50 protein-coding genes and 1 riboswitch (1 of these 51 only partly in view) are annotated in these 56,280 nt (G+C 70.4%); of the genes, 16 read left to right on the top strand and 34 right to left on the bottom strand.

Annotation, left to right across the window (positions count from 1 at the left end):
* The 6 genes from ABZT93_RS36485 to ABZT93_RS36460 form a co-directional block, all read right to left on the bottom strand.
* A protein-coding gene (locus ABZT93_RS36485) for a sensor histidine kinase KdpD (protein WP_356112770.1) crosses the window boundary here: on the bottom strand, positions 1–2,191 show its 5' portion. Its footprint begins 365 nt before the window's first position; only the first 2,191 of its 2,556 coding nucleotides appear in the window; it begins with the start codon at positions 2,189–2,191; its stop codon lies off the left edge, out of view.
* A gap of 503 nt (positions 2,192–2,694) precedes the next feature.
* Positions 2,695–3,387 carry an ABC transporter ATP-binding protein gene (locus ABZT93_RS36480; RefSeq protein WP_356112768.1) on the bottom strand — a complete coding sequence of 231 codons (693 nt, stop codon included), beginning with the start codon at positions 3,385–3,387 and terminating at the stop codon, positions 2,695–2,697.
* Between the two features lie 85 nt (positions 3,388–3,472).
* Complete coding sequence (locus ABZT93_RS36475; RefSeq protein WP_356112767.1) at positions 3,473–4,639, bottom strand: alginate lyase family protein; 1,167 nt, start codon at positions 4,637–4,639, stop codon at positions 3,473–3,475.
* A 154-nt stretch (positions 4,640–4,793) separates the two neighbouring features.
* Positions 4,794–5,552 (bottom strand): DUF3710 domain-containing protein, encoded by a 759-nt coding sequence (locus ABZT93_RS36470; RefSeq protein WP_356112765.1) that lies wholly within the window; start codon positions 5,550–5,552, stop codon positions 4,794–4,796.
* Position 5,553: 1 nt separating this feature from the next.
* Complete coding sequence (dut, locus tag ABZT93_RS36465) at positions 5,554–6,105, bottom strand: dUTP diphosphatase (protein WP_356112763.1); 552 nt, start codon at positions 6,103–6,105, stop codon at positions 5,554–5,556.
* Positions 6,102–6,686, bottom strand: a complete 585-nt coding sequence (locus ABZT93_RS36460) for a PaaI family thioesterase (protein WP_356112761.1) — start codon at positions 6,684–6,686, stop codon at positions 6,102–6,104. The genes dut and ABZT93_RS36460 overlap by 4 nt, the downstream gene beginning before the upstream one ends.
* A gap of 58 nt (positions 6,687–6,744) precedes the next feature.
* On the opposite strand from ABZT93_RS36460, the gene ABZT93_RS36455 reads away from it, so the two are divergent.
* Positions 6,745–7,209 carry a DUF3093 domain-containing protein gene (locus ABZT93_RS36455; RefSeq protein WP_356112759.1) on the top strand — a complete coding sequence of 155 codons (465 nt, stop codon included), beginning with the start codon at positions 6,745–6,747 and terminating at the stop codon, positions 7,207–7,209.
* Between the two features lie 53 nt (positions 7,210–7,262).
* Here the strand turns inward: ABZT93_RS36455 and ABZT93_RS36450 are convergent, their stop codons facing one another.
* The 4 genes from ABZT93_RS36450 to ABZT93_RS36435 form a co-directional block, all read right to left on the bottom strand.
* Complete coding sequence (locus ABZT93_RS36450) at positions 7,263–8,195, bottom strand: hypothetical protein (protein WP_356112757.1); 933 nt, start codon at positions 8,193–8,195, stop codon at positions 7,263–7,265.
* Positions 8,196–8,208: 13 nt separating this feature from the next.
* A complete protein-coding gene (locus tag ABZT93_RS36445; RefSeq protein WP_005481602.1) occupies positions 8,209–8,505 on the bottom strand; it encodes a DUF4193 domain-containing protein in 297 nt (98 codons plus the stop codon).
* 404 nt (positions 8,506–8,909) lie between these two features.
* The gene (locus ABZT93_RS36440) at positions 8,910–10,145 is read right to left on the bottom strand and encodes a HAMP domain-containing sensor histidine kinase (protein ID WP_356112755.1); all 1,236 of its coding nucleotides are present in this window, start codon (positions 10,143–10,145) and stop codon (positions 8,910–8,912) included.
* Positions 10,146–10,150: 5 nt separating this feature from the next.
* Entirely contained in the window at positions 10,151–10,804 is a 654-nt protein-coding gene (locus tag ABZT93_RS36435; RefSeq protein WP_010983842.1) for a response regulator transcription factor, read from the bottom strand.
* Positions 10,805–11,219: 415 nt separating this feature from the next.
* Between ABZT93_RS36435 and ABZT93_RS36430 the strand changes: the two genes are divergently transcribed.
* On the top strand, positions 11,220–11,384 hold the full coding sequence (locus tag ABZT93_RS36430) for a hypothetical protein (protein WP_356112753.1): 165 nt from the start codon (positions 11,220–11,222) through the stop codon (positions 11,382–11,384).
* A gap of 111 nt (positions 11,385–11,495) precedes the next feature.
* Here ABZT93_RS36430 and ABZT93_RS36425 read toward each other — a convergent pair whose 3' ends face one another.
* Together ABZT93_RS36425 and ABZT93_RS36420 are read right to left on the bottom strand one after the other, a co-directional pair.
* Positions 11,496–12,311 (bottom strand): inositol monophosphatase family protein, encoded by an 816-nt coding sequence (locus ABZT93_RS36425; protein WP_356112751.1) that lies wholly within the window; start codon positions 12,309–12,311, stop codon positions 11,496–11,498.
* An 8-nt stretch (positions 12,312–12,319) separates the two neighbouring features.
* The gene (locus ABZT93_RS36420) at positions 12,320–13,447 is read right to left on the bottom strand and encodes a ferrochelatase (protein WP_356112749.1); all 1,128 of its coding nucleotides are present in this window, start codon (positions 13,445–13,447) and stop codon (positions 12,320–12,322) included.
* A gap of 169 nt (positions 13,448–13,616) precedes the next feature.
* On the opposite strand from ABZT93_RS36420, the gene ABZT93_RS36415 reads away from it, so the two are divergent.
* The 3 genes from ABZT93_RS36415 to sepH all read left to right on the top strand — a co-directional run bounded on the left by ABZT93_RS36415 (position 13,617) and on the right by sepH (position 17,600).
* A complete protein-coding gene (locus ABZT93_RS36415) occupies positions 13,617–14,855 on the top strand; it encodes an MFS transporter (RefSeq protein ID WP_356112747.1) in 1,239 nt (412 codons plus the stop codon).
* On the top strand, positions 14,815–16,134 hold the full coding sequence (locus ABZT93_RS36410; RefSeq protein ID WP_356112745.1) for a D-arabinono-1,4-lactone oxidase: 1,320 nt from the start codon (positions 14,815–14,817) through the stop codon (positions 16,132–16,134). The genes ABZT93_RS36415 and ABZT93_RS36410 overlap by 41 nt, the downstream gene beginning before the upstream one ends.
* 431 nt (positions 16,135–16,565) lie before the next feature.
* Complete coding sequence (gene sepH, locus ABZT93_RS36405) at positions 16,566–17,600, top strand: septation protein SepH (protein WP_356112743.1); 1,035 nt, start codon at positions 16,566–16,568, stop codon at positions 17,598–17,600.
* A 66-nt stretch (positions 17,601–17,666) separates the two neighbouring features.
* Here sepH and ABZT93_RS36400 read toward each other — a convergent pair whose 3' ends face one another.
* Positions 17,667–18,524, bottom strand: coding sequence for a sulfurtransferase (locus ABZT93_RS36400; protein WP_356112741.1), 858 nt, complete (start codon positions 18,522–18,524; stop codon positions 17,667–17,669).
* Positions 18,525–18,821: 297 nt separating this feature from the next.
* On the opposite strand from ABZT93_RS36400, the gene ABZT93_RS36395 reads away from it, so the two are divergent.
* Positions 18,822–19,613 (top strand): VOC family protein, encoded by a 792-nt coding sequence (locus ABZT93_RS36395; RefSeq protein ID WP_356112739.1) that lies wholly within the window; start codon positions 18,822–18,824, stop codon positions 19,611–19,613.
* Positions 19,614–19,631: 18 nt separating this feature from the next.
* Here ABZT93_RS36395 and ABZT93_RS36390 read toward each other — a convergent pair whose 3' ends face one another.
* The 4 genes from ABZT93_RS36390 to ABZT93_RS36375 are packed head-to-tail and all read right to left on the bottom strand — an operon-like array spanning position 19,632 to position 25,070.
* Positions 19,632–20,291: a thymidine kinase gene (locus ABZT93_RS36390; RefSeq protein ID WP_356112737.1), complete on the bottom strand. Its 660-nt coding sequence runs from the start codon at positions 20,289–20,291 to the stop codon at positions 19,632–19,634.
* A 49-nt stretch (positions 20,292–20,340) separates the two neighbouring features.
* Positions 20,341–21,594: a nucleotide pyrophosphatase/phosphodiesterase family protein gene (locus ABZT93_RS36385; RefSeq protein ID WP_356112736.1), complete on the bottom strand. Its 1,254-nt coding sequence runs from the start codon at positions 21,592–21,594 to the stop codon at positions 20,341–20,343.
* The gene (locus ABZT93_RS36380; RefSeq protein WP_356112734.1) at positions 21,594–22,190 is read right to left on the bottom strand and encodes a DUF5998 family protein; all 597 of its coding nucleotides are present in this window, start codon (positions 22,188–22,190) and stop codon (positions 21,594–21,596) included. Before ABZT93_RS36380 ends, ABZT93_RS36385 begins: the two co-directional genes overlap by 1 nt.
* Before the next feature lie 42 nt (positions 22,191–22,232).
* Positions 22,233–25,070 (bottom strand): GNAT family N-acetyltransferase, encoded by a 2,838-nt coding sequence (locus ABZT93_RS36375; protein ID WP_356112732.1) that lies wholly within the window; start codon positions 25,068–25,070, stop codon positions 22,233–22,235.
* Between the two features lie 197 nt (positions 25,071–25,267).
* On the opposite strand from ABZT93_RS36375, the gene ABZT93_RS36370 reads away from it, so the two are divergent.
* Entirely contained in the window at positions 25,268–25,549 is a 282-nt protein-coding gene (locus ABZT93_RS36370; protein ID WP_020139189.1) for an HPr family phosphocarrier protein, read from the top strand.
* 127 nt (positions 25,550–25,676) lie between these two features.
* Here ABZT93_RS36370 and ABZT93_RS36365 read toward each other — a convergent pair whose 3' ends face one another.
* The 4 genes from ABZT93_RS36365 to ABZT93_RS36350 all read right to left on the bottom strand — a co-directional run bounded on the left by ABZT93_RS36365 (position 25,677) and on the right by ABZT93_RS36350 (position 30,498).
* Positions 25,677–26,372, bottom strand: a complete 696-nt coding sequence (locus tag ABZT93_RS36365) for a GntR family transcriptional regulator (protein ID WP_356112729.1) — start codon at positions 26,370–26,372, stop codon at positions 25,677–25,679.
* Between the two features lie 188 nt (positions 26,373–26,560).
* The gene (locus ABZT93_RS36360; RefSeq protein ID WP_356112727.1) at positions 26,561–27,322 is read right to left on the bottom strand and encodes a M23 family metallopeptidase; all 762 of its coding nucleotides are present in this window, start codon (positions 27,320–27,322) and stop codon (positions 26,561–26,563) included.
* A 13-nt stretch (positions 27,323–27,335) separates the two neighbouring features.
* Positions 27,336–27,500: riboswitch (cyclic di-AMP (ydaO/yuaA leader) on the bottom strand.
* Between the two features lie 212 nt (positions 27,501–27,712).
* Entirely contained in the window at positions 27,713–29,101 is a 1,389-nt protein-coding gene (locus ABZT93_RS36355; protein WP_356112725.1) for a pitrilysin family protein, read from the bottom strand.
* Positions 29,098–30,498 (bottom strand): pitrilysin family protein, encoded by a 1,401-nt coding sequence (locus ABZT93_RS36350; RefSeq protein WP_356112724.1) that lies wholly within the window; start codon positions 30,496–30,498, stop codon positions 29,098–29,100. The genes ABZT93_RS36355 and ABZT93_RS36350 overlap by 4 nt, the downstream gene beginning before the upstream one ends.
* Positions 30,499–30,818: 320 nt before the next feature.
* Between ABZT93_RS36350 and ABZT93_RS36345 the strand changes: the two genes are divergently transcribed.
* Positions 30,819–33,272, top strand: coding sequence for a DNA topoisomerase IV subunit A (locus tag ABZT93_RS36345; protein ID WP_356112722.1), 2,454 nt, complete (start codon positions 30,819–30,821; stop codon positions 33,270–33,272).
* On the opposite strand, the gene ABZT93_RS36340 is transcribed toward ABZT93_RS36345, so the two are convergent.
* Positions 33,269–34,351: a CobW family GTP-binding protein gene (locus ABZT93_RS36340; RefSeq protein WP_356112720.1), complete on the bottom strand. Its 1,083-nt coding sequence runs from the start codon at positions 34,349–34,351 to the stop codon at positions 33,269–33,271. The two genes, ABZT93_RS36345 and ABZT93_RS36340, sit on opposite strands and share 4 nt — an antisense overlap.
* A 322-nt stretch (positions 34,352–34,673) precedes the next feature.
* Here ABZT93_RS36340 and ABZT93_RS36335 point away from each other — a divergent pair, with 322 nt between their 5' ends.
* A complete protein-coding gene (locus ABZT93_RS36335; protein ID WP_356112718.1) occupies positions 34,674–35,210 on the top strand; it encodes a DUF6082 family protein in 537 nt (178 codons plus the stop codon).
* 162 nt (positions 35,211–35,372) lie between these two features.
* A complete protein-coding gene (locus tag ABZT93_RS36330) occupies positions 35,373–35,609 on the top strand; it encodes a hypothetical protein (protein WP_356112717.1) in 237 nt (78 codons plus the stop codon).
* Between the two features lie 170 nt (positions 35,610–35,779).
* Here ABZT93_RS36330 and ABZT93_RS36325 read toward each other — a convergent pair whose 3' ends face one another.
* Positions 35,780–36,949, bottom strand: a complete 1,170-nt coding sequence (locus ABZT93_RS36325; protein ID WP_356112715.1) for a citrate synthase/methylcitrate synthase — start codon at positions 36,947–36,949, stop codon at positions 35,780–35,782.
* A 112-nt stretch (positions 36,950–37,061) separates the two neighbouring features.
* Between ABZT93_RS36325 and ABZT93_RS36320 the strand changes: the two genes are divergently transcribed.
* The 4 genes from ABZT93_RS36320 (at position 37,062) to ABZT93_RS36305 (ending at position 41,759) form a co-directional block, all read left to right on the top strand.
* Positions 37,062–38,324: a citrate synthase gene (locus tag ABZT93_RS36320; protein ID WP_356112713.1), complete on the top strand. Its 1,263-nt coding sequence runs from the start codon at positions 37,062–37,064 to the stop codon at positions 38,322–38,324.
* Positions 38,325–38,377: 53 nt separating this feature from the next.
* A complete protein-coding gene (locus ABZT93_RS36315; protein ID WP_356112711.1) occupies positions 38,378–39,322 on the top strand; it encodes a sucrase ferredoxin in 945 nt (314 codons plus the stop codon).
* An 89-nt stretch (positions 39,323–39,411) separates the two neighbouring features.
* A complete protein-coding gene (locus tag ABZT93_RS36310) occupies positions 39,412–41,079 on the top strand; it encodes a sensor histidine kinase (RefSeq protein ID WP_356112709.1) in 1,668 nt (555 codons plus the stop codon).
* Complete coding sequence (locus tag ABZT93_RS36305; protein ID WP_356112707.1) at positions 41,079–41,759, top strand: response regulator; 681 nt, start codon at positions 41,079–41,081, stop codon at positions 41,757–41,759. Before ABZT93_RS36310 ends, ABZT93_RS36305 begins: the two co-directional genes overlap by 1 nt.
* A 6-nt stretch (positions 41,760–41,765) precedes the next feature.
* On the opposite strand, the gene ABZT93_RS36300 is transcribed toward ABZT93_RS36305, so the two are convergent.
* The 3 genes from ABZT93_RS36300 to ABZT93_RS36290 form a co-directional block, all read right to left on the bottom strand.
* Positions 41,766–42,836, bottom strand: coding sequence for an ABC transporter substrate-binding protein (locus ABZT93_RS36300; RefSeq protein WP_356112705.1), 1,071 nt, complete (start codon positions 42,834–42,836; stop codon positions 41,766–41,768).
* A gap of 78 nt (positions 42,837–42,914) precedes the next feature.
* Complete coding sequence (locus ABZT93_RS36295; RefSeq protein WP_356112703.1) at positions 42,915–43,793, bottom strand: ABC transporter permease; 879 nt, start codon at positions 43,791–43,793, stop codon at positions 42,915–42,917.
* On the bottom strand, positions 43,783–44,598 hold the full coding sequence (locus tag ABZT93_RS36290; protein WP_356112702.1) for an ABC transporter ATP-binding protein: 816 nt from the start codon (positions 44,596–44,598) through the stop codon (positions 43,783–43,785). Before ABZT93_RS36290 ends, ABZT93_RS36295 begins: the two co-directional genes overlap by 11 nt.
* 161 nt (positions 44,599–44,759) lie before the next feature.
* On the opposite strand from ABZT93_RS36290, the gene ABZT93_RS36285 reads away from it, so the two are divergent.
* Positions 44,760–45,452 carry a response regulator gene (locus tag ABZT93_RS36285; protein WP_356112700.1) on the top strand — a complete coding sequence of 231 codons (693 nt, stop codon included), beginning with the start codon at positions 44,760–44,762 and terminating at the stop codon, positions 45,450–45,452.
* Between the two features lie 93 nt (positions 45,453–45,545).
* On the opposite strand, the gene ABZT93_RS36280 is transcribed toward ABZT93_RS36285, so the two are convergent.
* The 6 genes from ABZT93_RS36280 to ABZT93_RS36255 form a co-directional block, all read right to left on the bottom strand.
* Positions 45,546–47,138, bottom strand: a complete 1,593-nt coding sequence (locus tag ABZT93_RS36280; RefSeq protein WP_356112699.1) for a cation acetate symporter — start codon at positions 47,136–47,138, stop codon at positions 45,546–45,548.
* Positions 47,135–47,698 (bottom strand): DUF485 domain-containing protein, encoded by a 564-nt coding sequence (locus ABZT93_RS36275; protein WP_356112697.1) that lies wholly within the window; start codon positions 47,696–47,698, stop codon positions 47,135–47,137. The genes ABZT93_RS36280 and ABZT93_RS36275 overlap by 4 nt, the downstream gene beginning before the upstream one ends.
* A gap of 60 nt (positions 47,699–47,758) precedes the next feature.
* Positions 47,759–48,451: a response regulator transcription factor gene (locus ABZT93_RS36270; RefSeq protein ID WP_356112695.1), complete on the bottom strand. Its 693-nt coding sequence runs from the start codon at positions 48,449–48,451 to the stop codon at positions 47,759–47,761.
* Complete coding sequence (locus tag ABZT93_RS36265; RefSeq protein ID WP_356112693.1) at positions 48,448–49,599, bottom strand: histidine kinase; 1,152 nt, start codon at positions 49,597–49,599, stop codon at positions 48,448–48,450. Before ABZT93_RS36265 ends, ABZT93_RS36270 begins: the two co-directional genes overlap by 4 nt.
* Positions 49,596–50,120 (bottom strand): DUF1453 domain-containing protein, encoded by a 525-nt coding sequence (locus ABZT93_RS36260; protein WP_356112691.1) that lies wholly within the window; start codon positions 50,118–50,120, stop codon positions 49,596–49,598. Before ABZT93_RS36260 ends, ABZT93_RS36265 begins: the two co-directional genes overlap by 4 nt.
* A gap of 339 nt (positions 50,121–50,459) precedes the next feature.
* Positions 50,460–52,583, bottom strand: coding sequence for a DNA topoisomerase IV subunit B (locus tag ABZT93_RS36255; protein WP_356112690.1), 2,124 nt, complete (start codon positions 52,581–52,583; stop codon positions 50,460–50,462).
* A 442-nt stretch (positions 52,584–53,025) separates the two neighbouring features.
* Here ABZT93_RS36255 and ABZT93_RS36250 point away from each other — a divergent pair, with 442 nt between their 5' ends.
* Positions 53,026–53,250 carry a hypothetical protein gene (locus ABZT93_RS36250; RefSeq protein WP_355734309.1) on the top strand — a complete coding sequence of 75 codons (225 nt, stop codon included), beginning with the start codon at positions 53,026–53,028 and terminating at the stop codon, positions 53,248–53,250.
* Between the two features lie 120 nt (positions 53,251–53,370).
* Here the strand turns inward: ABZT93_RS36250 and ABZT93_RS36245 are convergent, their stop codons facing one another.
* Both ABZT93_RS36245 and ABZT93_RS36240 read right to left on the bottom strand, forming a co-directional pair.
* A complete protein-coding gene (locus tag ABZT93_RS36245) occupies positions 53,371–54,225 on the bottom strand; it encodes a serine protease (RefSeq protein ID WP_356112688.1) in 855 nt (284 codons plus the stop codon).
* 121 nt (positions 54,226–54,346) lie between these two features.
* Positions 54,347–55,885 carry an RNA polymerase sigma factor gene (locus tag ABZT93_RS36240; protein WP_123992048.1) on the bottom strand — a complete coding sequence of 513 codons (1,539 nt, stop codon included), beginning with the start codon at positions 55,883–55,885 and terminating at the stop codon, positions 54,347–54,349.
* Between the last annotated feature and the right edge of the window lie 395 nt (positions 55,886–56,280).

Genomic DNA, 56,280 nt, shown 5'->3' with positions numbered 1-56,280 from the left:
CCACCGACCGCTCCAGCAGCCCCGGGTCGACGGCGACCATCGGCAGCGATTCCGGGACATCCAGCTCGACGCTCCCGTCCGGCACCCCGCCGAGCGCCATCGGCACCACCTCGTCGAGGTCGATCTCGCGGATGATCGCGGTGACCGTGCCGGTCTGCAGGCGGGACATGTCGAGCAGATTGCCCACGAGGTGGTCCAGCCGGTCGGCGCCCTCCTCGATGCCTTCAAGGAGCTCGGCCTGGTCCTCCTCGGACCAGGCCACGTCGTCGGACCTGAGCGAGGAGACGGCCGCCTTGATCCCCGCGAGCGGCGTCCTCAGGTCGTGCGAGACGGCCGCCAGGAGCGCCGTACGGATGCGGTTGCCCTCGGCCAGCGTGCGGGCCTGGTCGGCCTCCTCCTGGAGCCTGCGCCGGTCCAGGACGACGGCGGCCTGGGCGGCGAAGGCGGCGAGCACCCGGCGGTCCTCGGCGGGCAGCACCCGGCCGGTGAGCGCGAGCGCCATGTGATCGCCCACCGGCATGTCGACGTCGGCGTCCTCCGGCCGCTCCACGGGCGGTCCCAGTCCCGCCCGGCCCGCGCAGGTCCACGGCTCGACGTCACCCGCCCGTTCCAGCAAGGCCGCCGACTCCATGCCGAACGTCTCCCGGACGCGCTCCAGGAGCTCCTCCAGGCGGGTCTCGCCGCGCAGGACGTTCCCGGCGAGGAAGGACAGGATCTCCGACTCGGCGCGCAGCCGGGCGGCCTGGTGGGTCCTCCTGGCCGCCAGGTCGACGACGGAGGCCACCGAGATGCCGACGCCCACGAAGATCACGATGGCGACGATGTTCTTCGGGTCGGCGATGGTCCAGCGGTGCAGGGGCGGTGTGTAGAAGTAGTTCAGCAGCAGCGAGCCGACCGCGGCGGACGCGAGCGCGGGGAAGAGTCCGCCGAGCAGGGCCGCCGCGACCACGACCGCCAGGAACAGCAGCATGTCGTTGGCGAGGCCGAGGTCGACGGTGGTGAGGAGGACCGTCAGGAGCGCCGGGCCGGTCAGGCCGACCAGCCAGCCCCACAGGATCCGGGCCCGTCCGAGCCGCGCGCTGCGGGCGACGGGCAGTCCGCGCCCCTTGGCGACCTCGTCGTGGGTGACGATGTGCACGTCCAGGTCGGGCCCGGACTCGCGGGCCACGGTCGCGCCGACGCCGGGGCCGAAGACGTACTGCCAGGTCTTGCGGCGGGAGGAGCCGAGGACGATCTGGGTGGCGTTGACCCCGCGCGCGAAGTCGAGCAGCGCGGCCGGTATGTCGTCGCCGACCACGTGGTGAAAGGTTCCTCCCAGGTCCTCGACGAGGGTCCTCTGGACGGTGAGCTCCTTCGGCGAGGCGGAGGTCAGACCGTCACTGCGGGCTATGTAGACGGCGAGCACCTCGCCGCCGGCGCCCTTCTCGGCCAGGCGCGCGGCCCGCCTGATCAGCGTCCGTCCCTCCGGCCCCCCGGTCAGCCCGACCACGATCCGCTCCCTGGACCCCCAGATCTTCGAGACCCGGTGCTCGCTGCGGTACTGCTTGAGGTACTCGTCGACCCGGTCGGCCACCCACAGCAGCGCGAGCTCGCGCAGGGCGGTGAGGTTGCCGGGCCGGAAGTAGTTCGACAGGGCCGCGTCGACCTTGTCGGGCTGGTAGATGTTGCCGTGGGCCATCCGCCGCCGCAGCGCCTGGGGCGACATGTCGACAAGCTCGATCTGGTCGGCCCGCCGTACGACCTCGTCGGGGACGGTCTCCCGCTGCCGCACCCCGGTGATCGCCTCGACGACGTCGCCGAGCGACTCCAGATGCTGGATGTTCACGGTCGAGACCACGTCGATCCCGGCCGCGAGCAGTTCCTCCACGTCCTGCCAGCGCTTGGCGTTGCGCGAGCCCGGGATGTTGGCATGCGCGAGTTCGTCCACCAGGGCGACGGCGGGGGCCCGCCGCAGGACGGCGTCGACGTCCATCTCTGTGAAGACGGAGTCCCGGTACTCGACCTCCCTGCGCGGGATCTGCTCGAGCCCGTGCAGCATCACCTCGGTACGCGGCCGCCCGTGGTGCTCCACGAAGCCCACGACACAGTCGGTGCCCCGCTCGATCCTGCGGTGCGCCTCGGAGAGCATCGCGTACGTCTTGCCGACGCCCGGTGCCGCACCGAGGTAGATCCGAAGCTTGCCGCGTCCCATGGATTCAGTGTCTTCCGGTCAATACTGCCTGCGCAGCGTCGACCTTACGGCCGCCGCTCCCGGCAGCGGGCGTCAGGAGCGGCGCCGGGGCGCTCTTTGACGGAACTCTGACGCGGGGTCCGGGACACCGCGGCGGGGCCCTGCGGAGCCTCGGGGCTGGGCGTGGGAGGCCGGGGCTCGGTGGCAGAGAGCCGGGCGCACCTGGTGGCCCTGAACGCCGTACGGGGACCTTGGAAGCCCGGCTTGGCGGCCGAGGAGGCCGAGGAGGGAGCCCGGGAAGGGAGACGGGCGGTGGCCGCCCCCGCCGAGCCGCCGACCCACGTACTGCGCGGCAACAAAGATGATCGTCCGGCGCCCCGGACGGAAGCCGCACCCCCTCGTGGCCGCACCGGACTCACCGAAGCCCCCTCGCGGTCACGGCACCGGCCCCCTCTGTCCGAGGCAGCCCGAAACGCACCCCGCTCCCCGCCCGCCCCGCACGGGAAGCGCGGCCCGACGCCCCCTCAGTGCGCCACGATCTCCCCGTCCCTCAGCTCCAGGACCCGGTCCGCCAGGTCCAGGAGGGTCGTGTCGTGGGTGGCGACCAGGGCGGTGACGTTCTCACTGCGTACGACGGCCCGCAGCAGCTCCATGACGGCGTGCCCGGTCTCCGCGTCCAGTTGCCCGGTCGGCTCGTCGGCGACGAGGAGGGCGGGGTTGTTGGCGAGGGCGCGGGCGATGGCGACACGTTGCTGCTGGCCGCCGGAGAGCTCACCCGGCCGCTGCTTCGCGTGGTCCGCGAGGCCGACCAGGGCCAGCAGCAACTCGACGCGCTCCTCACGCGCGCGTGCGTCCATGCGGCGCAGCCGCATCGGCACGCCGACGTTCTCGGCGGCGGTGAGGATCGGGATGAGCCCGAAGGACTGGAAGACGAAGCCGATGCGGTCCCGGCGCAGGGCCAGCAGCCCGTCCTCGTCCAACCCGGCGAGGTCCACCCCGTCGAGCACGACCCGCCCCCGGTCGGGCCGGTCGAGCCCGCCGACGACGTTGAGGAGCGTGGTCTTCCCGGATCCCGAGCGCCCCTTGAGAGCGACGAGTTCCCCGCGCGGCACCTCGAAGGAGACTCCGCGCAACGCGTGCACCGCGGCGGCCCCCGCGCCGAACGACCTGTGGATGCCCTCGACCCGCACCATGGTCTCGGTGACCACCTGAGTCATGCGTCCTCCCCCGTGACACCGCGAAACCCGAACCCCTGAAGCCGGGCGCCAGTATCACCGCCCGGCGCCCCGGCCTTCAACGGTCTCAGCTCGGGTTGTCCCCGTGGGTGAGGGTCTCCCAGGCCACGAAGAGGTTGTTGCTGCCCGCCGGACGGTTCCGCTCGGTCAGCGCTTGCGTGTTAGTCATGCCCATGCCAAGTCTGTTGTGCAAGGCGTTGTACCCGACCTCGGTGACCGGCCCGAGCCCGAGCTTCAGCGACCCACCGCACAACCAGCTCGGCACCGCCGTCCCCAGCTCGTACTTGGCCTGGAACCCCAGCGCCTGCCGCAGCCGCTCCCCCACGTCGGTGCCGTACAGATCCTGCCCTTGGATCCGGCTCGTCTCGGCGACGTGCGAGATCGCGGAGATGCCGTACCCGGTATGGGTGAGGTCCCGGCAGGTCTCCTGGGTGAGGCCGGTGACGAAGGTGGACTGCCCCTGCCAATAACCGACGATCTTGTCCCGGGTGTCGAGGTTCTGGCTCGGCACGGTCTTCGGCAGCTCGCCGTCGGAGGCGAGGTAGACATAGGCCGCGGTACGGGTGCGGAACCTCGCCATGGCCTTGTCGTACGACGTCTTGTCCTCCAGGAAGACGGAGATGCCGACGGCCGCCTCCGTCATCGACAGCTCCCAGTTGCCGTTGGAGTTCGAGCCGTTGATGACCTCGGGCAGATAGACGTTCCGCAGCATGGTCGCGAAGCGCCCGGAGTTCGGCCAGCTCCCGGTGTACGTGTACTTGATGATCTCGGCGGCCCTGGGCCACGTGGAGCCGGCCCAGCCGGTCTGAAGGGGCGCGTTGCTGTTGGTGTGGTCGGTGATCACCGCCGACCAGGCGTCCATGAGCTGGACGGCCTTCCTGGCGTACCGCTCGTCGCGGGTGATGTACCAGGCGAGGGCGTCGGTGTAGGCGGCGATCGCGTCCTCGCGCTCGTCGGTGCAGCCGTAGTTGGGGTTCGAGTACGACCCGCACTCGACGACCGCGCGCGGTTTGGGCGTGCGGTTCAGATCGGCGTACCTGCTCGCCAGCATCTGGTCGAAGGCGCTCTTCCAGGGCTGGGCACCCGCGTTCACCTTGCCGCGGGCGAAGTCCAACTGCCCCTGGGAGACGGCGACCCCGGGGTGGACGAAGGTGGCGGGGGCGGCCTCAGCGGGCCAGGCGAGGGCGCCGGCGACCAGGGCGGCAGCGGCGGCGAGGAGTGCGGTTCTGCGCATGCGTGGGGGCCTTTCGTTCTCGTACATGAACGGAAAGCGCCTTTATGAACAGAGGCGTTGAGCGGAGAAGGTAGGTACAGACCAATCGGCCGTCAAGAGTCCACGCACGACAAAGGGCCGCACCCCGCAACGGGGTACGGCCCTCGACGTCGTACTAGCGGACCTCGGTGATCTCCGGTCCGCGCTGGAGCTGACCCATACCGCCGGAGAAGCGGGAGCCCTCGTCCTGCTGCTGGATACCCTCGGGGACCATCTGAGCGTCGTTCGGCAGCTTGAGGACGATCGGGTCGCGGGGCGCCATCGGGCCCTCGCCGCGGACCACGACCGTGTCCCGGAAGATCTGCTCCAGGAGCCCGGCCGCCTGCGGCTGCACCGCGCCCTGTCCCGAGATCACACCGCGCAGGAACCAGCGCGGACCGTCCACACCCACGAACCGCACGACCTGGAAGCCGCCCGTGCCGTCCGGCAGCTGCACCGGCACCTGGGCGCGCAGCTCCCAGCCCAGCGGACCCTCGACCTCGTCGACGATGCCGCCCTGCTGGGTGATGCCGGAGCCGATCTCCTCGCGCACCTCGCCCCAGATGCCCTCCCGCTTGGGAGCGGCGAAGGCCTGGAGCTGGATGGCGCTGTCACGCAGGACGACGGTGGCCGCGACGATCGCGTCGCCCGCGACCTCGACCCGCAGCTCCATGCCGTCGACACCCGGCACGAACAGACCGCCCAGGTCCACCCGGCCCTCGGCGGGGTCGCGGACCTCGGTGTCGTCCCAGGGTCCGTCGGGACGCGGCTCCGGCTCCAGCCGTACGCGCTCGCGCTCTACGTCGTCCGCCTCAGTGTCGACGCTGTCGACGACCTGCTCGGCCTCGCCGGCCGCGTCCTCGGCGGCACCCTTCTTCTTGCGACGTCCGAACACGTCACTGTCCTTCCCGGTCGGATACGACCGATGCGTATCGATTCCCACCCGTTGTGCCGCCCACGGCGGCCTCAGCGTCTGTATCGCCCCCGTCGCCCACGGCGGCGTGACCGCCGGTGGACCCGAAGCCCCCCTCGGCCCGCGCCGACTCGGGAAGCTCCGCGACCTCCTGGAAGCGGACCCTCTCGACCTGCTGGACGACGAGTTGGGCAATCCGGTCGAAACGCTCGAACCGCACCGACTCGTGCGGGTCGAGATTCACCACGATCACCTTGATCTCCCCACGGTACCCGGCATCAACCGTCCCCGGGGCATTCACGAGAGCGACACCGCAGCGGGCGGCGAGACCGGATCGTGGGTGCACGAAGGCCGCGTACCCCTCCGGCAGCGCCACAGACACCCCCGTGGGCAGCACGGCCCGCTCCCCGGGCTTCAGTTCGCGGCTCTCGGTGGTCCGCAGATCGGCCCCCGCGTCACCGGGGTGCGCGTACGACGGAAGCGGTACGTCGGGGTCGACGCGCCGGATCAGCACGCTCAGGGGGTCACGGCTCACGGGTTCACCTCGAAGGCACGGGCACGCCGGACCTGGTCCGGGTCGTCCATGGCGGCCCGGATCTCCTCCGGACGGCCGTTGTCGATGAAGTGGTCGACCTTGACCTCGACGAACAGGGCGTCCGCGCGGACCGCGACGGGTCCCTGCGGACCGCCGATCCGGCCGGTGGCGGTCGAGTAGATCTTCCGCTCGGCGACCGCGGTCACCTCGGCCTCCAGGTACAGCACCGTGCCGACGGGCACCGGCCGCACGAAGTCGGTCTCCAGGCGTCCGGTCACCGCGATCGTGCGCAGCAGCCAGTTGAGCGAGCCCAGGGTCTCGTCCAGGGCGGTCGCGAGCACACCGCCGTGCGCGAGTCCGGGAGCGCCCTGATGGGCGGGGCGCACGGTGAACTCGGCGGTGACCGAGACCCCCTCGCCGGCCCGCGCCTCCAGGTGCAGCCCGTGGGGCTGCTCGCCGCCACAGCCGAAACACTGGCCGTAATGCGCACCGAGCAGCTCACCGGGCGCGGGAGCGTCCGGGTGGCGCACGGGTTGCGCGGCGTCGGCGGGAGGCTTGAGAGCCGGGGAAGTACCACTCACAGGCGCAGACCTTACCCGCGCGTCGGCGCTGTCAGGACACCGTGCCAAGCTTGGTTTCATGCAGCCCTCCGCCGCCCCGTACGACGAACGCCTCACTGCCCCCCGCTCCTGGTGGCTGATCTCCTTCCTGGTCGGGGTCGCCTTCGCACTGATCCTGCTCCCCTTCGGGACACTTCCGCTGCTCGGCGGCCTGGTCGGCGGCACCGCCGCGGCAGCGGTCATGGCCAGCTCCTACGGCTCGCTGCGCATCCGGATCGTCGGTGACTCACTGATCGCGGGCGAGGCGAAGATCCCGGTGTCGGCGCTGGGCGAGGCGGAGATCCTGGACCCGGAGGAGGCCCGCGCCTGGCGGACCTACAAGGCCGACACTCGCGCCTTCCTGCTGCTGCGCTCCTACATCCCCGGGGCGCTGAAGGTCGAGGTCGTCGACCCGGACGATCCGACGCCGTATCTGTACCTGTCGACGCGCGAGCCGGAGCGGCTGGCCGAGGCGCTGAAGACGGCCCGCACGGCCGCCGCCTAGAACGTTCGTGCAGGGCTTCACCCGACGGCGAAGCCCGAAGTCACACGGAAGTCTTACCCCTCCAGCTCCAACGGGTCCGCCGGCGTCTCCAGGGTGGGAAGTTGGGACAGCGCGTCCCACGGCACCTGGATCTTCCGCAGGTCCTTGCGGATGTGCTCGGCGAGTCTCCTGGTGTCGCGGCGGTTCATGACCGCCCCCACGGCCGCGCCCACCATGAACGGCATCAGATTCGGCAGGTCACGGACCATCCGCTTCATGATCTGCTGCCGCAACTGCTGTTTCATCGGGCCGTTGAGCGCACCGCTCACCGTCGACGGCTTCTTCACGTCGATCCCGCGCTCCCCCGACCAGGAGTCCAGGTACGCGGTACTGCGCTGCTTGAGATTTCCCGGCGGCCGTACGCCGTAGACCTCGTGGAGTTCGGCGATCAGCTTCAGCTCGATCGCGGCCACGCCGGTGATCTCGGCGGCCAGTTCGGTCGGCATCGCCGGCGGCACCGGAAGCATCGCCGCCGCGCCGACCCCCGCTCCGACCGTCGCCGTGGCGCTCGCGGCGCCGGTGACGAGCTTGTCCGCGAGCTCCTCGGGTCCAAGACCGGGGAACTGGCGGCGGAGGGTCGCGAGGTCCCGTACGGGGATACGCGGGGCGTTCTCGATGATCCGGTCAGTGAGGTACGACAGGCCCGCCCTGGCCCGGCTGCCGCCCTTGCGGACCCCTTCCCGGGCCCTGTCCCGGATCGCCGACACCCTCCCCCACTCTCGACTTCGCTCGAGCGGGGGGACCCCCAGTCCGGCGCCGGGTGCGGGCGTCCTGGTCGAATCGGCCTGCACCGGGAGGTCAACCCGGTCGGCCACCGGTTCGAGCGAGGCTCCCGGACCGGAAGAGCCCCGCTCGTCGTCACGCGCGCGGTGGGGGCCGTCGGACGGCCCCTGCCCCGCTCCCTGCTGGGGGGAGCGGCGCTTCCAAGGAGGGGTCGAGCCAGTCATGCCCGACCCGCCCTCAGTCGCAGTCGCGGCAGATCGGCTGGCCGTTCTTCTCTCGGGCCAGCTGGCTGCGGTGGTGCACCAGGAAGCAGCTCATGCAGGTGAACTCGTCCTGCTGCTTGGGCAGCACCCGGACGGCCAGCTCCTCGTTCGAGAGGTCCGCTCCGGGCAGTTCCAGGCCTTCGGCGGCCTCGAACTCGTCGACGTCCACTGCGGAGGTCGACTTGTCGTTCCTACGCGCCTTGAGCTCTTCAAGGCTGTCCGAGTCGACGTCGTCGTCGGTCTTGCGTGGGGTGTCGTAATCCGTTGCCATGTCGCTCTCCCCCTCTGGGTGTCTGCGGTGTCTCCAGCGCACGTAACGCGTGAGAGGCCGGACTTGTGCCCGACCCGAGGCGGAGATTTTGCCTCACATCAAGGTCTGTTACTCAATCGACACCCAACCGGACTCCTCTTGAGTGATCGGGTTGGATGGCGATCGGGACCGTACACGGTCCGAATCCCGCACTTCAAAGGCGTCTCACCGTGTACTTCCCGTGAGCAGGACCCCTGAAAACCCGGATTATCCCGGCTTTCCGACAGGGTGCATGATCACCGAGAGTAGATGGCGGGAAATTCTCCCTTGTGATCGATCACACACGGGATGGTTCGCCCAGTGCCCAGAAAATTCCGCGCAAAGCGAACATCCCCGTGTGTCGACCTCGGTGCGGGGCCATGATCTCAGACCGGCAGGGTGACTCGCATCATCAGCCCACCCCCTTCGCGCGGCTGAGCCGTGATGTGCCCGCCGTGCGCCCGTGCCACGGACCGCACGATGGACAGGCCCAGCCCGACGCCCTTGTCGCTGCCGGTACGGTCGGCGCCGCGCAGCCGCTTGAAGGGCTCGAAGAGATTGTCGACCTCGTACGCCGGCACGACCGGGCCCGTGTTGGAGACCGTGAGGACCGCGTGACCGTTCTCGACGGCCGTGGTCACCTCGACCCAGCCGTCCTCCGGCACGTTGTAGCGCACGGCGTTCTGCACCAGGTTCAGGGCGATGCGCTCCAGCAGGACGCCGTTGCCCTGGACGACCGCCGACTTCTGTTCGCCGCGGATCGCCACGCCCTTGGCCGCCGCCTCGCCGAGCACCTGGTCGACCGCCTGCTCGGCGACCTCGGCGAGGTCCACGGGCTTGCGCTCGACGATCTGGTTGTCGCTGCGGGCGAGCAGCAGCAGGCCTTCCACGAGCTGTTCACTGCGCTCGTTGGTGGCCAGCAGTGTCTTGCCCAGCTGCTGGAGCTCCACCGGCGCGCCCGGATCGGACAGGTGTACCTCCAGGAGCGTGCGGTTGATCGCCAGCGGTGTCCGCAGTTCGTGCGAGGCGTTGCCGACGAAGCGTTGCTGGGCCGTGAAGGCCCGCTCCAGGCGCTCCAGCATGTCGTCGAAGGTGTCGGCCAGTTCCTTGAGCTCGTCGTCCGGGCCGTCCAGCTCGATACGGCGGGAGAGATCGGAGCCGGCCACCGAGCGCGCGGTGCGCAGGATCCGGCCGAGCGGCGACAGGACCCGTCCCGCCATCGCGTAGCCGAAGGCGAAGGCGATGATCGCGAGGCCGAGCAGGGCCAGCAGCGAGCGGCTGAGCAGGTTGTCCAGGGCGTGCTGGCGCTGGTCGTTGACGCAGCTGTCCATGGCCTTGTTCATGACGTCGGGTGAGACGTCCGAGGGCAGGTTGCAGATGTCGCTGGCGATCCTGCCCTCGGTGATCTTGAAGGGCAGTTCGCTGCCGACGTTCAGCGCCTGGGCGGCGATCAGGTAGATGATCGACAGCAGCAGGATGCCCGCGATCAGGAACATGCCGCCATACAGCAGCGTGAGCCTTATGCGGATGGTCGGGCGCAGCCACGGCAGCGGCGGCGCCGGCCTCCTGGGGTCCCACGTGGGCTTCGGGGGCGCCTGGGGAGGCGCGGGAGACGAGGCCACGGGTATCAGATCCGGTAGCCCGAGCCGGGGACCGTGACGATCACCGGGGGTTCGCCCAGCTTGCGGCGCAGGGTCATGACGGTCACCCGCACAACGTTGGTGAAGGGGTCGGTGTTCTCGTCCCAGGCCTTCTCCAGGAGCTGCTCCGCGGAGACGACGGCGCCCTCGGAGCGCAACAGCACCTCCAGGACGGCGAACTCCTTGGGGGCGAGCTGGACTTCCTTGCCGTCGCGGAACACCTCGCGGCGGTTGGGGTCGAGCTTGATCCCGGCGCGCTCCAGGACCGGCGGCAACGGCACGCTGGTGCGTCGGCCGAGGGCACGCACGCGTGCCGTCAGCTCGCTGAACGCGAAGGGCTTGGGCAGATAGTCGTCGGCGCCGATCTCCAGGCCCTCGACGCGGTCGCTGACGTCACCGGAGGCCGTGAGCATCAGCACGCGCGTGGGCATGCCGAGTTCGACGATCTTGCGGCAGACGTCGTCACCGTGGACCAGGGGGAGGTCACGGTCGAGGACTACCACGTCGTAGTCGTTGACGCCGATGCGTTCCAGGGCGGCCGCACCGTCGTACACGACGTCGACGGCCATGGCCTCCCGGCGCAGTCCGGTGGCCACCGCATCGGCGAGCAGCTGCTCGTCCTCGACGACGAGTACGCGCACGTCGCTTGTCCTTCCTGTGTCCACCCGCGTAGCGCGTTTCGGGCACGCGGCGGGCAGGGGTCCGGGTGAGTGTTGGCCTCCATCCTGCCCTTTTCGGCCATAAGTCGGCTGTAAGGCGGGTGAGGGGCAACTGAAAGACGGGTGTGAGAGCGGGAATGCGGGATTTTCTCGCGCGGTTGAGGTTTCCGTCGAAGGGAGCGGGGGGAGGACGGCTTTACACCCCGCGATCACGCTCTGCATGTGCCGTACCACCATGCGGCACGGCTCTGTCCGCTTCCGCAGAGCGGGCGTGGGTGTCCGGCACCGTCGCCGCCCGGCCTGGGCAGCGCTGGGCACCTGCAGGAGACGTGATCGCCCCTTCCGAACGGCACACCCCCGTGCCATCGACCCACGACCCAGGACGAGGGGGCGCAGCATGGACGCATTCACCGCAGGACTTCTGCAGCGGATAAGGGCGACCGAGACCGACCTGACGCGGGCCCGCGACGAGGGCGACGACTTCCTCGTCGAGGTGGAGCAGGGCGAGCTCGACGACCTGCGCCGCCTCGCGGCCGAACACGGTGTGGAGGTCAGCGTCTAGCGTCTGATCGGCTTCGCGGCACGACAGCGGGCCCCCGGCGAATCCAGCGCCGGGGGCCCGCTGCGTCGGTGTACGGGCCTGTTCACGTCGTGTTCGCCCGGAGTCCGCCTGTCAGTCGTGCCAGGCGCCGAAGTCCTCCAGGAGCTGCTGGAGCGGCTCGAAGACTCCCGGAGTGCCGGCCACGGTGAGGGCGGGGTTCGGGCGCTCTCCGGGGCGCCCGCCGGTCAAGGCGCCCGCCTCTCGGGCGATGAGGTCGCCCGCCCCGTAGTCCCAGGCGTTCAGCCCGCGCTCGTAGTAGCCGTCCAGGCGGCCCGCGGCCAGGTCGCACAGGTCGACCGCCGCCGAGCCGCCGCGGCGGATGTCGCGCAGGAGGGGGATCATCTTCCGGGCCACCTCGGCCTGATGGGTGCGGACCTCGGTCACGTAGTTGAAGCCCGTCGACACCAGGGCCTGCTCCAGGGGCGGCGCCGGGCGGCAGGCCAGCCTGCGCTCGCCCTCCCACGCACCCGTGGCCCAGGCGCCCTCACCGCGGACCGCGTGGTACGTCTCGCCGCGCATCGGCGCCGCGACGACCCCGACGACGGTCTCGCCGTCCTGCTCGGCCGCGATGGAGACGGACCAGGTCGGCAGGCCGTAGAGGTAGTTGACCGTGCCGTCGAGCGGGTCGATGACCCAGCGGATCCCGCTGGTGCCCTCCGTGGCGGCACCCTCCTCACCGAGGAAGCCGTCGCCCGGGCGGTGCCCGGAGATCAGGTCGGTGATCAGCTTCTCCGCCGCGATGTCCATCTCGGTCACCACGTCGATGGGGCTGGACTTGGTCCTGGCGACCGCGAGGTCGGCCGGGCGGCCGTCGCGCAGCAGGGTGCCGGCGCGGCGGGCGGCCTCCTGAGCCAGCCGAAGCAGTTCCGCGTGCAGGGGGTCGGTCACGGGGCTCCTCACGCGTAGGGACTGTCGACGCCCGCGGCGGCGGGCTTGGCGGCACGGGCCGGGCAGCAGCCGACCGGGCAGACGTTGTGGTCGGCCCCGAGCGCGCCGAGGGCGCAGGGCGTGACCTCCTGTCCGCGCTCGACGGCGGCGCGCTCAAGGACCAGGTCGCGGATCGCGGCGGCGAACCGCGGGTCGTCGCCGACGGTCGCCGAGCGGCGCATCGGCAGGCCCAGTTCCTCCGCCTTGGCCTTCGCCTCCGTGTCGAGGTCGTAGAGGACCTCCATGTGGTCGGAGACGAAACCGATGGGGGCGATCACCACGGCCGGGACGCCGGACTCGTGGCGCTCCTCCAGGTGGTCGCAGATGTCGGGCTCCAGCCACGGGATGTGCGGGGCGCCGGAGCGCGACTGGTACACGAGCTGCCAGGGGTGGTCGACGCCGGTGCGCTCCCGGACGGCGTCCGCGATCAGCCGGGCGACCTCCAGGTGCTGCGCGACGTACGCCCCGCCCTCGCCGTGACCCTCGACCGGCCCGGAGGTGTCCGCGGACGCGGTCGGGATCGAGTGGGTCGAGAAGGCGATGTGGGCGCCGTCGCGGACGTCCTCGGGGAGCTCGGCGAGGGACTCGATCACCCCGTCGATCATGGGCTCCAGGAAGCCGGGGTGGTTGAAGTAGTGCCGCAGCTTGTCGATCTTCGGCAGCTCCAGGCCCTCGGACTCCAGAGCTGCCAGCGATTCGGCGAGGTTCTCGCGGTACTGGCGGCAGCCCGAGTAGGAGGCGTAGGCGCTGGTGGCGAGGACCAGGACGCGGCGGTGGCCGTCGGCGACCATCTCGCGCAGGGTGTCCGTGAGGTAGGGCGCCCAGTTGCGGTTGCCCCAGTGGATGGGCAGGTCCAGGCCGTGGTCCGCGAAGTCCTTGCGCAGGGCGTCCAGCAGGGCACGGTTCTGGTCGTTGATGGGGCTGACCCCGCCGAACCGGAAGTAGTGCTGACCGACTTCCTTCAGGCGTTCCTTGGGGATGCCACGCCCACGTGTCACGTTCTCCAGGAACGGGACAACGTCGTCCGGGCCCTCGGGGCCTCCGAACGAGAGCAGGAGCAGGGCGTCGTAGGGGGTGGCGTCGAGCGCGTCTCGCATGGGGCGATCCTGTCATCCGGTACTGACAGGCGGGAAACGGCGGGGTGGCCGGCCGGGGTTCCCGGGCGTCCCGCGGGGTGCGTCGGAACCCCGCACCCGTAAGCTGTATGAGTCGCATTCGCGCCTTACCGCCACCCGAGCCGCTGCTCACCGGCCGACCGGAGACCCTGTGCCCAGCCCTTACCGCGCCCTGTTCGCCGCCCCCGGCTCCAAGGGGTTCTCCGCCGCGGGCTTCGTCGGCCGGATGCCGCTGTCGATGATGGGCATCGGCGTGGTCACGATGATCTCCCAGCTCACTGGCAGGTACGGCCTCGCGGGCTCGCTGTCGGCCACCATCGCGTTGGCCGCCGCGGCGATCGGCCCGCAGGTCTCCCGGCTGGTGGACCTGCACGGCCAGCGGCGAGTGCTGCGCCCGGCGACCCTTCTCGCACTGGTGGCGTCCGCCGGGATGCTGCTCGCCGCGCACTTCGGCTGGCCGGACTGGGTGCTGTTCGTGTGCGCCGTCGGCATCGGCTCGGTGCCGAGCCTCGGCGCGATGATCCGCGCGCGGTGGGCGGCCCTGTACCGCGGCACCCCGCAGCTGCACACCGCGTACTCCTTCGAGTCGGTGATCGACGAGGTCTGCTTCATCTTCGGTCCGATCATCTCCATCGGCTTGTCCACGGCCTGGTTCCCGGAGGCGGGTCCGCTGCTCGCCGCCTGCTTCCTGGCGGTCGGCGTGTTCTGGCTGACCGCGCAGCGGGCCACCGAGCCGGCCCCGCACCCGCGCGGGCAGGACGGCGGCCGTACGGCACTGCGCGCGCCGGGCCTGCAGGTCCTGGTGGCCACCTTCGTGGCGACCGGGGCGATCTTCGGGGCGGTGGACGTGGTCACCGTGGCCTTCGCCGACGAGCAGGGCCACAAGGCCGCCGCCAGCCTCGTGCTCGCCCTCTACGCGGCGGGCTCCTGCGTCGCGGGCCTCGTGTTCGGACTGTTGCACTTCGGGGGGCGGCCCGAACCTCGCTGGCTGCTGGGCATATGCGCCATGGCCGTGAGTATGATCCCCCTCCTACTGGTCGGAAACTTGCCGTTTCTGGCCGTGGCGCTGTTCGTAGCGGGCCTGTCCATCGCTCCCACGATGATCACGACCATGTCCCTGATCGAGCAGCACGTACCACGCGCGCAACTGACCGAGGGAATGACCTGGATCAGTACCGGGCTCGCGGTCGGGGTCGCGCTCGGCTCCTCCGTGGCCGGCTGGGTGATCGACGCGGCCGGTGCGCGTGCCGGGTACGGGGTTCCGGCGGTGTCCGGGGCCGTCGCGGTCGCGGTCGGTTTCCTGGGGTACCGCCGGCTCAAGAGGCCGGCTCCACGTCGGGGAGGCAGCGTTGAGCACGGCAGCGAGCGCGAAGAACGGCACGTGGCGTAACTGGGGCGGCAATGTTTCCGCGCGCCCCGCGCGGGAGGTCACGCCCGCCTCGGTCGACGAGCTGGCGGCTGCCGTACGCAAGGCCGCCGAGGACGGTCTCAAGGTGAAGGCCGTCGGCACCGGGCACTCCTTCACGTCGATCGCCGCGACCGACGGTGTGTTGATCCGCCCTCAACTGTTGACCGGCATCCGCGACATCGACCGGGACGCCATGACCGTCACGGTGGAGGCCGGTACGCCGCTCAAGAGGCTCAACATGGCTCTCGCGCGTGAGGGCCTGTCGCTCACCAACATGGGCGACATCATGGAACAGACGGTCTCGGGAGCCACCAGCACGGGAACCCACGGCACGGGCCGCGACTCGGCCTCGATAGCCGCCCAGATCAAGGGCCTCGAACTGGTCACGGCCGACGGCTCGGTGCTCTCCTGCTCCGAGAAGGAGAACCCCGAGGTCTTCGCGGCCGCCCGGATCGGCCTGGGCGCGCTCGGCATCGTCACCGCGATCACCTTCGCCGTCGAGCCGATCTTCCTGCTCACGGCCCGCGAGGAGCCCATGAGCTTCGACAAGGTCACCAGTGCCTTCGACGAACTCTGGGCCGAGAACGAACACTTCGAGTTCTACTGGTTCCCGCACACCGGGAGCACCAACACCAAGCGCAACAACCGCAGCGCGGGCCCGGAGAAGCCGGTGCCGCAACTCCAGGGCTGGTTCGAGGACGAGTTCCTCTCCAACGGCGTCTTCCAGGTGGCGCAGTGGGTGGGCCGCGCGGCACCGGGCACGATCCCCTCGATCGCGCGGATCTCCAGCAAGGCGCTGTCCGCGCGGACGTACACCGACATCCCGTACAAGGTCTTCACATCGCCGCGCCGGGTGCGGTTCGTGGAGATGGAGTACGCCGTCCCGCGCGAGGCCGTCGTCGAGACGCTGCGCGAACTGAGGACGGCTCTCGAGCGTTCCGGGCTGAGGGTCAGCTTCCCCGTGGAGGTGCGCACCGCGCCCGCGGACGACATCACGCTGTCCACCGCCTCGGGCCGTGACAGCGCGTACATCGCCGTCCACATGGTCAAGGGGACGCCGTACCAGGCGTACTTCACGGCCGCGGAGCGGATCTTCACCGCGCACGAGGGGCGCCCGCACTGGGGGAAGGTGCACACCCGTGACGCCGAGTACTTCGACGGCGTCTACCCGCGCTTCGGCGAGTTCACCGCGCTCCGGGACCGACTCGATCCCGACCGCCGGTTCCAGAACGACTACTTGCGGCGGGTGTTGGGGGCATAACAGCTCGGTCGCCGGACATACGCACGAAGCCGATAGCTCCGTTTCTGGTGGTTCCGTGAACTACGCCACGCCCAAGATCCCGAAACCCGCTCAACGAACGACCGGAGAGCGCTTCTTGAACGAAGTTGAGTGGCGCGCCAATCCACGCACGTGGCCCAAATGGAGTACTGTTGCGAGCCCTGGGTCCGGTCTCCCGCCAGGGCGTCCGTGGCCTTCAAGGGCGGCCGGGAGGGGGCTAGTTGCACAGGGTGACGGAGTTGGTCACTTAGCGTTGCGAATAAGTAACCGTGCCATAACGGCGATCCAGGGCCCAGGCCCGACACGCCGGGCAACTCGGCAAGGTTGTGGCAGGCTGCACCCGGGCAGGCCACACTCGACTAGCGGAAGCAGCGACGCACGTGACGTCGGCAGGCACCACCCGGGAGGTCCCCATGCCCGAACTGCGTGTCGTGGCCGTCTCCAATGACGGCACACGGCTGGTGCTGAAGGCTGCCGACTCAACGGAGTACACGCTTCCGATCGACGAGCGGCTACGCGCAGCGGTGCGCGGCGACCGTCCGCGCCTCGGCCAGATCGAGATCGAGGTCGAAAGCCATCTCCGTCCCCGCGACATCCAGGCGCGTATACGCGCTGGTGCCACCGCGGAAGAGGTAGCCCAGCTCGCAGGCATCCCCGTAGACCGTGTACGGCGCTTCGAGGGCCCCGTGCTCGCCGAGCGCGCCTTCATGGCCGAACGAGCCCGCAAGACCCCGGTCCGCCGGCCCGGCGAGAACGCCGGACCGCAGCTCGGCGAGGCCGTGCAGGAGCGGCTGTTGCTGCGCGGCGCCGAGAAGGACACCGTCCAGTGGGACTCGTGGCGTCGTGACGACGGCACCTGGGAGGTCCTGCTGGTCTACTGCGTCGCGGGCGAACCGCACTCGGCGAGCTGGACCTACGACCCGCCCAGGCGGCTCGTCCAGGCCGTCGACGAGGAGGCCCGCTCGCTGATCGGCGAGTCCGAGGACCTCGGCGCGCCGGAGCCCAGTTTCCCGTTCGTGCCGCGGATCGCACGGCTGCCGCGCGACCGTCCGCTGGACCGCGCCCTCGACCGGCCGAGCCTGCCCCCGGCCGAGCCCGTCGAGGAGTCCGTGGGTGAACGGGACTCGCTGACCAGCCTGTTGGAGGCCGTACCGAGTTTCCGGGGCGACATGGTCGTACCGGAGCGGCCCTCCGAGACGGCGAGCATCGAGGAACCGCCCGCCCTGGAGGAGGAGCCCGAGGTGGAGGAGCCGCCCGCTCCTGCGGCCTCGGCCGGTTCCGCCTACGCGGACGTCCTCATGCCGCGTTCGGTGGCCAGCCACCGCGACCGCCTCATCGGCGCGACCGACCGCCAGGCCGAGGCCGACGGCGTCCGTCCGGGCCGCAGAGCGGCGGTCCCGAGCTGGGACGAGATCGTGTTCGGCACGCGGCGGAAGAAGCAGGAGTAGTCAGTCGTACGAGGATCAGGGCCGCGCTCGTCGAGTGCGGCCCTTTCCCGTCGTACGGCCCGGGGGCTACTGGGGATCCGGGCCCACGGCGACCGGTCGCTCCGGGTCCGAGGACCACTCCGACCAGGAACCGACGTACAGCGCGGCCGGGATGCCCGCGACCGCCAGGGCCAGGACCTCGTGGGCGCCGGAGACACCGGAGCCGCAGTAGACGCCGACCTCGGTGTCCTCGGTGGCGCCGAGGGCCTTGAAGCGGGCGTTCAGCTCCTCCGCCGGCAGGAAGCGGCCCTCCGGGCCGACGTTGTCCGTGGTGGGCGCGGAGCGGGCGCCCGGGATGTGGCCGCCCACGCGGTCGATCGGCTCCACCTCACCGCGGTACCGCTCCCCCGCGCGCGCGTCCAGCAGCACACCCGCGCGGGCCAGCGCGGCGGCCGCGTCGGCGTCGAGCAGGCCGGCCGCCGCGGGCATCGGCTCGAAGTCGCCCTCGGCGAGGGCGGGACCCGGCAGAGACGACTGCAGCGGTCCCTGCCAGGACGTCAATCCGCCGTCGAGGACTCTCACGTCCGGGTGACCTGTCCAGCGCAGCAGCCACCACGCGCGGGCGGCTGCCCAGCCCTGCCCGCCGTCGTACACGACCACCGGCCGCCCCGAGGAGACACCCGCCCGGCGCATCGCGGCGCCGAACTCCGCGAGGTCGGGCAGCGGGTGCCGCCCACCGGTGCCGACGGGACCGGCCAACTCCCGGTCCAGGTCTACGTAGACCGCGCCCGGGAGGTGCCCGGCCGCGTACTCGGCCCGGCCGTCGAAGGGCGGCTCGCCGGCCGCCTTGGCCACGCTCAGCTGCCAGCGGACGTCGAGCAGGACGGGCGGGTTCGGGCCCGCCAGGTCGCTCGCGAGTTCGGATGCGGAGATGATGGCGTTCATGGCCACCATCCTCGCGCACGGGGTGGCCGTGTCGTCCATGTCCGGCTACTCTGCTCCGCCGGACAGGCCCGGTCACCAGGCGTACGGGAACGGGCACATGCTGTACAGCCGATCGACATCCGTCGGCCATCGCGTGGCAAGGGTCGGGCAGCCGCGCCGCAGGCACCCTCCCGGCATGGGAGGCCTCGCGGCGGCGCGCCCGGAGCGCGCGGCGCCGTGGCCGGTGCGAGCATCGGCACGGAGGTCCGGACAGCGGACACGACACGGCCACCGCGAGGGGCCGAGGAGAGAGTGACGATGACCGAGGCAAGGGGGGCGGCCGCCCCGCCCGCTCGGCACACGCCCGGTACGCCCTGCTGGGTGAGTCTGATGGTGCACGGGTTGACCGCGACCCAGGAGTTCTACGGGGCGCTGTTCGGCTGGGAGTTCGTGCCGGGCCCGCAGCAGCTCGGGCCCTATGTCCGGGCCCTGCTGGACGGCCAGGACGTCGCCGGGATCGGACAGCTGCCGCCCGACCGCCATCTTCCGGTCGCCTGGACGCCCTACTTCGCCTCCGAGGACATCGACCTGACGGCCGAGTCGGTCCGGCTGTGCGGCGGCACGGTGGGCGTGGGCCCGCTGGACGCCGGGGACGCCGGACGGCTGGTGATCGGCTCGGACCCGTCCGGCGCCGTCTTCGGGGTGTGGCAGGCGGCGGCGCATCTGGGGACCTCCGTCGCGGGCGTACCGGGCACTCCGGCCTGGCACGAGCTGCTCACCTTCGAGACGGTGGGCGTCACCAAGTTCTACGAGACGGTGTTCGGCCAGGAGGGAGAGCCGGTGGTCTCCGCCGGCTTCGACTACGTCACGCTCCACGCCGCGGGCCGCCCCGTGGCCGGCCTCCACGGTGTCGGGCACGGCCTCCCCCGCGACCGGGGGCCGCACTGGATGACGTACTTCGAGGTGGCCGACGCGACCGCCGCCACCCGCCTCCTCACCGACCTGGGCGGTCATGTGCTGCGCCCGCCGCACGACAGCCCGCACGGTCGCGTGGCCACGGTGGCGGATCCGGAGGGGGCGCGGTTCTCGCTGATCGAGAACCCCCACTGAGGCCCTGACGGCCTCGGGTCAGAAGTGCTCCCCGGCCGACGGGACCGGCAGGACGTCCGGGGACAGCGCGGCCGCACGGGCGGTTCCCGCGGTCATACGGCGACGGTGGTGCCGACGGCACAGGACCTCGTAGCCGATGTCGTCGGCCTGGTTGACGTCTCCGACGACCACCTGGGCGCCCTCGACGACCATCTCGCCGTTGACCGTACGGGCGTTGTGCGTGGCCCGGGCGCCGCACCAGCACAGGGCCTCGACCTGGAGGACCTCGACCCGGTCGGCGAGCTCCACCAGGCGCTGGGAGCCGGGGAACAGCTTGGAGCGGAAGTCGGTGGTGATGCCGAAGGCGTAGACGTCGAGGTCCAGGTCGTCGACCACACGGGCCAGTTGGTCGATCTGCTCCGGCACGAGGAACTGCGCCTCGTCCGCGATCACGTAGTCCGCACGCCCGCCGCGGGAGAGGTGGTCGACGAGGTAGGCGTACAGGTCCTGGCCGTCCTCGACCTCGACCGCGTCCGTCACCAGACCGAGCCGCGAGGACAGCTTGCCCTCCCCGGCCCGGTCGTCCCGCGTGAAGATCATGCCCGTCAGGCCACGCGCCGAACGGTTGTGCTCGATCTGGAGAGCCAGCGTGGACTTCCCGCAGTCCATGGTTCCGGAGAAGAACACCAGCTCGGGCATGGGAGGTCGAGCACCTTTCGGTTCTGTGGGCGAGGGGGCCGGGTCGGCTTCAGGAGCGTACTTCGAGCAGCGGGACGAGCTGCTCGGCGGGGGTCATCGAACCGTGGTTGCCGACCATCGCCGACTCCTTCGGCTCCCGCTCGGTCGCGATGAGGAGGACGTCGTCGCGGGCGGCGGCGACCACGTCGCCGATCCGGTCGTACACCCGCTCCTCGAACTGGTCCGGCGGCCCGAACCAGCCCGCAGCGACGGCCTCGTCCCGGGAGGCGACCCAGAACTGCTCGCCGAGGACCTCGCGCCAGCAGGTCAGCACGTCGCCCGCGGCGCCGGGCACCGCGTAGACGTGGCGGGCCCGGCCCTCGCCGCCCAACAGGGCGACTCCGGCGCGCAGTTCCCAGTCCTCGTCGAAGTCGATGCGGTGCTGCTCGTCGAAGGGGATGTCAAGCATGCCGTGGTCGGCGGTGACGTACAGCGCGCTGTTCGGGGGCAGTTGCTCGGCCAGGCGCTGGACGAGGCGGTCGACGTACATCAGCTGGCCGCGCCAGGTGTCGGAGTCGACGCCGAAGCGGTGTCCCGCGCCGTCGACCTCGGCGTAGTAGGTGTAGACCAACGAGCGGTCACCGGCGGCGAGTTGCTCGGCCGCGAGGTCCACGCGCTCCTCGCCGGACAGCCGGCCGTGGAACGTGCCGCCGCTGAGCGCGACCTTGGTGAGCGGGGTGTTCTGGAAGGTGGGCGAGGAGACCTGGGCGGCGTGCACCCCGGCCTGGTCCGCGAGCTGGAAGACCGTCGGGTACGGCTGCCAGGCCTGCGGCTTGGTCCACGGCTGCCAGCGCAGCTGGTTCATCAGCTCGCCGGTGGCCGGGTTGCGCACGGTGTAGCCGGGCAGGCCGTGGGCGCCGGGCGGGCGGCCGGTGCCGACGGAGGCGAGGGAGGTCGCGGTGGTCGCCGGGTAGCCGGTGGTCAGGGGGCGGCCGGTGCCGCCGCGCGAGCTGGCCAGCAGGGAGGTCATGAAGGGCGCCTCGTCCGGGTGCGCCTTCAGCTGCTCCCAGCCGAGGCCGTCGATCAGGAACACGCAGTTCCGGTCGGCGGGGGTGAGCTCCTGGATCGCGGCGGTGGTGCCCGGTACGGCCATGCCGGCGGCCAGGGTGGGCAGCAGGTCGGCGAGGGAGCCGGTGCCGTACTCGGGGACGGGTGCGGTGTCGAGGGCCAGGGGTTCCGGGTGGTCCCAGGCGGAGGCGGAATCAGGAGGGGTGGACGCGGAGCGTCCTCGATCATGGGCGGCGGGGGGAGACGGGTGGGCCATCAGCGGGTGACGTCCGCGGTCGCCTCGGAGATGGCCTGCGCGAAGGCGAGCGCCTGGCGCACGGTGTCCGGGCCGTCCCCCGCCTCGCTGACGCGCAGGCTGAGGTCGTCCGCGGTGGAGCTGCCGGTGTAGCCGTGGTCCGCCTCGCAGTTGGGGTCGCCGCAGGCGGCGGGCTCCAGGTCGATACGGGAGACGGCGCCCCAGCCGATGGTCAGCACGACCTCGCGGGGCAGGGTGCCCGGCTGGTACTGCTCCGGGTTCGCGACGACCCGGCTGACCACGACCGACGAGATCCGGCCGAGCTTCACGGACTCGGTGGAGGTGGTGGCGTAAGGCGTGGGGGACGTGCTGTCCGCGGCCTGCTCGTCGGTGTGGCTGACGATGAAGCGGTTCTCGGTGAGGACGAGCACGGTCACATGCCGCCGCACCTCGTTCTGGTCGAACGTCGTCTCCTGGTGGACCAGGTACGACCGGATGGGCTCGCCGCCCACAGCGGCCTCCACCGCCTCGGCCACGAGGGCCGGGTAGTAGCCGCTGCGCTCGATCGCCGCACGCAGCCCCTGGGTCGTCGTACTGGTCTTGGCCATGACGTCCATCCTACGGTGGACCACTGACTGCGAGGCACCGATCGCCGCCGCTCAGTACGCGGGAAGGGTCCGCGGGCCGAGGTCGTCGCGGGCGGGCGGCGGCGCGAGCCGTACGGAGGCGCCGAGCACGCTCAGGCCGCGTGGGGCGACGACGACCGGCTCCAGGGTGACCGCGACGACCTCGGGATGGTCGTCGACCAGCCGGGACACCCGCAGCAGGAGTTCCTCCAGTGCGGGTGTGTCGACCGGGGTGGAACCGCGCCAGCCGAAGAGGAGCGGCGCGGTCCGGATCGAGCGGACGAGGCTCGTCGCCTCCCGGTCGGTGACCGGAATCAGCCGGTGGGCGGTGTCGTCGAGCAGCTGTGAGGCGGCCCCGGCGAGCCCGAAGGACAGCACGGCGCCGGCGGCGGGGTCGATGACGGCCCGGATCACCGTGTCCACCCCGCGCGGGGCCATCCCCTGCACCACGGGCCGCAGTTCGTCCGGCGTGCCGAACAGCTCGGTCAGCTCCGAGTACGCCCGCCGCAGCTGCTCCTCGTCCGCGAGGTCGAGGCGTACGCCGCCGAGGTCGGCGCGGTGGCGCAGGTGCGGGGCGGTGGCCTTGAGGGCGACCGGGTAGCCGAGGGTGGCGGCGGCTCGGACGGCGGCGTCGGCGGTGGCGGCGGGCAGGGCGCGGTGGGCCTGGATGCCGTATGTGGCGAGCAGCTCGCAGGTCTCCTCGGTGCCGAGGGTGAGGCCCTGTCCGCGCGTGAGCAGTCCGTCGATCAGGGCGGCGGCGCCCTTCTGGTCGATGTTCTCGTACTCGGGCACCTTGCCGGGTTCGGCCGCCTCCCGGCGCCACTGGGCGTACTGCACGACATCGGCCAGGGCCCGCACCGCGCGCTCGGCGGCGGGGTAGGCGGGGATGAGGCGGTCGCTGTTCCCGGGGGCGGGCGGCTGCGCGGGGGCCTGCGTGGCGCGCAGCCGGTCCAGGGCGCGGAACGGGTGGTCGGCGCGGATCTTCGGCGGGCCCGCGGCGGCCTGGGGCGCGGTGCTGGTCGCCGCCGACAGGGCCTCCGCGAGGCCGCCGAGCTCGACATGGACCACCAGGACCGGCTTGCCGGGAACCTGCTCCGCCGCGGATCTGAGCGCCTCGGCGAGGGCGGCGTCGCCTGCGGATCCCTCGCCGACCGCCGGGATGGCCGTCACGATCACCGCGTCGTACGCGTCGTCGGCGAGCGCGCGCGCGAGGGCCTCGTGGAAGTCCTCCGGCGCGGCCGCGGTGGTCAGGTCCAGCGGGGTCGACGGCCGGAGTCCCTCGGCCACGCACGCGTCGTAGGTGAGCAGGCCGAGCGACTCGGAGTTGCCGAGGATCGCCACCCTCGGTCCGGTGGGCAGCGGCTGGCGGGCCAGCAGGAGGCCGGTGTCGACGAGTTCGGTGATGGTGTCCACGCGGATCACTCCGGCCTGCCGGAGCAGCGCGGACACCGTCGCATGCGGCAGGCGCGTGGCGCGGACGGCGTGGCCCTGCGGGGCGGTGCCCGACCCCTGCACGACGACCAGTGGCTTCGCCGCCGCCGTGCGCCGGGCGAGGCGGGTGAACTTGCGGGGGTTGCCGATGGACTCCAGGTACATGAGGACGACGTCGGTGTCCGGGTCGTCGTACCAGTACTGGAGGACGTCGTTGCCGGAGACGTCCGCGCGGTTGCCGGAGGAGACGAAGGTGGAGACGCCGGTCACGCCGGTGACGCCGCCGCCGCGCCGGTGCAGTCGGGAGAGCAGGGCGATGCCGATGGCACCGGACTGGGCGAACAGGCCGATCCGGCCGGGGCGGGGGGTCTCGGGGGCCAGCGAGGCGTTCAGCCGGACGTCCGGGGAGGTGTTGATGATCCCGAAGGCGTTGGGGCCGATGATCCGCATGCCGTACGCGCGTGCGTGCCGCACGAGTTCACGCTGGCGCTCGCGTCCTTCGGGGCCGCTCTCGGCGTACCCGGCGGAGAGCACGACGAGTCCCTGCACGCCGTGGGCCCCGCACTCGGCGACGACCTCGGGGACCTGCTCGGCCGGGACGGCGACGACCGCGAGGTCGACGGGGCCGTCGATGTCGCGCACCGAGCGGTGTGCGGGGACGCCGTCGAGCTCCTTCTGATCCTCGGGGAACGCCTTGTTCACGGCGTACAGGCGGCCGTTGAAGCCGTAGTCCCGGATGTTGCCGAGCACGCTGCGGCCCACACCGCCGGGGGTGCGCCCGACGCCGACGACGGCGACGGAGCCGGGGGTCAGCAGCCGCTGCACGGACCGTGACTCGGCGCGCTGTTCGCGCGCGTACTGCACGGCGAGCGAGCGGTCGGTGGGCTCCAGGTCGAACTCCAGGCGTACGACGCCGTCCTCGAAGCTGCGCTTCTGGGTGTACCCGGCGTCGGTGAAGACCTTGATCATCTTGACGTTGGCGGGCAGCACCTCGGCGGCGAAGCGCCGGATGCCGCGCTCGCGCGCGACGGCCCCGATGTGTTCGAGCAGGGCGGAGGCCACGCCGCGCCCCTGGTGGGCGTCCTGGACCAGGAAGGCGACCTCGGCCTCGTCGGCGGGGGCGGAGGCGGCCATGCCGTCGGCGCCGATGCGGTCGTAGCGTACGGTGGCGATGAACTCGCCGCCGACCGTGGCGGCGAGCCCCACCCGGTCCACAAAGTCGTGGTGCGTGAAGCGGTGGACGTCCTTGGCGGACAGGCGAGGGTAGGGCGCGAAGAAGCGGTAGTACTTCGACTCGTCCGAGACCTGCTCGTAGAAGCTGACCAGGCGATCGGCGTCGTCGACGGTGATGGGCCTGATGCGCGCGGTGCCGCCGTCGCGCAGCACTACGTCGGCCTCCCAGTGGGCGGGGTACTCGTGCCGGTCCGACGCGCTCTGCATGGGCCCCAGAGTACGGCTCGCGTACGACAACGGCGCGAGGCAGTCTGTGGAGAACGCGCGAGAACGCAAAGGACGGAAGTCGGGCCGAGGCCGCGGTCCGACGAGTCGCCCCGGGAGGGACTCCGGGTCCCCTCCGGAGACGCTTCACGTGTGGGAAACTGGTCTAGACAACCCTGAGAACCGAAGGGCAGCATCACATGGCTGAGCGCCGCGTCAACGTCGGCTGGGCCGAGGGCCTCCACGCCCGTCCCGCTTCCATCTTCGTCCGGGCCGCCACGGCCGCAGGTATCCCGGTGACGATCGCCAAGGCCGACGGCAACCCCGTCAACGCGGCCTCCATGCTGGCCGTTCTCGGCTTGGGCGCGCAGGGCGGCGAGGAGGTCGTCCTCGCCTCCGACGCCGAGGGCGCGGACGCGGCCCTCGACCGGCTCGCGAAGCTGGTCGCCGAGGGCCTCGAGGAGCTTCCCGAGACCGTCTGAGCAAAGGTGCCCTGAAAAGCATCGAGGGGCTCGTCCGAATTATCGGGCGGGCCCTTCGCATTTCCCTGGCGCGGGCAGCATGAATAGTCCCCCGCGAATTACCCCCTCTTTGTATACGGTGCCCGTGTTAATGCCGAGCTCCCGTCACGTTTACAGGATGTTGCGAGGTCCTCACACGGTCCGCGCGCTCCTTCCCGGTGACGGTCCGCAGCCGGTGCGCCGCGCCCGAGCGCTCGGTGTGCAGCGCCGTGATCGCCCGCGCGCGCTCGCCGTCGCCGCGCGCCACCGCGTCCACGATCGCGCCGTGCTCGACCCAGGACTCCACGGGGTCGGCCGGTGCGTCCACGACGTACATCCAGGCGATCTTGTGCCGCAGTTGGGTCAGCATGGAGGTCAGAGCGGGGCTGCCGGAGGCCTGCGCGAGCGTCTCGTGGAACCAGCCCCCCAGGGAGCGCAGATCGTCGCTGTTGCCCCGCCTGGCCCGCTCCTGACCGAGCCTGACCAGGCCGCGCAGTACCTTCAGATGGGCCTCGGTGCGCCGCTGGGCGGCCCGGGAGGCGCCGAGCGGTTCCAGGAGCATGCGCATCTCCAGGAGGTCGGCACCCTCCTGCTCGGTCGGTTCGGCCACGCACGCGCCCGCGTGCCGCCGCGTCACCACGAAGCCCTCGGCCTCCAGTGTGCGCAGGGCCTCGCGGACGGGGACACGGGAGACGCCGTAGCGGCGGGCGAGCAGTTCCTCGGTGAGCCGGCTCCCGCGCTCGTGGACACCTGCGACGATGTCGTCCCGGATCGCCGTGCATACCGAGTGCGCCGGAATACGCATGTCCGACCTCCGTCTTAATCCCCGTGAAACGTCGCCGATTGACGTGTGTTCAGTGACTCTATTGCAATGAGCGGGAATTTCCGACGGCGGGCCGGAATCCAGGGATATTTTTTGGACAACGGGGCGCTGGAAACGCCGAAACCCCGGCTCGGGGAGCCGGGGTCTCGCAATGGTCGCGCGCTGGGTCGTCAGACGTTCACGCCGTGCGAGCGCAGGTAGGCGACGGGGTCGATGTCCGAGCCGTACTCGGGGGTGGTGCGCGCCTCGAAGTGCAGGTGCGGCCCGGTGGCGTTGCCGGTCGCGCCGGACAGCCCGATCTGCTGGCCGGGGGTGACCGACTGGCCGACCGAGACGCCGATGGACGACAGGTGGCCGTACTGGGTGTACGTGCCGTCGGCCATCCTGATCACGATGTTGTCGCCGTACGACCCGCCCCAGCCGGCCTCGACGACGGTGCCGCGACCGACCGCGTGCACGGAGGTGCCGCTGGCGGCGTGGAAGTCGACACCGGTGTGACTGCCGGACGACCACAGGGAGCCGCCGCTCTTGTAGCCGGTGGAGATGTAGGAACCGGAGATCGGGGCGACGAAGGCGTTGAGACGCTTGCGCTCGGCCTCGCGGGCGGCGCGCTCCTTGGCCTCGCGTATCTCCTTGGCGCGCGCCTCGGCCTTGCGCTTGGCCTCCGCCGCCGCCTTCTTCTGCGCGGCGGCCTGCGCCTGGGCCTCTGCCTGGGCGTCGAGCTGGTCCGCGAGGGAGTCGCCGACGGTGACGACGGGCATGAGGCCGCTCTGTTCCACGGAGCTGACGGAGTTGTCGGCGGCGAACGCCGGGGCGGCGACGGCGCCGATGACGCCGGTGGTGGCGAGGGCCGCGACGCCGGCCGCGCGTGCGGTGGTGCGCTTCATACGGCTGGGACGACGGTGCTTCCCGGTGGCGCAGGTGAACGCCATGTGGTGGCTGGTCCTTTCCTTCCTTCTCGCCTACCGGGTTAGCTGACGGGTTCGGAGCAGGAAGGTCTCCTACGGACCCCCTCGCGATGCGCGGGCGTCCGATTCACCCCAGGGACATGTGGTGTGGGTCCCCGGCTCCCCTGGCTCGCGCCATGCGGGGACTCGGCGATGGCTGTCCGGTGCCGCGGGCGCGGCGCAGTGCCTGACGGACAGCCCAGAGGACGCTAAGCGGGCCCGCTTTCAATCCCCAAACCGATCAGGGCTTTTGTAGCGCATCCCACAGGGCAGACAGGCAACCTCCTGCCCAATTCGGACATCTGAGGGAGTTGGGTGTCGAAGGGGCCCTGGTGACGCTCCCGTCACCAGGGCCCCTTCGAGGCCAACTTGCCTCTACTCGGCCGTCACGACCTTGACTTCGCCGATGCCGAGGGCTTCGACGGGCTCCTTGATGGCGGCCGCGTCGCCGACCAGGATCGTCACCAGCCGGTCCACCGGGAAGGCGTTCACGACGGCGGCGGTGGCCTCCACGGTGCCGGTCGCGGCGAGTTGCTGGTACAGGGTCGCCTGGTAGTCGTCGGGCAGGTGCTGCTCGACCTGGTCGGCCAGCGTGCTCGCCACGGCCGCCGCGGTCTCGTACTTGAGCGGCGCCACACCGACGAGGTTCTGCACGGCGACATCGCGCTCGGCGTCGGTGAGTCCGCCCTCGGCGAGTGTGCGCAGCACCTTCCACAGGTCGTCCAGCGCGGGACCGGTGTTCGGGGTGTCGACCGAGCCGCTGATGGCGAGCATCGCGGCGCCGGAACCGTCCGGAGCGGACCTGAGGACCTGGCCGAACGACCGTACGCCGTAGGTGTAGCCCTTCTCCTCGCGCAGGACGCGGTCCAGGCGGGAGGTGAGGGTGCCGCCGAGGCAGTACGTGCCGAGCACCTGCGCGGGCCACACGCGTGCGTGCCTGTCGGCGCCGATACGGCCGATCAGCAGCTGCGTCTGGACGGCGCCGGGGCGGTCCACGATGACGACCCGGCCGGTGTCGTCGGCGGTCACCGGCGGCACGGGCCGCGGCTCGGCCGTGGAGCCCTTCCAGGAGCCGAGAGTGTCACGGAGCAGCGCGTCCAGATCGATGTCGGTGAGGTCGCCGACGACCACGGCGGTCGCGGTGGCGGGGCGCACATGCTTCTCGTAGAAGGCGCGTACGGCCGCGGAGTCGATGTTCTCGACCGTCTCCTCGGTGCCCTGGCGCGGACGCGACATGCGCGAGTCCGCCGGGAACAGCTCCCTGGAGAGCTCCTTGGCCGCGCGGCGGGACGGGTTGGCCAGCTCGTGCGGGATCTCGTCGAGGCGGTTGCGGACCAGCCGCTCGACCTCGCTGTCCGCGAACGCGGGCGCCCTGAGCGCGTCGGCCAGCAGACCGAGCGCCTTGGCGAGGCGGGAGGCGGGCACTTCGAGGCTGAGCCGGACGCCCGGGTGGTCGGCGTGCGCGTCGAGGGTGGCGCCGCAGCGCTCCAGCTCGGCGGCGAACTCCTCGGCGGAGTGCTTGTCGGTGCCCTCGGAGAACGCGCGCGCCATGATTGTGGCGACACCGTCCAGGCCGGCCGGCTCGGCGTCCAGGGGCGCGTCCAGGAGCACCTCGACGGCGACGACCTGCTGGCCGGGGCGGTGGCAGCGCAGGAGGGTCAGGCCGTTGTCGAGCGTCCCGCGCTCGGGGGCGGGGAAGGCCCAGACCTTGGGCTCGCCCGCCTGCGGCTGCGGGTGGAATTCCATCGCGGCGAGCTCGGTCACTTGGCCGCCTCCTCGTTCTCGTCGGTGGCTTCTACGGTCGCCGCGGCTTCCGGGTCCTCGGCGGCGTCCTCGGCGCTGTCGGCGATCTCGGCCGGGGTGAGCGGCTCGTAGACCAGCACCGCGCGGTTGTCGGGGCGCAGCTTGGCCTTGGCGACCTCCTGCACCTCCTCGGCGCTCACCTCCAGGACCCGCTGTACGGCGGTCAGGGCGAGCTGAGGGTCGCCGAACAGGACGGCGAAGCGGCACAGTTCGTCGGCGCGGCCCGCGACGGTGCCGAGCCGGTCCAGCCATTCGCGCTCCAACTGGGCCTGGGCGCGCTCCATTTCCTCGGCGGTCGGGCCCTCCTCGGCGAACCGGGCGAGTTCCTCGTCGATGGCGGCCTCGATGACCGGCACCTCGACGTCACCGGAGGTCTTCACGTCGAGCCAGCCCAGGGAGGGCGCACCGGCCAGCCGCAGCAGTCCGAAGCCGGCCGCGACGGCCGTACGGTCGCGCCGTACGAGCCGGTTGTAGAGGCGGGAGGACTCGCCGCCGCCGAGGACGGTGAGGGCGAGGTCGGCCGCGTCCGCCTCACGGGTGCCGTCGTGCGGCAGCCGGTAGGCGGCCATCAACGCGCGCGCGGGGACCTCCTCCTCGACGACCTCGCGCAACTGCTCACCGATGATCTCGGGCAGGGAGCCGTCGCGGGGCGCGGGCTTGCCGTCGTGCGAGGGGATGGAACCGAAGTACTTCTCGATCCAGGCGAGCGTCTGCTCCGGGTCGATGTCTCCGACGACCGACAGCACGGCGTTGTTCGGCGCGTAGTACGTCCGGAAGAACGCGCGCGCGTCCTCCAGCGTGGCCGCGTCCAGATCCGCCATCGAGCCGATCGGGGTGTGGTGGTAGGGGTGGCCCTCGGGGTAGGCGAGCGCGGTCAGCTTCTCGAACGCGGTGCCGTAGGGGACGTTGTCGTAGCGCTGCCTGCGCTCGTTCTTGACGACGTCACGCTGGTTCTCCATCGACTCCTCGTCGAGGGCGGCCAGCAGCGAGCCCATGCGGTCGGCCTCCAGCCAGAGGGCGAGCTCCAGCTGGTGGGTCGGCATGGTCTCGAAGTAGTTGGTGCGCTCGAAGCTGGTGGTGCCGTTGAGCGAGCCGCCCGCGCCCTGGACGAGCTCGAAGTGCCCGTTGCCCTTGACCTGTCCGGAGCCCTGGAACATCAAGTGCTCGAAAAGGTGAGCCAGGCCGGTACGCCCCTTGACCTCGTGGCGCGAACCGACGTCGTACCAGAGGCACACCGCCGCGACCGGGGTCAGGTGGTCCTCGGAGAGCACCACGCGCAGGCCGTTGGCCAGGCGGTGCTCGGTCGCTGTCAGGCCCCCGGTGCCTGCCTGGTCTGTGGCCGTGTGACCCATGGGCATGTACGTCCCTTCGATCGCGGTCGCGGTCGTCGAAACCGCGGTTTTCCTGCCGGTCCTGCCACTGTATGCAAGCGTGCGGACCCTCGGCGAAGTTCCCGGAGCGCGTACGCCCACAGCGGATCGCGTAGCCTGCGGGCAACCGTGAGGGAGAAGCCGTGCGGTCGCGGGCCCCGGCGGTCCGGCCGGGCCCTGGCCCGGACTGTCAGTGCCGCGGTCCACAATGGTCGCGTCAGATCCCGTTCACGCTTCAGCAAGAGTGAGCCAAAGGGCCGACGTGAGCGACCCGTAGGCGAGCGACCAGAAAAGAGGAGCCGGCAGCGATGGCCCGCCGCAGCACGAAGACCCCGCCGCCCGACGACTCGTACGAGGAGCGGATCCTCGACATCGACGTCGTGGACGAGATGAAGGGCTCGTACCTCGAGTACGCGTACTCGGTCATCTACTCCCGCGCGCTCCCCGACGCCCGCGACGGCCTCAAGCCGGTGCACCGACGCATCGTCTACCAGATGAACGAGATGGGCCTGCGCCCCGACCGCGGCTATGTGAAGTGCGCCCGCGTGGTCGGCGAGGTCATGGGTAAGTTGCACCCGCACGGCGACGCGTCGATCTACGACGCCCTGGTGCGCATGGCCCAGCCCTTCTCGATGCGCCTGCCGCTCGTCGACGGCCACGGCAACTTCGGCTCGCTGGGCAACGACGACCCGCCGGCCGCCATGCGGTACACCGAGTGCCGCGCCGCCGAGGCCGCGAGCCTGATGACGGAGTCCATCGACGAGGACACGGTCGACTTCGCCCCCAACTACGACGGCCAGGAGCAGGAGCCGGGCGCGCTGCCCGCCGCCTTCCCGAATCTCCTGGTGAACGGCGCCTCCGGCATCGCGGTCGGCATGGCCACCAACATGGCGCCGCACAACCTCACCGAGGTCATCGCGGCCGCCCGCCACCTGATCCGCTTCCCGAACGCGGATCTGGACGCCCTGATGAAGCACATCCCGGGCCCCGACCTGCCCACCGGCGGCCGGATCGTCGGTCTCTCCGGCATCCGGGACGCGTACGAGACGGGCCGCGGCACCTTCAAGATCCGCGCGACGGTGGCGGTGGAGACGGTGACGGCCCGCCGCAAGGGCCTGGTCGTCACCGAGCTGCCCTTCACGGTCGGCCCGGAGAAGGTGATCGCCAAGATCAAGGACCTGGTCGGTTCGAAGAAGCTCCAGGGCATCGCCGACGTCAAGGACCTCACCGACCGTGCCCACGGCCTGCGCCTGGTCATCGAGATCAAGAACGGCTTCGTGCCGGAGGCGGTCCTGGAGCAGCTCTACAAGCTGACGCCGATGGAGGAGTCCTTCGGTGTCAACAACGTGGCGCTGGTGGACGGTCAGCCCCTCACGCTCGGCCTCAAGGAACTCCTGGAGGTCTACCTCGACCACCGCTTCGAGGTCGTGCGCCGCCGCAGCGAGTTCCGGCGCACCAAGCGGCGCGACCGGCTGCACCTGGTCGAGGGCCTGCTCACCGCACTCGTCGACATCGACGAGGTCATCCGCATCATCCGCTCCAGCGACAACTCCGCGCAGGCGAAGGAGCGCCTGATCGAGCGCTTCTCGCTGAGCGAGATCCAGACGCAGTACATCCTGGACACGCCCCTGCGGCGCCTGACCAGGTTCGACCGCATCGAGCTGGAGTCGGAGAAGGACCGGCTCAACGCGGAGATCGCGGAGCTGACCCGGATCCTGGAGTCGGACGCCGAGCTGCGCAAGCTGGTCTCCGCCGAACTGGCCGCGGTCGCCAAGAAGTACGGCACCGAGCGGCGCACGGTCCTGCTGGAGGCCGGAGCGACGGCCCCCGTGGCTGCCGTACCGCTCCAGGTGGCGGACGACCCGTGCCGGGTGCTGCTGTCCTCGACGGGTCTCATGGCCCGTACGGCGAACGGCGAGCCGTTCCCGGAGGAGGCCGGTGGCAAGCGGGCCAAGCATGACGTGATCGTCTCCGCGGTGCCGGCCACCGCGCGGGGCGAGATCGGCGCGGTGACGTCGTCCGGCCGCCTCCTCCGCCTGAACGTGATCGACCTGCCGCAGCTCCCGGAGGGGACCGCGAACCTCGCGGGTGGCGCCCCGCTGGCGGAGTTCCTCTCCCTGGAGGACGACGAGACCCTGATCTGCCTCACCACGCTGGACGAGTCCTCGCCCGGTCTGGCGCTCGGCACCGAACAGGGTGTCGTCAAGCGCGTGGTCCCCGACTACCCGTCCAACAAGGACGAGTTGGAGGTCATCACCCTCAAGGAGGGCGACCGGATCGTCGGCGCGGTGGAACTGCGCACCGGCGACGAGGACCTGGTCTTCATCACCGACGATGCCCAACTCCTGCGCTACCAGGCTTCCCAGGTCCGTCCGCAGGGCCGTCCGGCGGGCGGTATGACCGGCATCAAGCTCACCGAGGGCGCGAAGGTCATCTCCTTCACCGCGGTGGACCCTGCGGTGGACGCGGTCGTCTTCACGGTCGCGGGCTCGCGCGGCACGCTCGACGACTCGGTCCAGACGACGGCCAAGCTGACCCCGTTCGACCAGTACCCGCGCAAGGGCCGCGCCACGGGCGGGGTCCGCTGCCAGCGGTTCCTGAAGGGCGAGGACTGCCTGTCCCTGGCCTGGGCGGGCGCCGTCCCGGCCCGCGCCGCGCAGAAGAACGGCACCCCGGTCGACCTCCCGGAGATCGACCCGCGCCGTGACGGCTCGGGCGTGTCGCTGGCGAAGACGGTGTCGGTGGTGGCGGGGCCGGTCTAGGCCGGTTCTTCGGGGTCCTCCTCGGCGCCCTGCACGTAACGCAGGACGCCCCACATGCCGGCCTCGTCGGCGTGCGGGGCGCCCTGCTGACCCGCCTTGCACGCCTCCAGCTCCTTGCCGAGCGCGGGAGCGTCGATGCCGGTGCCGATGAGGACGAGCTGGGTGAGGCGGGGCTCGCCGGGCGGCCAGGCCTCCGGGTAGAACCGCAGAAACCGCCCCACGGCATGTACGGCGTAACGGTTGCGGACGTCGTACGGCCCGAAGTCGACGTATCCCTTGATCCTGTAGATGCCCTCGGGGCGGCTGTCGAGGAAGCTCATGAGCCGCCGTGGGTCGAGGGGCGTGTCCGAGGTGAAGGACAGGCTGGCGTAGGCGGAGTGCAGATGCCTCGCGTGGTCGTGGTCGTCGTGGTCGTCGTGGCTGTGGTCGTGCAGGTCGTCGAAGGAGAGCTGCCCGACGCGCTCCTCGCTGGGCCTGCAGTCGAAGAGGAACTCGGGGTCGATGCGGCCGTAGGTGGCGGGGACGACGGCGGCACGGTCGACGAGTCGGTGGACCAGCCCGAGGACGCGCTCGGCGTCGGCCACCCGGTCGAGCTTGTTGACCACGACGAGGTCGGCGAGGGCGAGATGCCGGTCGAGCTCTGGGTGTCTGGCGCGTGTGTCGTCGAACTCGGCGGCGTCGACGACCTCGACGAGACCGCCGTAGACGATATGGGGCTGCTCGCTGGCCAGCACCATGCGGACGAGTTCCTGCGGCTCTGCGAGCCCGCTGGCCTCGATGACGATGACGTCGATGCCGGTGTCGGGGTGGGCGAGGCGCGCGAGATAGCCGTCGAGTTCACTGACGTCGACGGCGCAGCACAGGCAGCCGTTCCCGAGGGAGACGGTGGAGTCGCCGAGCGCGCCGGCGACGGCCATGGCGTCGATCTCGATGGCACCGAAGTCGTTGACGATGGCTCCGATACGGCTGCCGCCGCTGCGGTGGAGGAGATGATTGAGGAGCGTGGTCTTGCCGGAACCCAGGAATCCGGCGAGCACGACGACCGGGATCTGCCGGGGGCTCCCGCTCGGCTGACTCAACGTACGACCTCTTTCGCGCTGCTGCGTGCACCGGATCGCGGTCCCGGCGCACGTAGAAGGTTTGAGTGCCGAACCAGGATACGAGCCGGAATAATCACCGCTAAGTGAACGATTGTTAGCAGCACTTGCGGGGCAGACGTTGGGGAAGGCGCCGGTTCGTGCGACCCTCGCTTCCCTCCGTGCGCCTCCTCTCCGCCTCCCCCGCCGATCAGAGCCGCTCGGCACCCTGGGAGACGGCAAGCGCCGCCCACCGCTCGCCGGTCCCCATCAGTCGACCCGCACCCCGACGACCGGCGGACGGCCGTTTGAATCGGGGATTGACATGGCCACACACGGTACTCGGACGCGGAGGTTCGGACTTGCGACAGCGACCTGCCTGAGCGCACTGGTCGCGGCCGCCACCGTCCTGAATCAGCAACGACTTGCTCATCAGTCTCGTCTGATGGAACAACACCACACCAACCTTTCGCGTCAACAGCGACTGCAGTGGGAGCTGTTGAGCAAGGCCATGGAGGATCCGGCGCTCGCGGCAGTGCTGGACACCCACGAAGGCAGGTACCCCCCGGAAAAGCATCGGCAGTTTCTGTTCGCCAATGCCTTGTACAGCCACGCACTGCTCGCTTACCGCATCAGTGTCGTCACGTGGGAGGAGCTGCACGGCTACCTCCGGATCACGTGTCGCAATCCGATCTTTCGCGAATACTGGGACGCGACCCGTCCGCACCGGGCCAGCCTGCTCAGTTCTTCCGTCGAGGCGCGTGTGGGCCGGATGGTGGACAACATCATCCAGGACCTCGATGACGCGGACAGCGATGAATGGTGGGTGGTCGGTGAGGCGCCGACCGAGGACGACGTCTGACCACGCTCCGGGGCTTCACCACTTGGCGCCCCCGCACGCCCACGGGCGTCAACGGACACTCGCCGCCGCTCCCTCGCTTCAGCGAATCAACACCTGCCTCACGAGGATCACCGCATACTTGCGATGTTCTGTGTCCCTCACACCGCAAGGATCGGGGTTCTGTTGAAAATCTTGCGCCGCCTCGGCGCGTCACCGCGCGAACGAGGCAGCATGAATGGCGATACCTGTCCCGACATCTTCGAACTCAGCGACGGAAACTTCGCAGTCATCGGGACAGAGGCAACGGCGGACCTGGACAAAAAGTTGCCGTCTGACGCAGCGCGCGCGGACTACGAGCGCATCGTCATCATCAGTCGGGAGACGCTCGTACGCGCCAAGGCGGACATTCCCGACGCCTGAGTCGAGAACCGCACCGGGCAGCGAGCCGACCCGCAGCCTCGTCCCGCCCCCGCCCACCGCGCGCCATCGTTGAGCGGTCGAGGGGCCTGCCCCTACCGAGCAGACCGAACCCCATCCTGCTCATCCCCGTCGCCGTGATTCCGGCACCCGATCGTGCCGAGCCTCGCGCGTCACCGGATGGTCGGGGGCACCGCCACCGGCGCCCCCGGCCCCACATACCGCGCCACCGGCCGGATGATCTTCGAGTCCGCCGCCTGCTCCAGGATGTTGGCGCTCCACCCCACCACCCGCGCCGCCGCGAACGTAGGTGTGAACATCTCCCGGGGCAGGCCGCACAGCTCCATGACCACGCCCGCGTAGAACTCGACGTTGGTGTGCAGTTCCCGCCCCGGCTTCAGCTCGGCCAGGATCGCCTCGACCTGGCGTTCCACCTGGATGGCGAAGTCCACTCGGGGCCCGCCGAACCGTTGGGCGACCTCCCGGAGCATCCGGGAACGAGGGTCCTCCGTGCGGTAGATCGCGTGGCCGAAGCCCATGATCCGCTCACCGGCGAGCACACGCGCACGGATCCAAGGGCCGATACGGTCGGGCGTGCCGATCGCGTCCAGGGTCTCCAGCGCCCTGCTCGGCGCTCCCCCGTGCAGCGGCCCGGACAAGGCTCCTACGGCCCCCACGAGGCACGCCACCACATCCGCCCCGGTCGAAGCGATGACCCGTGCCGTAAAGGTTGATGCATTGAAGCCGTGATCAATGGTTGAGATCAAGTACTGCTCGACCGCCCGGGCCCGCTGCGGCTCCGGCTCCGAACCTGTCAGCATGTAGAGATAGTTCGCCGCGTACGAGAGGTCCGCACGCGGCTCCACCGGTTCGAGCCCCTGGCCCAGCCGGTGCAGCGCGGTGAGCAGTGTCGGCACTGCCGCGGCCGCCACGAGCGTGTCACGTCGCCGCTCGTCCGGGTCGATGTCGTAGACCGGCCGGAACCCCTTCGCGGCACCGAGCAGCGACAGGGCCGTGCGCATACCGGCGAGAGGACCGGACCGCCCGCTCGCCGCCGCGATCGCGGGCAGCGCCGCCCGCACCTCGTCCGGCAGCCGCCGCAGCTCGGCGGTCTCGGCACGGAAGGCCACGGCCTGTCCGGCGTCCGGCAGTTCGCCGTGGACCAGGAGATGCCACACGTCCTCGAAGCCGCGGGTCTGCGCGAGCTCGACGGCCGAGTACTGACGGTAGTGATAGAACCCCTCACGCCCCCGGACGTCCCCGACCTCGGTGTCGGTGACGACGACTCCGGCGAGTCCTCGCGGTACGTCGACGAGTGTGCTTGCGGACCTGTTGACGGACATGATTCCTCCCTGAACTTGATTCGACTGTCTATGATTGACTCATTCTCTGTCAATATTGATTGCATCAATGCATGCCAATCAACCCACGCGGCTGCGGATACGGTGACCTCTTATGCGCGACCAAGACCCCCTGCCCGGCCCCGCAGAACATCGGCTCAGCACCAAGGAAGCCGCCGAACTGCTGGGCGTGAAGCCCGAGACCGTCTACGCCTATGTGAGCCGCGGCCAGCTCAGCAGCAGACGCGTCCCCGGCGGCCGGGGCAGCACCTTCGACGCCAAGGAGGTGGAGACCCTCTCCCGGCGCAACCGCCGGGACGGCGGCGGGAGTCCAGGCTCAGGCGGCGAACTGTCCGTACGGACCCGTATCACGTTCATCGACCGCGACCGCTACTACTTCCGAGGCGTCGACGCGACCGAACTCGCCGCCCGCCACTCCTACGAAGAGATCGCGGAGTGGCTCTGGACCGGCCACATGCAGCCGGGTGTCACCTTCACCGCACCCGACGCCACGGTCGACGCGGCCCGCCGCGCAGTGGACGCCCTGCCCGAACACACCGGCCCCACCGACCGGCTGCGGGCCGCGGCGATCGCCGCCGCAGCGGCCGACGCGCTGCGGTTCGACCTGTCCGAGGAGGCCGTGCTCGGCACCGCACGGACCCTCATCCCGACCCTCGTCGCCGCCCTCCCGCCGGTGGTGCGCGACCGCCGCCGCGACGACGGCCCACTGGCCCACCGACTGTGGACGCGCCTCAGCGGGCGCAAGCCCGACGAGGCGTCCCTGCGCGCCCTGGACAGCGCACTCGGCCTGCTCGTCGACCATGACCTCGCCGCCTCGACCCTCGCTGTCCGCGTCGCCGCATCGGCCCGCGCGCACGCGTACGCGGCCGTCTCGGCCGGACTCGGCGTCCTGGAGGGCCCTCTGCACGGCGCGGCCAGCGGGCTCGCCCACAGGCTGCTGCTCGACGTGCTCGACCGTGGCGACGCGGCCCCCGTGATCTCGGAGGAACTGCGGGCCGGACGCCGCATCCCGGGCCTGGGCCACCGGCTCTACGCCGGCGAGGACCCGCGCGCGCGTGCCCTGTTCGCCCTCCTGGAGGAGATCCCGCGCGCCGAGCCCGCCCTCCTCGCGGCCCACGACATCGTGGCCACCACCGCCCGCCACGCTCCCTTGCACGCCAACGTGGACCTGGCCCTGGCCGTACTCACCGCCTCCTCCGGGATGCCGGCCACGGCGGGCGAGACGATCTTCGCCGTCGCCCGTACGGCGGGCTGGATCGCCCACGCGCTGGAGGAGTACGGGGAACGCCCGCTGCGCATGCGCCCGAGCGGCATTTATGTGGGCCCGAAGCCGCCCCGGCCGCTGCCGGAGCACTGACACCGGCACGGCCGGAAGTCGCCGCGCCCCTAAGTCAGGTTAGGCTCACCTGTGTGAGTACCTGTTCAACGGTCTCGCACGACCTCGACGAGCCCGTTTCCGGAACCGCGGCCACCGCGCGGACCTGGCTGCTGCTGGAGCAGTCCGGCCCCTGGGGCGCCAAGGCGCTCACTTCGAGCCACCTGGACCCCGCGCTGGGCCGCACCCTGGAGGCCGCGGCCAAGGACACGGGCGTGCGCATCGCCCTCATCCGCCGCCCCGGACGGCACGCCGACAGCGGAGCACCCACCACCCGGCAGGTGTACGCCGCGCACACCGTGCCCGGCAACGTGTGGCTGCGCAGCGCGACGACCCGCGATCCGCGGGACCTGCTCGGCCTGGACCTCGCCGCACTCGGCAGAGGCGACCACAGCAGCTTCGACGCGACGCTCGGTGGAGACGCCCACACGGGTGATCCGCTCGCGCTCGTCTGCACCAACGGCAAGCGGGACCGCTGCTGCGCGCTCCTGGGCCGACCGCTCGCCGCGGAACTGGCCACCTCCGGCGTCGAGGGCGCCTGGGAGGTCACCCATCTGGGTGGTCACCGGTTCTCCCCGACGCTGCTCGTCCTGCCGTACGGCTACGCCTACGGTCGCGCCGAGGCCCATGCCGTCAAGGAAGTCCTGCACGGCGTCCAGGAGGGCCGGATCGTGACCGAGGGATGTCGCGGCAACTCCGCCTGGGAGCGTCCGGGTCAGGCGGCCGAGCTGGCCGTCCGCACCGCGGTGCGTGAAGACGCGGCCGAGGCCCTGACGGTCGTCCGCACGGACGGCGCGGCCCCGCACTGGGAGGTGACCGTCGCGCACGCCGACGGTCGTCACTGGCGGGTCGTGGTGGCCCAGACCGCCGCTCTGCCGCCCCGCGCGGAGAGCTGCGGGGCGTCGGTGCTCGGCTCACCCGCGCGGATGGATGTCGTGGCGGTACGCGAGCTGAGGACATCGGCAGCGTCGGCGGGCTGACCGACCGGCGGGTCCGTCCACGTATTGATCAAGAGATCCATGCCACACCCCCTGCGGTTGATCCGGCGCCTCCCCGTACCGTCATGGGTATGAGCCGCACTCCCCCCGCCCGCCGCCTGCGCCTCGGACTGCCTCGCCGCGTGTTCTCGCAGGTGCTTCTGATGCAGTTGGCGATCGCCGCGGGAGTCGCGGTACTCGCGACCGGCCTGTTCCTCGCGCCTCTGAGCAACCAGCTGGACGACCAGGCGATGCGCCGTGCGCTGGCCATCGCCCAGACCACCGCCGCGGAGTCGCAGATCGCCGAGCAGGTCAAGGACACGCCCCCGCTGCCCGACGGCCCCGTCCAGCGGGAGGCCGAGCGGATCCGCAGGGCGACCGGGGCCGAGTACGTCGTGGTGATGGACTGGCGAGGCGTCCGGTGGTCGCACCCCACCCGCAGCGAGGTCGGCAGGATCGTCTCGACCGACCCGGGCCAGGCTCTGGGCGGCAAGGAGATCATGCAGATCGACAGCGGCACCCTGGGCCGCACCGCCCGCGGCAAGGTGCCGCTGTACGACAGCGGGCACAAGATCGTCGGAGCAGTCTCCGTCGGCATCGCCTACGACAGCGTGCGCGCCCGTCTGATCCACGCGATCCCGGGACTGTTCGCCTACGCCGGCGGGGCCCTCGCCGTCGGCGCGCTGGCAGCCTGGCTCATCTCCAGGAGAGTCCAGCGACAGACCCGTGACCTTGCCTTCTCCGACATCTCCGCTCTCCTGTCCGAGCGCGAGGCCATGCTGCACGGCATCCGGGAAGGCGTCGTCGCCCTGGACCGCGCCGGACGCATCCGCCTGCTGAACGACGAGGCCAGGCGTCTGCTGAGCATCGGCGACGAGGCCGTCGGCCGCTCCCCCGACGAGGCGCTCGGGGACGGCCGTACGGCCGACGTCCTGGCCGGACGCGTCACCGGCACCGATCTGGTCACCGTGCGTGGCCAGCGGGTGCTGGTCGCCAACCGCATGCCCACCGACGACGGCGGTGCCGTCGCCACCCTGCGCGATCGCACCGAGCTGGAGCAGCTCGGCCGGGAGCTCGACTCGACCCACGGTCTCATCGACGCGCTGCGCGCCCAGGACCACGAGCACGCCAACCGTATGCACACGCTGCTGGGGTTCCTGGAGCTGGAGATGTACGACGACGCCGTGGAGTTCGTCGGAGAGGTCGTCGGCGACCACCGGGCCACCGCGGAGCAGGTCACCGAGAAGATCGAGGACCCGCTCCTCGCCGCGCTGCTGGTGGGCAAGGCGACCGTCGCCGCCGAGCGCGGGGTCGCCCTGTGGGTCTCCGACCGGACGCGGCTGCCGGACCGGCTGGTCGATCCGAGCGGCCTGGTCACGATCGTCGGCAACCTCGTGGACAACGCCCTGGACGCCGCCGCCGGCGCACCGCACGCGCGCGTGGAGGTCGAGCTCCGCACGCAGGGCCGTACCGCCGTCCTCAGGGTGCGGGACACCGGGCCCGGCATCCCGGTGGAACAGCGGGAACTGGTCTTCACCGAGGGCTGGTCGACCAAGGAGCCCCCCGCGCACCGGGGACGCGGCCTGGGGCTTTCGCTCGTACGCAAGCTCGCCGAACGTCAGGGAGGCAGCGCGACGGTCGGCGAGGCCGGTGGCGGAGGCGCGGAGTTCACCGTGGTGCTGCCCGACGCACTGGCCGAGGCGCGACCGGCTCTCGCCGCATCGACCATCCAGCGGACGGCCGCCGAGGAGGAGGCGTGATGATCGAGGTCCTGGTCGTGGACGACGACACCCGCGTGGCACGCGTCAACGCCGCCTACGTCGAGAAGGTGCCCGGCTTTCACGTGGCCGGCGAGGCGCACAACGCCGCGGACGCGCTGCGTCAGCTGGAGAGCCTCCCCCACGTCGACCTGGTCCTCATGGACCACTACCTGCCCGACGAGACGGGCCTGGCGGTCGTCCAGGAGATGCGCCGACGCGGCCACCAGACCGACGTGATCATGGTGACGGCGGCGCGCGACGTGACGACCGTCCAGGCGGCGATGCGTCATGGCGCGCTGCAGTACCTCGTCAAACCGTTCGCCTTCGCGGGCCTCAGGGCCCGGCTGGAGGCATACGCCGAGCTGCGGCGCACCCTGGACGGCGGCGGCGAGGCAGAACAGGCGGAGGTCGACCGCATCTTCGGTGCGCTCTCCTCGCCCGCGGAGCCCGATCTGCCCAAGGGGCACTCACCGACCACGGTGGAGCTCGTCCGCAGGTCGCTGATGAACGCCGAAGGGCCTCTGTCGGCGCAGGAGATCGCCGACCGGACAGGGGTGAGCCGGCAGACCGCCCAGCGCTATCTGAAGCTCCTGGAGCGCACGGGGCGGGCCAGACTCACCCTCAAGTACGGCGACGCGGGCCGCCCGGAACACCGTTACGTGTGGGCGACCCGCGCGTGAGGAGACTCAGCCGGCGTTCTGCGCGGCCTTCTCGACGAACTCCGTCGTGTACGTCTTGTCGAGGTCGACGTCGGCGTTCTGGATGTTGGGGTTGAACGCCTTGAGGACCTTCTCTACGGTCTCGGGACCGTTCTCGGGCATCACGCCGTCCTTGGTGAACATCGGCAGCGTGTTCTTGATGGCCACCGCGTACAGCAGCTTGTTGCCCTGCGAGTAGTCGGCGGGCATCTTGTCGGCGATCTGGGTGGCGCTGTGCGTGGACATCCACTTGAGCGTCTTGACGAATGCATTGGCCAACTTCTGGACGGTCTCCTTGTGACCGTTGACCCAGTCCGTCTGCATGTACAGGCTTGACGACGGATACGGTCCGCCGAGTGCCTCGTCCGAGCCCTGGGGCGTGCGCATGTCCAGGAGGACCTTGCCGGCCTTCTTGTCCAGGATCGTCGCGACAGTCGGGTCAGTCGTCATGCCGCCGTCGATCGAACCCTGCTGGAGTGCCGAGATGAAGGTCGGTCCCGCACCCACGGCCACCGGGGTGAAGTCGCTGACCTTCACGCCGTTCTTGACCGCGAGGTACTTGGTGAGGAAGTCGGTGGAGGAGCCGAGGCCCGTGACCCCGAGCTTCTTGCCCTTGAAGTCCTTGGGTGAGGTGATGTCGCCCGCCGCCTTGTTCGAGACGATCTCCACTTCGCCGGGCGCGTGCGAGAACTGCACGACCGACTCCACGTCCTTGCCCTTCACCTGAAGGTCAAGGGTGTGGTCGTAGAAGCCGACGGCCCCCTGGACCTGGCCGGAGACGAGCGCGGTCTCGGCCTGGACACCGGCGGGCTCGCTCAGCAGCTCCACGTCGAGTCCCTCGGAGTCGAAGTAGCCGAGCCGCTGGGTGAGCATCGCCGGAAGGTAGATGACCTTGTCGAGACCACCGACCATGATCTTGACCTTGGTCCCCTTGCCGTCACCCTTGCTGCCGGAGTCGGCCGAGGCGGTGCCGGCGGCGTCGTTCGCGCAGGCGGTGAGCGAGGTGAGGGCGAGCAGGCCGACGGCGGCCAGGGAGGTGTATCTGGCGGTCTTGCGCATGGGGTTCACGTCCTTGTGAGGGGCGGTGCGGGAGAGGCTGGTGTTGAGACTGAGAGGGAGCGGCCGTCGTTGACGGCCTCAGCTGTCGGAACTCGTCGGCTTCCAGCGGAAGATGCGGCTCTCGGCGAAGGTGAGCAGCCCTTCGGCGAGGAGTGCGACGACGGCGAGGATGACCATCGCGGCGTACACACCGGCCGCGTTGAAGGTGCCCTGCGACTGCGCGACGAGCAGGCCGACGCCCTTGGTCGCGCCGATGTACTCGCCGACGATCGCGCCGATGAGGGCGAAGCCGAAGCTGACGTGCAGGCTGGTGAAGATCCACGAGGTCGCGGACGGGATGACGACCTGAAGCGTCACCCTGCGGTCGCTGGCGCCGAGGATGCGGGCGTTGGCCACCAGGTTGCGGTCGACCTCTCGGGCGCCCTGGAAGGCGTTGAAGAAGACCGGGAAGAAGACCAGGACGACGGCCGAGGCCACCTTGGAGGCCGGTCCGAGACCGAACCAGATCACGAAGATGGGCGCAAGGACGATCCTCGGTATCGAGTTGAGCACCTTGATGTATGGACCAAGGACGTCGGCAAGCAAGGTGATCCGCCCCAGCGCGATACCGAACACCACACCGGCCACCACGCCGACGACCCAGCCCAGCAGCGCCTCGTACAGCGTGTACCAGATCTGTTCGCCCAACGACCCGAGTGCGGTCCCGTGCGTCACCCAGGTCCAGATCTGGTCCCAGATCTTCGACGGCATGGAGAAGTTGAAGGGATCGATGACCTCGGCCCGGGAGAGCACTTCCCACAGACCCAGAACGGCCACCAGAAGCAGCACACGGGAAGCGGCGACCACGATCCGGCGTCTGCGGGCGGCACGCGCGCGTGAGTGCGCGCGGTCCGTCTTGTTGCCGGGGTCGGTCATGGCCGGCGCGACCTGGGCCTCGGGCAGGACGTCAGGCGACATGGGCGGCACCCCTCTCGCGGGTGATGCGGACCTCTTCGCCGAGGGACTCCCAGATCTCGCGGTAGATCTCGATGAACCGCGGCTCCAGGCGCACCGACTCGACCTTCCGCGGCCGCGGCAGGTCGATCTCGAAGACCTGCTTGACGGTGGCCGGCCCGGCCGTCATCACGACGACCTTGTCGGCCAGCGCGATGGACTCCTCCAGGTCATGGGTGACGAAGACGACGGAGGCGCCCGTGCCCTCCCACAGTTCGAGGAGTTCGTCGGACATCAGGGCCCGGGTCTGCACGTCGAGCGCGGAGAACGGCTCGTCCATGAGCAGGATCTCGGGGTCGTTGACGAAGGTCGCGGCGAGCGCGACCCGCTTGCGCTGGCCTCCGGAGAGCTGATGGGGGTAGCGGTCCTCGAACGCCGTGAGCCCGACCCGGGCGAGCCACTCCCGCGCCTTCTGCCGGGCCTCCGCCTTGGGCACACCGCGGAAGCGAGGGCCTGCCATGACGTTGGACAGAACCGTGCGCCAGGGGAACGTGGCGTCCTGCTGGAAGACGAAACCGACCTTGTCCCCGACTCCGCGGACCGGCTCCCCGACGACCAGGACCTCACCTTCAGACGGCTCCTCCAACCCGCTGACCAGCGTCAACGTCGTCGACTTGCCACAACCCGTGGGACCGACGACCGCCACGAACTCCCCACGCCCCACCGTGAGATCAAGCTCCCTGACGGCCGTGTGCAGACCCCCCGACGGGGTCCGGAATGTCTTGCTCGCGCCCCGCAGCTCGATGGCGGGGCTGGTGTCTGCGCTCATGGCCGGGGACGGTAGATGTGGCCCTTGCCACGGCATCAGTCTTCTGGGCACATGCCGTTCTTTTGCCTGCAACGGCCTGTTGTGCTCGTTTTGCGCGCGCTACAACAGCGGAGCCGAAACACGGGCGTGACGCCCGCCAGGCCTTGAGGGAGAGAGGCCCGATGATTGACGTCCTGGTCGTGGACGACGACTTCCGTGTCGCCGAGATCAACGCCAAGTACGTGGGGAAGGTTCCCGGTTTCCGGGTGGCCGCCCGCGCGCACAGCGCCGCCCAGGCGCTGGCGAGCGTGCAGCGCGGGACCATCGACCTGGTCCTGCTCGACCACTACCTGCCCGATCAGACGGGTCTCGAACTCGTTCACCGCATGCGCGAACAGGGCCACGGCACCGACGTCATCATGATCACGGCAGCCGGGGACGTGACGACCGTCCAGACCGCGATGCGCCTGGGCGCCCTCCACTACCTGGTCAAACCCTTCACCTTCGCGGCACTGCGCACCCGCCTGGACTCGTACGCGGCCCTGCGCCGCACCGTCGACCGGGTCGGCGGCCGAGGCATCGCCGGTCAGGAACAGGTCGACCGGATCTTCGGCGCCCTGCGCACCACTCCGGCGCCGGCCTCCCCCGGCCTGCCCAGCGGCCACTCGGAGCCGACGACGGACCTCATCTGCCGCGTCCTGCACCATGCCGACCACCCACTGTCGGCCCACGAGGTCGCCGCCGAGACGGGCCTGAGCCGCTCCACCGCCCAGCGCTACCTCCGCCACCTCGAACAGGCCGGCCGCCTCCGCCTGTCCCTCAGATACGGCGACACGGGCCGGCCGGAGCACCGATACGCGTGGGTGGCGCCGTAGCCGCACGCGACGAGCCGCCTGGGCGGCAGATGTCGTACGACGAAGACGGATGCCGTACGACGACGAAGGGGCCGTACGGTCACATGCGCCGCCCTAGACGGCGCCCGCCCCCGTGAGGGACCGCACCTCGGTCTCCGCGTGTTTGGCCTCGTCGGCGACCTCCGCCGAGGTGACCGTGCCGAGCCAGCCCGCGACGAAGCCCAGCGGGATGGAGACAAGCCCGGGGTTCTGCAGCGGGAAGTACTGGAAGTCGACGCCCGGGAAGAGGGACTCGGGGCTGCCGGACACCACGGGCGACAGCAGTACCAGGGCCATGGCCGGGATCAGTCCGCCGTAGACGGACCAGACGGCGCCCCTGGTGGTGAACCCGCGCCAGAACAGCGAGTAGAGCAGCACCGGCAGATTCGCGGACGCGGCGACGGCGAAGGCTAGGCCCACCAGGAAGGCGACGTTGAGATCACGGGCCAGCAGGCCGAGGGCGATCGCGATCACGCCGATCCCGACAGCGGCGGTCCTGGCCACGGCCACCTCGCTGCGCGGCTTGGTCCGTCGGCGCCGCAGTGAGGCATACAGGTCATGGGCGACGGAGGCGGAGGAGGCGAGGGTGATGCCGGCGACCACGGCCAGGATCGTGGCGAAGGCGACGGCGGCGACGATCGCGAACAGGACCGTTCCTCCCGTGGAGTCGGCGCCGCCGCCCAGGTCGAGGGCGAGGAGGGGGACCGCGGTGTTCCCCGCCGCGTTCGATCCGCGGACCGTCTCGGGCCCCACGATCGCCGCGGCACCGAACCCGAGGACGATCGTCATCAGGTAGAAGCCGCCGATGAGCCCGATCGACCAGACCACCGAACGCCGTGCGGCGCGGGCCGTGGGCACGGTGTAGAAGCGGGACAGGATGTGCGGCAGCCCTGCCGTGCCGAGCACGAGAGCGAGTCCCAGGCTGATGAAGTCGAGGCGGGCGGTCCAGTCCCCGCCGTACTTGAGGCCGGGCGCCAGGAACGACCTGCCGTGACCGCTGCGCTCCGCCGCCGTGAGCAGCAACTGGTCGATGTCGCCGTGGAACCGCACCAGAACGAGCGCGGTCAGTGCGACGGTCCCACCGAGCAGCAGGACCGCCTTGACGATCTGGATCCAGGTGGTTGCCCGCATCCCTCCCAGGGACACATAGATCACCATGAGCGCCCCGACGGCAATGACGGTCCAGGACTGGGCCGCCTCGCTGGTGCCTCCGAGGAGCAGCGCCACCAGGCTGCCCGCGCCCACCATCTGGGCCACCAGATACAGAACGGACACGGTGACCGAGGAGGTTCCCGCCGCGATCCGCACCGGCCGCTCGCTCATCCGCGCGGCGACCACGTCGGCGAGCGTGAACCGCCCGCAGTTGCGCACCAGTTCGGCGACGAGGAACAGCACCACCAGCCAGGCCACGAGGAAGCCCACCGAGTAGAGCATCCCGTCGTACCCGAAAAGCGCGATGAGCCCGGAGATGCCGAGGAAGGACGCGGCCGACATGTAGTCGCCCGCGATGGCAAAACCATTCTCCATCGGCGAGAACAGCCGCCCGCCCGCGTAGAACTCCTCCGCCGAACCGTGCCGGTGGCGGCTCACCCACGTCGTGATCCCCAGCGTGACCGCGACGAACACGCTGAACAGCAGCAGCGCCAGAGTCTGGTGGTCCCCCCTCACGACGACGCACCGCCCCGGGCCGTGCGCGTCAGTTCCTGGGTGTCCCACCGCAGTTCGAGTGCGGCCCGGTCCCTGCGCAGCCTCGCATGCCGGGCATAGGCCCAGGTCAGCAGGAAGGTGGTGAGGAACTGCCCGAGTCCCGCGAGCATCGCCACGTTCACCGCGCCGGCCACCGGGCGCGCCATCAGTCCCGGCGCGGTCGTCGCCGTCACGACGTAGGCGACGTACCAGGCGAAGAACCCGATACCCGCCGGGACCACAAACCTCCGGTACCGGCTGCGCACCTCCTGGAAGGCCGCGCTGCGCTGCACCTCGAGGTAGACGTCGGCCGCCGCGGCTGCCCGGACCTCGCGCTCCGCGCGCGCCGTCGCGACCGGGGCCGCGGATGTGCCGTCACCGGCCGTCTCGCCCCAGCCGGAGGCGAGCTCGTCGTACCAGGGATCCTCGTACCGCACCCCGGGGGACGCTTCGGCGCGGGCCACATCGTGGCCGTCGTGGTTCTCGGCCGAACTCTCGGCATCACCCCCGCTTCCGCGGGGACGAGCGTTGCTTGACTGCATGCCCAAGGATGGACAGAACGGGAAGATCCCTGACTCTTCTTCCCCATGCTCTTCACCCCATCAGGTGACTCCTCCCGTCGGCGGCCGTACAAGCCCCTTCGCGTAGGCGTAACGCACTGCCTGCGCCCGGTCCTTGATGCCCGTCTTGGCGAAGAGGTTGTTGATGTGGGTCTTCACCGTGGCGGTCGAGACATGCAGTTCGCGGGCGATCTCCTGATTGGTCAGCCCTTCGGCGATCAACGCCAGCACCTCGACCTCCCGCGCGGTGAGCCCGTCGGGCGCCTCCGCGGGCACCGCCTGCACAGGCTCGGGGTCCGACAGCCGCTCCAGCAGCCGCCGTTGGATGCTCGGCGACAGCCCGGCATCCCCGGAGAGCACGCTCTGCACGGCCCGCACGATCTCGTCACCTCCCGCGTCCTTGGTGAGATAACCGCGCGCCCCCGCCTTGAGCGCGGGAAACAGCGACTCGTCGTCCGCGAAGGTCGTCAGCACCACGACCTGCGTCCCCGGGTACTCGGCGCGGATCCGCCGGGTCGCCTCCACCCCGTCGCAACGGGGCATGCGCAGATCCATCAGCACCACGTCCGGGGCGAGTTCGGCGACGAGCCGCACCGCCTCCTCCCCGTCCCCGGCCGCGCCCACGACCTCGACACCGGGCAGCAGACCGAGCAGCATCACGATGCCCTCGCGCACCACGGTCTGGTCGTCCGCGACCACCACCCGCGCGGGCTTCGTCTGCGTCCCCTCCGTCATACCGGCACCTTCAGCGTCACCACGAACCCTTCGTCGTCCGGTCCGGCGTCCAGCGAACCGCCCAGCAGTTCGGCACGCTCCCGCATCCCCAGCAGACCGTACCCGCCTCCGGTGGTGGTGAGTTCACCCGGCGAACCACCCGAGTCCCGCACGACCAGCGTCACCTGCTCCTCGCCGTACTCGAGCCGCATGCGGACCTTGGCCCCAGGGGCATGCTTGCGGACGTTGGTCAGGGCCTCCTGCGCGACTCTGCGTACAGCCTGCGACGCCTCGACCGGCAGCGGTCTGCGCTCACCCGAAATGGTGGTCTCGGCTCCGTCGGCCGTCCCGACGAGCTGACTCAGGAAATCCTCCAGCGGAGTCATGTCCCCGCGCAGAGCCGCCAGTGCCTGCCGGGTCTCGGCGAGGCCGTCGCGGGCCATGCCCCGGGCCGCCACCACCCTTTCGAGGATCTGGTCCCGGTCCGCACCTCCCTCGATCAGCAACCGGGCCGCCTCCAGGTGCACGAGTTGGGCCGAGAGACTGTGGGCCAGCACGTCATGGATCTCCCGAGTGATACGGGCCCGCTCCCCGAGTGCCGCCGACTCAGCCTCGGCCGCCCGCGCGGCCCTCTCCTGGTTGAGCAGCCGCTGCGCATTGCCGCGGGCCTCGGCGTCCAGCCGCAGGACGTAGCCGGCCAGAGCGAGCCCCGCCGTCGTGACGAGAGTGGTCAGCCACACGTCGTCGTTGCCGGCGGCGTAGAGGGCGAGGGCGACCACGGTCACCGGCAGGGCGGCGGCGATCGGCAGCCGTTCCAGAGCGGTGATGGCGCAGCCGCACCACAGGACGAGGGCGACGACCCCGAAGTCAACGGCCTGGGCGGCGACCGCGATCGCCAGGAGGACGCCGAAGAGCGCCAGGGAGGGCCAGAGCCGGTGAGCCAGGGTGGTGCGGAAGAGGGCCCAGGCGACGACGGCGGACAGCAGGATTCCCGCCACCGCTCCGAGCACGCCCCAGCCCTGCACGTGGCTGCTGTTGAAAGCGCCCCAGAGGAGCACGGCGAGCACCAGCGACCGCGTGACCCAGCCGAGCAGACGCCGAGGACGCGTCGTCGCCTCATGCCCGAGCGCCTCCCGGGAGGGCCAGCGGGTCCAGGCGTTGTCCGTCACACACGTTCCTTCCCCGTGGACCGGACCATGGGCTCACCGTACGCCGGGGCGGGTATGGCCACAGGGCGCAGGTAGTGCGCTCGCCGGACGAGGAACCCGGAGCGCACGAGCAGCGTGGCCGCCAGCGCGAGCAGCAGCGCGGAGGAGCTCTGGTGGACACCGATCGCCACGCCGAGTGCGAAGAGGCCGACGCGCAGTGCGATGCCGACGGCCCAGACGGCCCCGCTCGCCCTGGTGCTTCTGCTCCACACCGCGCCGTCCGGTTCTGTCCATATGCGGCTCGTCCAGGCCCAGCCGGCCCCGATGGCGAGGCCGGTGAGGAGTTCGGCGGTGAGCAGGGCGATCGATGCCGCGCGGTGCTGGGCATCCACAAGAGCCGGCTCACGCAGTGCCACGACGGCCAGGACGACGGGCAGCAGCCACCAGCGCCGCCCGGTGTCGATCCGGCTCGCCCGGAACTGCCGGGCGATCACCACGACCACCGCGACCATGATCAGCAACGCGTCGACAAGCCCGGACATCACAGCCTCCGTGAGCGAGGAAGGGTCTGCCGGCAGCGGACGCCGCCGGCACCTTCGAAGCTACGGAAATCCGCAGGTCGGGAGATCGGAGTGGGGGTGGATCACGGGTGGATTCCCAAGCTGCCTGGTGCTCCACCCAGGGGTGGAGCACCAGGGATACCGCGCCTGCCCCCTGCCACTTGCCTCTGCCGTCTGCCGTCTGCCGTCTGCCGCGAACGGTCAGCCCGGAGCGGGTGACGGGACGCGAAGGCCTCCGTGCGACGAGGATTCGACAGTCCCTCGCAGACGGAGGCCTCAGGCCAAGACCGACGAGTACGTCCGCCCGAGCTCAGCGGAGCGCTACGCGTCGATGCGCGACCGGTCCAGCGTCGCCGCCGACCCCGAGATGAACTCCTTCCGCGGTGCCACGTCGTTGCCCATCAGCAGATCGAAGACCTGCTCGGCGGCCTCCAGGTCAGCGAGGTTGATCCGCCGCAGAGTCCGGTGCCGCGGATCCATCGTCGTCTCGGCCAACTGGTCGGCGTCCATCTCGCCGAGCCCCTTGTACCGCTGGATGGAGTCCTTGTACCGGACCCCCTTGCTCTGGAACTCCAGCAGCTTCTCGCGCAGCTCGCGGTCCGAGTACGTGTAGACGTACTTGTCCTGCCCCTTCTTCGGCTGGACGAGCTCGATGCGGTGCAGCGGCGGCACCGCGGCGAAGACCCGGCCCGCCTCGACCATGGGCCGCATGTAGCGCTGGAACAACGTCAGCAGCAGGCAGCGGATGTGAGAGCCGTCGACGTCGGCGTCGGTCATCATGATGATCTTGCCGTAACGGGCCGCGTCGATGTCGAAGGTCCGGCCGGACCCCGCTCCTATGACCTGGATGATCGCACCGCACTCGACGTTCTTGAGCATGTCGGTGACGGACGACTTCTGGACGTTGAGGATCTTGCCGCGGATGGGCAGCAGCGCCTGGAACTCGGAGTTCCGTGCGAGCTTCGCGGTACCGAGCGCCGAATCGCCCTCGACGATGAACAGTTCGCTGCGGTCGACGTCGTCGCTGCGACAGTCGGCGAGCTTGGCGGGCAGCGAGGAGGACTCCAGAGCCGTCTTGCGGCGCTGTGCGTCCTTGTGCTGGCGGGCCGCGATACGCGTGCGTGCGGCGGCGACCGCCTTCTCCATGACGACCCGGGCCTGGGCCGCGGCGTCCCGCTTCGTGGACGTCAGGAACGCCTTGAGTTCCTGGGAGATCACGGTGTTCACGATGCGGCGGGCCGCCGAGGTGCCGAGAACCTCCTTGGTCTGGCCCTCGAACTGCGGTTCGGCCAGGCGCACCGTGACCACCGCGGTCAGGCCCTCGAGGGCGTCGTCCTTGACGATGTCGTCCTCGGCGACACGCAGCAGCTTCTTGGCGCGCAGCACCTCGTTCATCGTCTTGGCGACGGCCTGCTCGAAGCCGGCGACATGGGTGCCGCCCTTGGGCGTGGCGATGATGTTGACGAACGACCTCAGGGTCGTGTCGTAGCCGGTTCCCCAGCGCATCGCGACGTCCACTCCGAGTTCGCGAGTGACCTCGGTGGGCGTCATCTGACCGTGGTCGTCCAGGACCGGGACGGTCTCCTTGAAGGTGCCCTGGCCAGAGAAGCGGAGGACGTCGTTGACCGGCTTGTCGGTGGCCAGATACTCGCAGAACTCACTGATGCCGCCGTCGAAGCGGAACGACTCCTCGCCCTTGCTGCCGCCTTCACCCAGGCCGTACTCGTCACGGACGACGATGGTCAGGCCGGGCACCAGGAACGCGGTCTGGCGGGCGCGCTGATGGAGGTTCTCCAGGGAGAGCTTGGCGTCCTTGAGGAAGATCTGCCGGTCGGCCCAGTACCGCACGCGCGTGCCGGTCCGGGTCTTGGGGATCCTCTTGGTCTTGCGCAGGCCGCTTGCCGCCTCGAATTTGGCGTCGGGGCCGATCGCCGCGAAGGCACCCGGCACGCCTCGCCGGAAGCTGATCGCGTGGGTGTTGCCGGCCCGGTCCACCTCGACGTCCAGCCGCGCGGACAGGGCGTTCACCACGGAGGCGCCCACGCCGTGCAGGCCACCGGAGGCGGCGTACGAGCCACCGCCGAACTTGCCGCCGGCGTGCAGCTTGGTCATGACGACCTCGACGCCGGACAGCCCTGTCTTGGGCTCGACATCGACCGGGATGCCCCGGCCGTTGTCCCGGACCTCCACCGAGGCGTCGTCGTGGAGGATCACCTCGATGTGGTCGCAGTACCCGCCCAGGGCCTCGTCGACCGAGTTGTCGATGATCTCCCACAGACAGTGCATCAGGCCACGGCTGTCGGTCGATCCGATGTACATACCCGGGCGCTTGCGTACGGCCTCGAGCCCCTCGAGGACGAGCAGGTGCCGCGCGGTGTAGTTGGAACCGTCCCGGTCTGCTCCTGCCAGCAGAGCTGTGGACGGCACGGACGTTTCGGCGGTCACGCGGTTCGCTCCTCGCTGAATTTCAAGTGGGGCCCTTGTGGGTAAGGGCGCGGCTTCGGTCGCCGCCAAGAGGGTACCGAGGCCTGGTAGAGCCGTTGTAACGCCACCCTCGTGCGAAAACACAGAGTAGTCCAGGGTCGCATACCTGTTCGATCCCTCGAAGGGGTGAAGTACATATCACGTTCCCTTACGGGCATGAACCATTTAGGCTCCGGGCACGTCCTCATGAACAACCGGCAACCCAGCCGGGAGGACCGACCCTGACCGACAGCGCGAAACCGTAAGACACATAGACACGCAATACGGCACATTCGCCGCCAGACCGGCAGCAGCCAGCCGTCCGGAAAATTTCTCTCTGGGAGAAGCCCCGAGCGGGAACGTTTTGGGGCTGGTTGGATGTTGACCCTGGTACGACAGCTCGTCGAGCTAGAGAAGAGGCGACGTGACTACTGTTCTGACCCCCGCGAGCCCGCTGACGGCCGCTGACCGCTGCGACCGCTGCGGCGCCCAGGCGTACGTGCGCGTCGTGCTGCTCAGCGGTGGAGAACTGCTCTTCTGCGCCCACCACGGTCGCAAGTTCGAGCCGGAACTCAAGAAGATCGCCGCTGAGATACAGGACGAGACGGAGCGGCTCACGGCCGTTCCCGCCGCAGAAGAAGAGCGCTGACACTTCGCGTCCACGACGAGCCAGCTCCGGCACAGGCCGGCATGAGGGCGGCTGCCCCTGCTCCCAGGGGCAGCCGCCTTACTCATGCTCCGCGAAGGCTCTCAGCGCCTCCGGGCTCTGTCACGCGGTCCTGCCCACCGCGCTGCGACCACCCGGGTTCAACGTCCGCATGACTTCGGACACACGAACATAGACACCAGGTTGGCCCGCTCTCCCACAGCCGCTCCCCCACGACACCAGCCCGATCAGCTTGCCCTGGGCGACCAGAGGCCCACCGCTGTCGCCCTGGCAGGCGTCGCGCCCACCCGTCTCCTCCCCGGCGCACAGCATGCTGTCGGCGAGGTAGGTGCCGTCGGCGCCGCCCGGATAAGCGTCGCCGCAGGCCGGGTCGGCCAGTACGTGCACGCGCGCCGCCCGCAGACGGCGCGCATAGTCGCCACCACCCGTGACGTCACCCCAGCCGTACACCGTGGCGCTGGTTCCCGGCGTGTACGCTGCGTCGCCCCCGGCGGCCATGGCGATGACCGCGTTCTGCGGCATCGGCTCGGCGAGGGTGAGGACGGCGAAGTCCCCGGCGTTGCTCTGCGGGTCGTAGCCGGGATTCACCCAGGCTTCACGTAGGGCGATCTCCTTTCCCTGATCCGAGAGCAGATCTGTACGGCCCGCGATGACGCGGAAGTCACTCATCTGCTCGGGCGGTGCTCCCAGGACGTCTTCGCCCATGCAGTGGGCCGCGGTGAGCACCTTGGTCGGACTGATTGCGACACCGCCACAGAACTGCCCCGCGCGCGTACCTCCGAACCGGTCACGGCTGGACAGGGCCACGGTCCAGGGCGCCTCGGACACATCGACCGGGTATCCCCCGAGGACGATGCTGTCGGCGGCCACGGGAGCGGCCGAGGCCAACGGTATGGCTGCCGCCACGGCTGCCAGAATCAGCGGCCGGGCCAGCGCCCGGGCAAAGGGGAGACGCATGCATGCTCCTCACTCAGGGTGGTGATCGGAAACCCAGAGTCATGCAGGGCGCCTGTCCGCGCAGCACGAAGGCCCGGTCCCCGAAAAAGGGACCGGGCCTTCGGCGTCGTACGACTACGGCCTAGTCGAGGTAGTCGCGCAGCACCTGGGAACGCGACGGGTGACGCAGCTTCGACATGGTCTTCGACTCGATCTGGCGGATGCGCTCGCGCGTGACGCCGTAGACCTTGCCGATCTCGTCGAGGGTCTTCGGCTGACCGTCGGTGAGACCGAAGCGCATCGAGACAACGCCTGCCTCGCGCTCGGAGAGGGTGTCGAGGACGGAGTGCAGCTGCTCCTGCAGGAGTGTGAAGCTGACCGCGTCGGCCGGGACGACGGCCTCGGAGTCCTCGATGAGGTCACCGAACTCACTGTCGCCGTCCTCGCCCAGCGGGGTGTGCAGCGAGATGGGCTCGCGGCCGTACTTCTGGACCTCGATGACCTTCTCCGGGGTCATGTCGAGTTCCTTGGCCAGCTCCTCCGGGGTGGGCTCGCGGCCCAGGTCCTGGAGCATCTGACGCTGCACGCGCGCGAGCTTGTTGATGACCTCGACCATGTGCACCGGGATACGGATGGTGCGGGCCTGGTCGGCCATCGCGCGGGTGATCGCCTGACGGATCCACCAGGTGGCGTACGTGGAGAACTTGTAGCCCTTGGTGTAGTCGAACTTCTCGACCGCGCGGATCAGACCGAGGTTGCCCTCCTGGATGAGGTCCAGGAAGAGCATGCCGCGGCCGGTGTAGCGCTTGGCCAGGGAGACCACCAGACGGAGGTTGGCCTCCAGGAGGTGGTTCTTGGCACGGCGGCCGTCCTCGGCGATGATCTCCAGCTCGCGCTTGAGCTTCGGGGCGAGCTTGTCGGCGTTGGCCAGCTTGTCCTCGGCGAACAGACCGGCCTCGATGCGCTTGGCGAGCTCGACCTCCTGCTCGGCGTTGAGCAGGGGGACCTTGCCGATCTGCTTGAGGTAGTCCTTGACCGGGTCGGCGGTGGCGCCGGCCACGGCGACCTGCTGGGCAGGCGCGTCGTCCTCGTCGTCGTCGGAGAGGACGAAGCCCTTGTTCTCGGCTCCCTCCTCTTCCTCCTCGCCAGGCTTGATCTCCTCGAGGACCTCGTCCTCGACAGCCTCGGCGTCGTCCTTCTTGGCAGTCGTCTTCTTGGCCGTCGCCGTCTTTTTGGTGGCTACGGTCTTCTTCGCCGCCGCCTTCTTGGTGGCGACCGCCTTCTTCGCGGCGGGCTTCGCGGGCGCTTCACCCTCGACTGCGGGCTCAGCGGCAGGAGCCGCCGGGGTGGCGGTGGCGGTGGCCTTCTTCGTGGTCACCGTCTTGGCCGCGACCGTCTTGGTGGCGGTGCGCTTGGCCGGACTCTTCGCTGCGACGCTCTTTCGGGTGCGCTTGGGCTCCGCGGCACTGACCATCAGCGTCACACCCTCTTCCTCGAGGATCTGGTTGAGGCTGCGCAGTACGTTCTTCCACTGAGTGGCCGGAATCTGGTCAGCTTCGAAGGCCCGACGCACGTCATCGCCGGCGATCTGCCCCTCAGCCTTTCCCCGCTCAATGAGAGCCATGACAGAGACGGACTCGGCGATCTCCGGCGGGAGCGTACGGGATGTGCTGGCCGACACGAACAACCTCTCGGAACGTTGGAAAACGGCTTCCGGCCCCGTCCACGGCGGACAGGAGCCGACCACCGGCCTGGGAATGGCCGACGGCGCGGGCGGGGGCCGGGAAGTTCCACAGCGCCTGAAACGGCGTCCGTATTCCCTCCGCGGCTGTCACCTCTTAGGTCATCGCGCTGCTCCCGCGAGCGTTACGCCCAATCTGCGTGGCCCGAGTCACACCCCGTAAGCGATCAAAACGGCCAGACCTGGGCATAAGCGGTCAGTAATCCGTCCGGACCAGCAAAGCCCAGGGAGCCGCCCCACGCCGCGCCGTCGGGGCCCCCCGGGGCACACGGTATACAGCGGGGTGCGCCCCGAGCGGTTAGACAGCCCAAACAAGCCCCCGCAGGGGGAGGGCC

Origin of the sequence: Streptomyces sp. NPDC005303, assembly GCF_040607335.1 — a bacterium.
Classification (GTDB): Bacteria; Actinomycetota; Actinomycetes; order Streptomycetales; family Streptomycetaceae; genus Streptomyces.
Note: the sequence above shows the minus strand (reverse complement) of the source record. Positions and strands in the feature narration are given on the sequence as shown.

Excerpts from the sequence above, each read along its gene's own strand:
- ABZT93_RS36260 (WP_356112691.1), bottom strand. The coding sequence starts at position 50,120 with ATGTCCGGGCTTGTCGACGCGTTGCTGATCATGGTCGCGGTGGTCGTG.
- ABZT93_RS36450 (WP_356112757.1), bottom strand. The coding sequence starts at position 8,195 with ATGACTGGCTCGACCCCTCCTTGGAAGCGCCGCTCCCCCCAGCAGGGA.
- ABZT93_RS36390 (WP_356112737.1), bottom strand. The coding sequence starts at position 20,291 with ATGCCCGAGCTGGTGTTCTTCTCCGGAACCATGGACTGCGGGAAGTCC.
- ABZT93_RS36305 (WP_356112707.1), top strand. The coding sequence starts at position 41,079 with ATGATCGAGGTCCTGGTCGTGGACGACGACACCCGCGTGGCACGCGTC.
- ABZT93_RS36245 (WP_356112688.1), bottom strand. The coding sequence starts at position 54,225 with ATGCGTCTCCCCTTTGCCCGGGCGCTGGCCCGGCCGCTGATTCTGGCA.
- ABZT93_RS36270 (WP_356112695.1), bottom strand. The coding sequence starts at position 48,451 with ATGACGGAGGGGACGCAGACGAAGCCCGCGCGGGTGGTGGTCGCGGAC.
- ABZT93_RS36320 (WP_356112713.1), top strand. The coding sequence starts at position 37,062 with ATGCGCGACCAAGACCCCCTGCCCGGCCCCGCAGAACATCGGCTCAGC.
- ABZT93_RS36360 (WP_356112727.1), bottom strand. The coding sequence starts at position 27,322 with ATGGCGTTCACCTGCGCCACCGGGAAGCACCGTCGTCCCAGCCGTATG.
- ABZT93_RS36345 (WP_356112722.1), top strand. The coding sequence starts at position 30,819 with ATGGCCCGCCGCAGCACGAAGACCCCGCCGCCCGACGACTCGTACGAG.
- sepH (WP_356112743.1), top strand. The coding sequence starts at position 16,566 with ATGCCCGAACTGCGTGTCGTGGCCGTCTCCAATGACGGCACACGGCTG.
- ABZT93_RS36395 (WP_356112739.1), top strand. The coding sequence starts at position 18,822 with ATGACCGAGGCAAGGGGGGCGGCCGCCCCGCCCGCTCGGCACACGCCC.
- ABZT93_RS36310 (WP_356112709.1), top strand. The coding sequence starts at position 39,412 with ATGAGCCGCACTCCCCCCGCCCGCCGCCTGCGCCTCGGACTGCCTCGC.
- ABZT93_RS36445 (WP_005481602.1), bottom strand. The coding sequence starts at position 8,505 with ATGGCAACGGATTACGACACCCCACGCAAGACCGACGACGACGTCGAC.
- ABZT93_RS36420 (WP_356112749.1), bottom strand. The coding sequence starts at position 13,447 with ATGCGAGACGCGCTCGACGCCACCCCCTACGACGCCCTGCTCCTGCTC.
- ABZT93_RS36300 (WP_356112705.1), bottom strand. The coding sequence starts at position 42,836 with ATGCGCAAGACCGCCAGATACACCTCCCTGGCCGCCGTCGGCCTGCTC.
- ABZT93_RS36400 (WP_356112741.1), bottom strand. The coding sequence starts at position 18,524 with ATGAACGCCATCATCTCCGCATCCGAACTCGCGAGCGACCTGGCGGGC.
- ABZT93_RS36365 (WP_356112729.1), bottom strand. The coding sequence starts at position 26,372 with ATGCGTATTCCGGCGCACTCGGTATGCACGGCGATCCGGGACGACATC.
- ABZT93_RS36385 (WP_356112736.1), bottom strand. The coding sequence starts at position 21,594 with ATGGCCCACCCGTCTCCCCCCGCCGCCCATGATCGAGGACGCTCCGCG.
- ABZT93_RS36380 (WP_356112734.1), bottom strand. The coding sequence starts at position 22,190 with ATGGACGTCATGGCCAAGACCAGTACGACGACCCAGGGGCTGCGTGCG.
- ABZT93_RS36295 (WP_356112703.1), bottom strand. The coding sequence starts at position 43,793 with ATGTCGCCTGACGTCCTGCCCGAGGCCCAGGTCGCGCCGGCCATGACC.
- ABZT93_RS36455 (WP_356112759.1), top strand. The coding sequence starts at position 6,745 with ATGCAGCCCTCCGCCGCCCCGTACGACGAACGCCTCACTGCCCCCCGC.
- ABZT93_RS36375 (WP_356112732.1), bottom strand. The coding sequence starts at position 25,070 with ATGCAGAGCGCGTCGGACCGGCACGAGTACCCCGCCCACTGGGAGGCC.
- ABZT93_RS36290 (WP_356112702.1), bottom strand. The coding sequence starts at position 44,598 with ATGAGCGCAGACACCAGCCCCGCCATCGAGCTGCGGGGCGCGAGCAAG.
- ABZT93_RS36335 (WP_356112718.1), top strand. The coding sequence starts at position 34,674 with ATGGCCACACACGGTACTCGGACGCGGAGGTTCGGACTTGCGACAGCG.
- ABZT93_RS36285 (WP_356112700.1), top strand. The coding sequence starts at position 44,760 with ATGATTGACGTCCTGGTCGTGGACGACGACTTCCGTGTCGCCGAGATC.
- ABZT93_RS36370 (WP_020139189.1), top strand. The coding sequence starts at position 25,268 with ATGGCTGAGCGCCGCGTCAACGTCGGCTGGGCCGAGGGCCTCCACGCC.
- ABZT93_RS36325 (WP_356112715.1), bottom strand. The coding sequence starts at position 36,949 with ATGTCCGTCAACAGGTCCGCAAGCACACTCGTCGACGTACCGCGAGGA.
- ABZT93_RS36350 (WP_356112724.1), bottom strand. The coding sequence starts at position 30,498 with ATGCCCATGGGTCACACGGCCACAGACCAGGCAGGCACCGGGGGCCTG.
- ABZT93_RS36275 (WP_356112697.1), bottom strand. The coding sequence starts at position 47,698 with ATGCAGTCAAGCAACGCTCGTCCCCGCGGAAGCGGGGGTGATGCCGAG.
- ABZT93_RS36430 (WP_356112753.1), top strand. The coding sequence starts at position 11,220 with ATGGACGCATTCACCGCAGGACTTCTGCAGCGGATAAGGGCGACCGAG.
- ABZT93_RS36480 (WP_356112768.1), bottom strand. The coding sequence starts at position 3,387 with ATGACTCAGGTGGTCACCGAGACCATGGTGCGGGTCGAGGGCATCCAC.
- ABZT93_RS36475 (WP_356112767.1), bottom strand. The coding sequence starts at position 4,639 with ATGCGCAGAACCGCACTCCTCGCCGCCGCTGCCGCCCTGGTCGCCGGC.